This window comes from Maricaulis sp. CAU 1757 (assembly GCF_054482675.1).
This window is the reverse complement of the sequence record NZ_JBTLRI010000002.1, coordinates 72538-114789: the sequence shown is the minus strand read 5'-3', so window position 1 is coordinate 114789 and position 42252 is coordinate 72538. Positions and strand designations below refer to the sequence as shown.

Here is a 42252-nt window from a genome sequence, read left to right as displayed (position 1 = left end):
AAGTCACCCCCCCCCCCCACGCCCGGTTCGGCGAGCAGCGCGTGACATTCGCCGTGGCCCCGATCGCCGGCACCGATTTGCGGGTCTATGCGCTCGGTGCAATGAGCATCAACCAGAATGCCTGGTACCGGACCATCTCTTTCTACGGACTGATGTTCATCGCGCCGATCTTCGTCGCCATGGGCCTGTCCGCCCTGGTCTTCATGCAGATGGGCCGGCTGCGCTCGACGCGCCAGCAACTGGCCGACAACGAGCAGCGCTTCCGCGTCGCCATCGAAGGCGCGCGCTGTGGCGTCTGGGACTGGAACCCGGAAGCCGACACCGTCGTGGTCACCGACAGCCTGGCCCGCATTCTCGGCCTCGACGGAGAACTGAAATGCACCGGCGCGGAATTCCTGCAACTGTTCGGCCGGGCCGACCGCGACCGCCTGCGCGCGGCCATGCGCGGTGCGCCCGCCGGCGGCGAGGTTGACCTCGAAGTCCTGGCCGCCCGCTCTCCGGTCTGGCTGCAGATGCGCGGTCGCATCATGACCAATGTCGGCGACACCGGCGAGGACCGCATCATCGGCGTGGCCATCGACGTCACCGAGCGCAAGGGTGCCCAGGCGCGCGTCGCGGCCGCCGAATCGCGCCTCCGCGCGGCTCTGGAATCAATGTCGGAAAGCTTTGTGCTGTGGGACAGCCGGCGCCGCCTCGTGCTGTGGAACCGCAAGTTCCGCGACCTGTTCGATTTCTCCGACAGCGCCCTGAAACCCGGCATGAGCTATGAGGGTGTCGAGAAGGCCGCGGCGCGCGCCATCAAGTCGGTGCATGGCGGCCAGGACAACAAGCAGGCCTACGAGATCGAGCTGGCCGATGGCCGCTGGCTGCACTATTCCGACCGCGCCACCGCCGATGGCGGCATGGTCTCGGTCGGCGCCGATATCACCAATCTGAAAAAGCACGAGGCGGCGCTGACGGAGAACCAGGCCCAGCTGCGCAAGACCGTCGAGGACGTCAAGCGCTCCCAGGGCCATATCGCCGAGCTGGCCAAGAAGTACGAGACCGAGAAGATCCGGGCCGAGGAAGCCAACCGCTCCAAGTCCGAATTCCTCGCCAACATGTCGCACGAACTGCGCACGCCGCTCAACGCCATCAACGGCTTCTCCGAGATCATGCTGCGCGAGATGTTCGGCCCGATCGGCGACGAGCGCTATACCGGCTACATGAAGGACATCCTGTCCTCAGGCCAGCACCTCCTGGAATTGATCAACGATATCTTGGATATGTCGAAGATCGAGGCCGGCAAGATGCAACTCCAGGCCGAGCCGACCGATGTCGAGGAACTGGTCGAGCAATGCCTGCGCATCGTGCGCGGCCGGGCCGAGGAAAAGCGCCTGCGCCTGCGCGTCGACGTCACCGGCCTGCCGGAAATCGAGGTCGATCCGCGCGCCTTCAAGCAGGTGCTCATCAACCTCGTCTCCAATGCTGTGAAATTCACCCCCGAGGGTGGCCAGGTGACCCTGCGCGGCTTCCTGTCCGGCGCCGGCGTTGCCTTCCAGGTCGCCGATACGGGCATCGGCATCGCGGCGGAAGACCTGCCGCGTCTCGGCCGGCCCTTCGAACAGATCGAGAGCCAGCATTCCAAGAGCTTCCAGGGTTCCGGCCTCGGCCTGGCCCTGTCGAAATCCCTCGTCGAACTGCATGGCGGCACGCTGACCATCGAGTCCACCCTGGGCGAAGGCACCACAGTGTCGATCGTCATCCCGATCAGCCAGGACCAGCCACTCGATGTCGATGCGGCTGTGAGCGACACCCCGACAGGCCGTCTCTCGGACCAGCTCGACGAAGACGGGCTGATCATCCTCGACGATGAGGGCGAGGACGGCTTCGAGGCGGATGACGAGTTTCTTGACGTGGCCGGCAGCCGCCCGCTCTAGACACCAGCCGGCTCAGACGTCGCCGCCGAGCCAGTCCACCCAGTCCTCGCCAAAACCTTCATAGTATTCAGTGTATTCGGTGTAGACGGGGCCGTTCGACCGCGAGTTCGGGTCCGCCACGACCCAGGCCAGCATCACCGCCAGCACCAGGCCGGCTGCCATGGCCATGGGGGCGACCCAGGCACGCCCTCGCGCCCCGCGCGCCGCAAACCTGCGCTGGGCGCCCGGCAGCTGGTCCAGCAAGGCCGCCTCCAGAGCCGGCGATGCCGTCCGCTCGGCGCGACCAAGCAGCGCATCCAGGCTGCCGGCCTCGGCCAGGACCGGTCGCGCGGTCTCACCATGATCGCGCACGAAGTCTTGCGCCGCGTCGCGCTCGGCCTCCGGCCAGCGAGCCGGATCGGCGCCGTAAGCCTCGACGATCTGGTGGAAACGGATCTCATTCATCGGCTCGGCTCCTCGTCCAGTCCGGTCGGGTCGGCATAGGTGTCCAGCAGGTCCGCCTTGTCGGTCACGAGCCGCTCGCGCAAGCGCCTGCGCCCCCGCGACAACAGCGATTCCAGGGCTTCGACCGACACCTGCATGACCTCGGCAGCGGCAATATTCCCGGTCTCCTGGTAATGCACCAGCTCGATCGCCTGGCGCTGGCGCTCGGGCAGTTCGGCCAGGGCCGCGAGCAGACGCGCCTCACCTTGCGACCGCACCAGATGCAATTCCGGGCCGGCCGAACGGTCGGCCGGTTCCGCCATTTCGACCCCGGTCAGCTCGCGTCGCCGGCGCAGCCGGTCGATGCAGATATTCATCGCGATCCGGGTCATCCAGGTCGACACCCTGGCCTCACCGGCCCGCCAGCGCCCAGCGGCTTTCCATACCCTGAGGAAAGTGTCCTGCGCCATATCCTCGGCCGCATCGGCATCGCCCAGCATGCGCCGCCCGAGACCGAGCAGGCGCGGCAGGTGCGACTGCATGAGCTGGCGCGCCGCCTCGGCATCACCGGCCCCGATGCGCTGCATGAGCGCCTGGTCCGGATCGGCTTCACCGGCGACGGGCGCTGCGGGCGGCCCGCGCCTCTGACCGACCCGCCGTGAACCGGGGGGTAACGGGAGGGCAGAATCGCGGGCCGGCCTCACGTCCGGGGCGCCTAGTCGCGCCACCAGAAGCCGCGATCTCGACGGTCCTCGACCGCCGCATCGAGCTCGTCGGGCGAGATCACCCCGTTCCCGTCGGCGTCGAGGCGCTCGAACATCGTGGTTTGCGAGGCCATGAACTCGGCCCGGGAGATCCGGTTGTCCTCATTGCTGTCGGCGCGAAGATGGGACGGTCGCTCGCCGCGGCCACGGCGATGCCGCCGCCCCTCCTCACCGTCGTCTTCGCGCAGCTCGGCCAGGCGGCGTCTGACCGGCGACTGGTCGGCTTCATCCAGAAAGCCGTCACCATTGCGGTCCATCCAGGCGAACATCTCGGTCTGGAGCGCGTCCAGCTCCTCCCGGGTGACGGAATTGTCGGCATTGCTGTCGGCGGCGCGCAGCAGCATCAGGGCCTGCTGGCCGCGATCTGCACCGCCGCGATGCTGCCCGCCGGGCTGGGCGTGGGCGGTTGTGGCAAGGGCCAGCATCGACGTGGCCAGGAGAGCGGTCGTGACAAAGCGTGGCGTCATGGTTCAATTCCTCGTTTGAAACTGTCTATGTCGGTTCAACGGCCGACGCCCGCCATTCCGTCGTTTCGACTTCACATCCGTCCGACATGACGCTCGAACAGGGCCCGCACCTGGGTAGCGCGAGCGTCCAGGTCCGTCGCCACGGCCTGCAGGTCGGGTTTTCCGGCGAGGTCGGCCAGCCGCGCCGCGAAGCCTGCGCTGGCTCCGGCCGGATCGAATCCCGATCCGTGGGCCACCCGGATCAACTGCATCACACCGAGATAGAGCGACAGGCTGTCGACCAGAATTTCGGTTTCGCGTGCCGAGAGCGTGCCCGCCGCTGCCAGCGCCTCGAGCCCGGCCCGGGTCGAGGCCTGCACCGGTTCGCCGTCGATCCGGGTTGTCAATTGCAGGGTCTGGACGATGAACTCGATATCCTGCAATCCGCCTGCCCGCGCCTTGAGGTCCCAGGGCGAACGCGCCGGCTTGGCCTCCTCCAGCTTCCTGCGCATGGCCAGGGCGTCGGCGCGCACTTGCGCCGGGTCGCGCGGTTCGGCCAGGACGCCATCGACCAGGGCCTCGATCCGCCGGCACAGCGCCGGATCACCGGCCACCAGGCGCGCCCGGGTCAGAGCCATCAGTTCCCAGGTCCACGCCTCGCTGCGATAATAGGGCTCCAGCCGGCTCAGCATCACCGCTACCGGTCCCGCCTTGCCCGAGGGCCGCAGCTGCATGTCGATCTCGTACAGGCTGCCTTCCTCGGTCGGCGCCGACAGCGCCCGGATCAAGCGCTGGGCGAACCGGCCGAACCAGGCCTGCGCAGCGCCCTCGCCGTCATGCACGATCATCACGTCCAGATCGCTGTCCGCGGCCAGTTCGCGCCCGCCCAGCTTGCCCAGCCCGACGATCGCCCAGGCCCCCGGTGCCGGGCCGTGCTTGCGCGCGGTGTCCTGCTCGGCCGCCAGCGCCATCGCCTCGATTGACGCGTCGGCAATGTCGGTAAAGGCGCGTCCGGCGGTCTCGGCGTTGGCGGTGCCGCGCAGGATCTGGGCGCCGACCCGGAACTTTTCCTCGCGCACGATGCGCCGCGCCGCGTTGAGCTTGTCCTCGTGCCCGGCATGACGGGCCTGCGACGCACGCATGCGGACCTGCATGCGGTCCGGCGCATCGCTCCAGATCGGCACCGCGAAATTTTCGTCCATCATGGCGTCGATGAGATTGGGCCGCCGCGCCAGGTCGCTGGCCAGACGCGGGGCCAGCGTCAGCACCGCGACCAGATCAGCCGCCAGGCCCGGCTCGTTCGATAGCAGGGACAGGGGCTGAACCCCCATCGGCAGGTTCTCGAAGAAGGCGGCGAAGCGGACCAGCGCCGCATCCGGCTCGCCGGTCTCCGCCATCTGGTCGACCAGACCCGGCGCGATGCGGGAGAACAGCGTCCGGGCGCGCGGACTGCGAACCGCCCGGACCCGACCGGCGGCCCAGGAATTGAGACGTTTCCAGGCCTGTTCGGGCTCGGAAAAGCCCAGGACCTCCAGGGTCTTCAATGTATCCGGTGTCGGCTCGACCCCGGTCAGGATGAGCGAGCCGGCACGCGAGGCCAGCGGCTCGTCATCCTCGAACTGGTCGGAGAAATGCCCGTGCACGCGCTGCAGGCAGGCTTCCACCTCGGCCTCGAAGGCCCCGAGGTCCGCGAAACCCGCCAGCCGCGCCACGTCACGGCGATCCGCCGCGTCCTCGGGCAGGGTCTGGCTCGGCTCGTCCTCGCGCATCTGGATGCGGTGTTCCCAGTTGCGCAGGCGGCAATAATCCTCGCTCAGCTCGCTCGCCACACGGGCGTCGATGATACCGGCCTCGGCGAGCGAGCCCAGCGCCTCCAGGGTCGACGGCAGGCGCTGGCGCTCGTCGCGCCCACCGAACACGAGCTGCGGGATCTGGGCGAAGAACTCGATTTCGCGGATGCCGCCCCGGCCCAGCTTGAGGTCATGGCCCGGCGGATGGATTTCAGCGCGTCGCCCGACGGTCTGGATCTGCCGGGCCAGGCCGCGGATATCATCAATCGCCGCATAATCCAGCGAGCGCCGCCAGATGAAGGGCTGGAGCTGGCGCAGGAAGTCCTGCGCCGCCGCCACATCGCCGGCGCAGGCGCGCGCCTTGATCCATGCCGCGCGCTCCCAGGTCTGCCCCATGCTCTCGTAATAATTGAGCGCTGAATCCGTTGAGATAACCACGGGCGTGGCACCCGGGTCCGGTCGCAGCCTGAGATCGACGCGGAACACATAGCCGTCCTCGGTCATGGTCTGCAGCGAGCGGGACACGGCCTGGACCAGGCGTGGCAGGCGCTGGCGCGGCCCCTCCGAGTCCGGCAGCGCCAGGCGCTCGCCGTCATAGAACACCACCAGGTCAATATCCGACGAGTAATTGAGGTCACCCGTGCCCATCTTGCCGAGCGCCATGACGAACAGGCCGGGCAGCGGATTGTCCGGGTCTGCGACCGGCAACAGCTTGCCCCGTTCCGCAAGCAGGCGCACATGGGCCTCGAGCGCCGCCCGGACACAGGCATCGGCCAGTCGGGTCATGGCGCCGGTCACCGCCGCCAGTGACCAGGCCCCGCTCAGATCGGCCAGTGCCGTCACCAGGTGCGCATCCGCCTTGGCCCGCCGCAGGACCCGGTCCAGCCCGGCCACATCCGGCGCCGCCCGCCCGTCGGTCTCAAGGCGTCTCAGGATGCCCTTGATGAGCGATTCCGGGCTCTCCACCACACATGCCGTCAGCGTGTGAGGCCGCCGTCGCGCGAGCCGACGCAGATAGGGTGCTGCGGCGAACACGCTGGCCAGGAAAGGCCCGGCCGCGTCCAGTGCCGGCTGCGCCGCCGCGTCAAAGCGCGCGAACACGGCCTGGGTATCGTCCGGGGCAATGCCGGCCAGCGGGGCCAGGTCGGAATGCAACAGCACCTCAGTCATGGCCGCAGCCTGCCGTGTGCCCCGCCGGGAGGAAAGCCCGGCCTGCGGTCATCCTTTGCCAGTCCCCGCCGGCGCCCGGGGAAAACACATCGAGGCGCGCAGGCCGGGGCCCTGCCCGTCGGCGATCACGCCAGGCCCCTCGCCAAGCTCGAAATGGCCGTTATGGATGTCGGCAATGGCCTGCACCAGCGACAGGCCAAGCCCGGAGCCCGGCTGGCTGCGCGAATTGTCCAGGCGCACGAAACGCTGGGTCACCCGCTCGCGGTCCTCGGCCGGGATACCCGGCCCGGTATCGGTAACGGAGAACTCGACCAGCCCGCCCGCCGTCTCGCGCAGTCTCAGGGTCACCGCGCCGCCCGGTCGGGTGTATTTCACCGCATTGTCGAGCAGGTTGGCGAGCCCCTGCGAGATCAGGCCGCGATCGCCCATGATCGCCAGTCCGGGCTCGATCTCGCTGTCGAAGGCCAGCCCCTCATCCTCGCACACCGGCTCGTACAGCTCGGCCAGGTCCTCCGCGATCACCGCCGGGTCGAGCCGCACGATGGCCCCGCGATTCTCGCCCGCTTCCAGCCGCGACAGCGACAGGATGGCGTTGAAGATGCCCAGCAGCTCATCGGTATCGGCGACGGCGCGCTCCAGCGCCTGTTCCCGCGCCTCCAGGTCGCCCTCGTCGCGCAGCGCCTCGTCGAGCCGGTTGCGCATGCGCGTCAGCGGGGTGCGCAGATCGTGGGCGATCGAGTCGCCGGTATTGCGCATGCGCAGCATCAGCGCCTCGACCCGGTCGAGCATGTTGTTGAAGTTTTCCGACAACTCGTCGAGCTCGTCGCCGGTGTAATTGCGTGGCGCCCGCGGTCTCAGATCGCCGGCCTTGACCCGCCGGGCCACCGAATTGATGTGGTCGAGGCGGCGCACGAAACGCCGGCTGACGAATATGCCCGCGGCAACGCCCAGCGCCAGCGCCAGCGCCGACGCCGCCAGGATGGAATTGAGCATGCGCGCGACGAGGCGGTTTTCCTCATCGACATCGAGTCCGACAAAGAGCTGGTAGCCGGAGGACAGGTCGACGATCTGGCCGCGCGCCGTGCGCTCGTCCTTCTCGCTGTCTTCCTCGCCACTCGCCGGCGGGCGCTGATAGGTGAACTGGACGCGCCCTTCCGCGTCAGGCTGCACCTCCGGCAAACCGGACAGATTGCCTGACAGGGACCGCCCGTTGGGGTGCACCAGCAGATAGAGATAATCGGCCCCGCCGCCGACCGTGCGCTGCAGGATGTAGCGGTTGACGGTGGCGATACCACCGGCCTCGAAGCGGGCCTCCAGGGCCTCCACTTCCTCATTGATCGCCGCATCTGCCCGGCGCAGCGTCATCCCCGCCGACGCCGCGTAGACGAAGCCGAGGATGACAAAGCTGGACAGGGCGAACAGCGCCGCGGACAGCAGCGTCTGGCGGAACGCCGTGGTCCGCAGGAAGGCGGTGCGCCGGTTGTACTGCACGGGAACTTACGCCTGCAGGCGGTAGCCGGCCCCGCGCACGGTGTGCAGCAGCGCCCGCGGGAAGGGCTTGTCGATCTTGGCCCTGAGCCGCGAGATGTGCACGTCGATGACATTGGTCTGGGGGTCGAAATGATAGTCCCAGACCTTCTCCAGCAGCATGGTGCGGGTGACCACCTGGCCGGAATGCTTCATCAGGAACTCCAGCAGGCGAAACTCGCGCGGCTGCAGCAGGATGTCCTCGCCATTGCGCACCACGGTGCGCGCCAGCAGGTCCATTTCCAGGTCCCCGACCACCAGCTTGGTGCGCACGGCATCGGGATCGCGCCGCCGGGCCAGGGCCTCGACCCGGGCGAGCAGTTCGGCGAAGGCATACGGCTTGACCAGGTAGTCGTCCCCGCCCGCCTTGAGCCCCTCGACGCGGTCATCGACCTCGCCCAGCGCCGACAGGATGAGGACCGGAGTACGGTCCTCGTCCTTGCGCAGCGCCTCGACCATGGAGAGACCGTCCATGCGCGGCATCATGCGGTCGACGACCAGCACGTCGTACTCGGCCGCCCGGGCCATCTCCAGGCCTTCCTCGCCATCGCTGGCATGATCGGCCACATGGCCGCTCTCGCGCAGGCCCTTGCGGATATAGCTGGCCGCTTCGCGGTCGTCTTCGACAATCAGGATACGCATGATCCGGTTCCCTTTCGCACTTGGGCCTAGTTTTCGGCTTCGGCGAGCTGGAGCGCGATATAGCGTTGGCCGCCGCGTCCCTCGACAAGCAGAAGGATGGCCGTGCGGTCGTCCTCGCGGGCCTCGTTCACGACGCTGCGGAAGGCATCCAGGCTGGCCACGGTCTCGCCACCGGCCTCGAGGATGATATCCCCGCTGGTCAGGCCCTTGCGCTGGGCCTCGCTGCCCGGCTGGATGGCGTCAACCACCAGGCCTTGGGTCCCGGCCGGCAAGTTGCGCACTTCGCGGTCTTCCTCGCCCAGCGGCACCAGATTCATGCCGAACAGGAAGACTTCGGCTTCGGCCGCTTCCGCATTGGTCATGCTGTCGAGTTCCTCGTCGCTCGGCCGGTTGCCCAGCTCGGCGCGCAGGGTGCGCTCGCGGCCATCGCGCAGGATGGTGAAGCGGACTTCCTCGCCGGCCGAGATGTTGCCGATGCGGCGGGTCAGGTCACGCGACCCCTCGACCGCCTCGCCATTGACTTCCAGGACCACGTCCTCGCGCTCGAAGCCGGCCCGGTCGGCCGGGCCGCCGGAGACGATGGAAGACACGATGGCGCCCTCGACTTCCTCCAGGCCCATGGCCTCCGCGATGTCGTCGGTCACGTTCTGGATCGACACGCCAAGCCAGCCGCGCGACACTTCACCGTTCTCGCGCAGGTCGGACACGATCGCTGCCGCCACGTCGGAGGGAATGGCGAAGCCGATGCCGACATTGCCGCCGGTCGGCGAGAAGATCTGCGAGTTGACGCCGACCACATTGCCGTCGAGGTCGAAGGTCGGACCGCCGGAATTGCCGCGATTGATCGGGGCGTCGATCTGGATGAAGTCGTTATAGGTCGAATTGCCGATCTCGCGCCCGGTGGCCGAGATGATGCCGGCCGTCGCCGTACCACCCAGGCCGAACGGGTTGCCCACCGCCACGACCCAGTCACCGACCCGGTATTCCGGCGTCTCGTCCAGCGTCACGAAGGGGAAGTCGTCATCGCCGTCGACCTTGATCAGGGCCAGGTCGGTCTGCGGATCGAGGCCGATGATGGTGGCCGGATAGGTCTCGCCGTCCGACGTGCCGACGGTGATCTCGTCGGCGCCCGCGACCACGTGGTTATTGGTCACGATCAGGCCGTCGGCGGAAATGAAGAAGCCCGAGCCGAGGGCCTGGCGCGGTCGTTGCTGCTGGCGCGGAATGCCCTGCTCGCCGAACTGGCGCTCCAGCCATTCGCGGAATTGCGGCGGGATGTCCTGCATGTCGGCACCGAGCGGGTCCGGAGTGCCGCTGGCCTGGATGGTGACCACGGACGGGCTGACGCTCTCGATCAGATCGGCGAACGACATCGGCGCGCCGCGCGGCACGGCAGCCGACAGCGGCGCCGGCTCCTGCTGGGCCAGTGCCGGGCTCGCCATCAGGGCGGACAGGGCGAGAAGGGAGACACCGCCGAGGCGGGACATGCGTTGTACTGAAATCATCTGTCGGATCGACCTTCTTGGCTTCGTGTTGGGTGGCACTGTCTCGCGACATGGGTATCCGTCACGTGACTTCAACATTACAATAACATTACAGCACGTAACCTGCCGGACACATTTCAGTCGGCGGTGACGGCTAGCATCACGGGTCCAGGGTCGTGCGCACCACGACCGCGCCGTGCAGCGTCCGGTGAACCGGACATTTGTCTGCGATTTCCAGCAATTTGGCGCGCGCCGCGTCGTCCAGCTCGCCCTCGACCCGTATTGTCCGCTCGATCACGTCCACGCGTTGCGGCTTGCCCTCTACACAGCCCTCGCAATCCACCGCGTGCTCCTTCCTGTGAGCCAGCGTGATGGTTACGCGGCCCAGCTCCATGCCCTTGCGCGCCGCATACATGCGCAGCGTCATCGCCGTGCAGGTGCCTAGAGCGGCACCCAGCAGGTCGTACGGCGTCGGGCCGGCATCGCCCCCGCCCACGGATTCCGGTTCGTCCGCCAGCATTACGTGATCGCCCACAACGACGTAGTTCTCGAAATTGCCATGCCCGGTTTCCTGCACGACGACCCGTCCGTGCTCGGGCGGTGGCGGTGTGCGCCGCCCATGCTGCGCCGCATAGCGCTCGGCCCAGGCCGCGATCAGGTCGGCTGCATAGGTCGCATCCTCGCGATCGGTCAGCAGGTGGTCGGCCCGGTCGAGGCTGACATAGCTCTTGGGATGCTTGGCCGCCTTGAACAGACGCGAGGCATTGTCGATGGCCACGCTCTCATCGATCGGCGAGTGCATGACCAGGAGCGGTCGACGCAGCTCGCGTACCGCCGCCTCGACATTCTGCCCCTCGATGTCATCAAGGAATTGCTTCTTGATGCGAAACGGACGGCCGCCCAGTCCGACACGGGCCACGCCCTCGCTCTCGATGGTGTCGAGTTGGGCTCCGAAATGCTCGGTGACATGCGCTGCATCAGCCGGGGCCGCCAGGGTGACCACCGCCTTGACCGACGCCAGCTGCCTGGCGGCGACCAGCACCGCCGCCCCGCCCAGTGAATGCCCGACCAGCAGGGAGACCGGCTCGTAATGTTCGGCCAGGAAGGCCGCAGCCGCCTTCAGGTCATCCACATTGGACGAGAAATTGGTGTTGGCAAACTCGCCGTCGGACTGGCCCAGCCCAGTGAAGTCAAAGCGCAGCACGGCAAAGCCGCGCTCGGCCAGCCCCCTGGAAATCCGCGCCGCGGCGAACACGTCCTTGGAACAGGAGAAGCAATGGGCAAATATGGCATAGCCCAGCGGCCGCCCGTGCGGCAGATCGAGCCGTGCCGCCAGACGGTCGCCCAGTGCACCGTCGAACTCCACTTTCTGGGATTTCCCCATGTCCCGCTCCGCCTCGCGCTGCTTCCTGCAATAACAACGTTAGAGCAGCGCAGGAGTTGCACCAGTCACAGCGGCGTGACCCTTGCCAGGCGGGCGTCAGCGCTGCGTGCCCGGTGCCTCGCCATCGGTCCCGGCCGCATCGCCCTGCCACACGCCGGCCTCGCGCAGCGCTTCGGCGACTTCCGGCGGCATGTAGGTCTCGTCATGCTTGGCCAGCACGGTTTCCGCATCGAGCGTTCCGGCATCGGTGAAGCGGCCCTGAACGACCACGCCCTGGCCTTCGCGGAACAGGTCCGGCAGCAGGCCGGCATAATCCACCGCCACCGTCTCGGCCCGGTCGGTGATGGCAAAGCGCACCCCGGCCGGCGTGTCCTCGACCGAGCCTTCCAGCACCAGCCCGCCAATGCGGATGCGCTCGCCGGTCTCGGGCGCCTCGGCGACGATCTCGCTGGGCGAGTAGAAAAACACGACGGCACTGCGCAACGCCGTCAGGGCAAGCGCCACCGCCGCCACGAGGACGAGCCCCGCGGCCGCGATCGTGAGCAGGCGTCGGTTGCGATGTCGCATCAGCGCGCCTCCGGCTTGGTGAAAATCAGCGACAGATTGTTGGCCGGCATCTCGATGCGCTCCGGGCCGTCCAGCCCGGCCGCCCTAAACAGCGCCTCGACATCGCTGCGGTTGCGCACACCCCAGTCCGGATTGCGCGATCTGAGCGAGCGATCGAAGTCGAGATTCGACGCCGCCGTCGCCGTGCCTTCCTTGTAGGGGCCGTAGAGATAGACCAGCCCGCCCGGTTCCAGATGGCTGCGCGCCAGCCCGGCCAGGGCCTTGGCCACCGTCCATGGCGAGATGTGAATGACATTGATGCACACGAGGGCGTCGATGCGGCCGAGGTCCGCGCAGGCATCCGCGCGTGTCAGGTCGATATCCAGCGGCGGCGTCATGCGCCCGCCGGCCTCGCTCGCCCAGGCCGCCTGACTGGCCCGCGATGTCGCGTCCGGATCGCTCGGCTGCCAGCGGATATCGCTGCGCGCCCGGCAGACCTGAACCGCGTGCTCGCCAGTGCCAGACCCGATTTCCAGCACGCGCGCGTTTTCCGGCAGGCGCGCCGCCAGGATCCCGGCAATGGCCTCCCGGTTGCGGGCCGCGCTCGGCGAGTACAGGCGGTCACCGGTTGACTGACGGTCTTCCAGGGCGATCGGGTCTTGCGGAGAAGTGGTCATGAGGCCGGGTTAGTCCGGCACGCCGCAGCTGGCAAGTCTCAGGCGCGAGGCGGGACGCTATGCCGCGGCTGCCGCATTGCCGCGCCGCCGCAGCAGGCCGGCGACATCGTCGCGACCGGCCGCTTCCAGCAGGCGGGCGGTGATTTCCAGACCGTCCTTGGCGGCGGTGCGGTTCTGGCCTTCGCTGTTGGCCACCAGGTCGACCAGCATCTCGCCGGCCGTCTCCAGGCGTTTCTCGGCCTGCTCCGCGATCCGCTTCTGGGTCGAGGCAATGGCCGCCGCCGTGGCATGCCGGCGGGCCCGGTTGAGGAAGAGCAGCAGGCCTTCCGCCTTGTCGATCGCTGCATCATTGGGCAGCTGGGCCGGAATGATCCGGCCGCTGCGGCCGCGGCGCGGTTCTGGCAGGCCGGCGTCCAGCGCCAGCGGCACCTTGGCCAGGACTTTTTCGACATTGGTCGAGGCCTCGGCCCGCAAACCGTACAGGGCCCGGCCCCACCGGCCGTCCTTGCGGATGCCGAACTCCTGGGTCATGCCAACCGAATAGGCCACGAAGCGATCAAACAGGTCGGCCGCAATGCGGGCCTCTTCCAGGGTTTGCGGCGGCTGCTTGAGCTTGGCGGCGAAATAGCCCGTATCGGCCAGCACGGCATCGCCGATGGCCGCCAGCTCGGTCTTCTGCACCACCAGGTCATCGCTGCGCTCGCCGATCAGCTCGACGGCGCGGAAAATCTCCCACGGGTTTTCCAGGCGCCCCATGGTCAGCAGCAGGATCCACACCGAGGCCTCCGGCTGCCGCTCGATCATTTCCTCGTGCATGTTCTTGATGAGGTATTTCATGTCCTCATCGAGATCATTGATCTCCTTGGGCAGCTGGTTCATCGCCCAGTCGATGTTCTCCGAACAGCGCAGCAGCGTGATGACGTCGGACAGCATGGCCCGGCCCTCACCGCCAAAGCGCTTGAGCAACGCCGTCATGTCCTTGGGGACGCGGTCGGCCTTGGTCACGGCCTCGTCCAGCCGTTCGGCGATCGAGCGCCGGAATTCATACCAGACCGGATCGTGCTCGGGCTTGCGGCATTTCTTGGCGGTTTCGACGATGTCCTTGGCAATGTGGCGGACCATCCAGCCCCACAGCTTGGACACATCATCCGGGCTGAACCGGAACCTCGAGGGCGGGGTCTTGCTGGGATCGGCGACGAGCGGGCGCAGCGGTCCGAGGATATAGGGCTTGGCCAGATCGCCGGCCGGCTCTTGGGTACTCTCTTCAAGCTCTTGAAGAATACCGCATAATTGCGCCGTTGCCGGATCCTCAGAATCCCCGGCCGTGGCAGCCGCAATCAGCGTCGCCCGCATGTGCGCAGGCAGACTGCGCCAGAGCGCTTCGAGCTTGGCTCGCTGATTGGGCGTAAGTTTTGACATTCCCTACAGACACTGCTGATTCAATCGAGTCACCCTGTCATACTTAAGGTTAACGACGCTTTAGCGGCGCGTTGCCGGGACGTCCAGTTCGGCGAGAAGCCCACCCATCCCGGAACGCTTCAGTGAGAGTTGTCCGCCATACGCCTTGGCCAGGTCGGCGACGATGGCGAGGCCGAGCCCGGATCCCGGGGCCTGCTCATCGAGTCGGACGCCGCGTTTGAGCGCCGACGCCACCTGCTCTTCCGACAGGCCCGGCCCGTCGTCCTCGATTGAGATCAACAGGCGCTGCTCGTCCGTGCGAACCGCCGTGACACGCACCTCTCCGCCCGACCACTTGCAGGCATTGTCCATCAGATTGCCGATCATTTCCTCGAGATCCTGGCGTTCCCCCTTGAAACTCAGCCCCTCGGGGATATCGGTCTCGATATGGATGCCGTGGCGGGCATTGATCCGGCCCAGCGTGCGGGCCAGGTCGGCGACCACGGGCGTCAGCTCGGTGCGCGCCCCGACTGCTCGGGCATGCGCCGCCGCCCGGGCACGGCGCAGATGGTGCTCGACCTGCTGGGTCATCAGCCCGGCCTGGCGGTCGACCAGCTCGGCCAGCGGCCCGTCGCCGGCACGCGCCTCATTGGTCAGCACGGCGATGGGCGTCTTCAGCGCGTGCGCCAGATTGCCGACATGGGTGCGCGAGCGCTCGACCAGTTCACGCGAATGGTCGAGCATGGCGTTGAGCTCGTCGGCCAGCGGCTGCAACTCGGTCGGATAGCGCCCCTCCAGGCGTTCCCTCTGGCCCTCGCGCACATCGGCGACGCTGTCGCGCATGCGCAGGACCGGGGCCAGGGCGATACGCACCTGGAAGAACACGCCGGCGGCGATGGCCGCGGCGAAGCCGAGAAACATCAGGGCCGAGGTCAGGGCGAAATTGCGCACGTCGCGATCCGCGGGCGTGCGATCCTCGGCGGCGACGACATAGATCAGGCCCGGCCGGTCCGACAGGCTCACGGCCTGGCCGACCAGGCGCAGCGGTTCACCGCTCGGCCCCTTGGCATTGGCGGCGACCAGCGTACCGGGAGACGCCTGCAATTGCTGGACAAAGCGCGGCGCCAGGACCAGCACCTCGTCCCACATCGAGCGGGACACGGCGAGCGGCTCCTCGCCGAGCGCGTGACCTTGCGCGACGATCTGCCAATAGCGCCCGGAGAACACCCGGCCATAGGCCGGATTGGCGGGCCGGCGGGCCAGCGACACGCCGCCCTCGCCATCACGCTCGACCGCTGCCACCAGGGCTTCAGTGACCCCGGAGACGCGATCATCGAGCGTGCGCATGACCGAGCGCTGGTAGAGCGTGGTCAGCGCCACCGCGCCGACCAGCAACAGGACAAAGGCCCAGACCGCCGCTCCGGCAAACAGCCGGAAGGCCAGGGAGGGCCGGCGTTTCACGAAACCGGACGCGGTTCCGGAGCGACCAGGCGGTAACCGAGCCCGCGCACGGTCTCGATGCGGTCCTGGCCAATCTTCTTGCGCAGCCGTCCGACAAACACCTCGATGGTGTTGCTGTCGCGGTCGAAGTCCTGGTCGTAGATATGCTCGACCAGCTCGGTGCGCGAGATCACCCGGTCCTGGTGGTGCGCCATGTAGCTGAGCATGCGAAACTCGTGTGATGTTACCTTGACCGGTGCGCCGTCGATGAAGACCCGCGCCCCGCGCGTGTCGATCGACAAATCGCCGCACTCGATGGTCGAGGTGGAATGTCCGGCCGCGCGGCGCGTCAGCGCGCGCAGGCGGGCCAGCAATTCCTCGGTGTGGAAGGGCTTGGTGAGATAATCATCGGCGCCGGCATCGAAACCCGCCACCTTTTCCGACCAGCGGTCGCGCGCGGTCAGGATCAGCACCGGCATGTCACGCCCGTCAGTGCGCCAGCGTTCCAGCACCGAAACGCCGTCCAGCTTGGGCAGGCCGAGGTCGAGCACCACGACGTCATAGGGCTCGGTATCGCCCAGGAAATGGCCGTCCTCGCCATCCGTGGCGGAGTCCACGGCATAACCGGAATCCTCGAGGGCCCGGCTGAGCTGGCGGTTGAGATCAGGATCGTCTTCGACAACAAGGGCGCGCATCAAACTTTCCTCGTATCCGGTCTAGCGTTCGTACAGGATCTGCCCGGTACGGGCGTCGGCAATCACGTCGATGCGGCGACCGTCAGCGGTCAGGATCTTGATGACATACCGCGGATTCGCGCCACCTTCGAGTTCGGCGTCGAGCACGTCGGCGCCGGGATAGCGCTGGCGCACGGCGGAGATCACGCGCAGCGCCGGCACGACATCGCCCTGGCGGCGCAGGTCACGGGCTTCACCGGCCGTGTAGCGGTCGCGCGGGTCCTGCCCCTGGGCCGCAACGGCCTTGCCGTCCGACCACTGGGCGTGGGCGGGGACGCCCAGGACACTCAGGGCACACGCAGCGATGACGAGTTTCTTCAACATGACTGGCACTTTCGCCCCCAGCCCCTGAACCGGCGCTGAACAAATTCCTGCAAATGCATGACCGTCAGGACGTCATGCCCTTGCGCGGATCATAGCCCTCCGGCGGCTGCCACGTCGCCAGGAAATCCTTCAGCGCGTCATCGCTCGACGGCAAGGACACGATGAGCCGGATGATCTGGTCGCCGCGTTTGCCCTTGGCGTTGGCAAACCCCTTGCCGCGCAGGCGCAGCTGGGTGCCCGAACTGGCCCCGGCCGGCACGCGCACATCGACCGGCCCGTCAATCGTCGGCGCGCGCACCTTGGCCCCCAGCGCGGCTTCCTTGATCGAGATCGGCAATTCCAGCCGCACATCGTCGCCGTCACGAGAAAAATGCTTGTGTTCCGACACGGCGAGCTCGATCAGCGCATCGCCGCTCGGCCCGCCGGTCGGCGATGGTTCGCCCTGGCCGCGCAGGCGCAGCACCTGGCCTTCCGACGCCCCGGACGGCACCGCCACGTCGAGCGTGCGCCCGCCGGGCAGGGTCACGCGATGCTTGCCGCCCTTGGCCGCCTGCATGAAATCCAGGGTCAGCTTGTAGCGCGCATCGGGTCCCTTGCGCGGTTGCGGACGCTGCTGCTGGGCCCCGCCGAAATCGGTAAACAGGTCGGAGAAAATGTCGGAAAAGTCCGCCGCACCACCGGCCCGGCCGCCATGCCGTGACTGGCGGAAACCGCCGCGCCCGCCGCCCATGCCGGCTCCGAACCCGGCCCGCGCCGCGGTATCGTACTCGGCCCGCTTTTCCGGATCGGACAACAGCTTGAACGCCTGCGAGACCCGCTTGAAGCGCTCCTCGGCCGCCTTGTTGCCCGGATTGGCATCCGGATGCAGCTCTTTCGCAAGCTTGCGATAGGCCTTGCGTATCTCGTCCGCGGTCGCGGTCTTGGAGACGCCGAGCGTCTTGTACGGATCATCCATGCGCGTGGCACCTGTCGGGGTCACTGTTCGGCTTTCATGTAAGTGGCTTTGGCCCACTTCGCAAAGCCTGCCTCACACGGCGAACACACGCCGCGCCGCCCGGCCCCAGCCGGTGGCGGCGGAAAACTGCGCCACCTGCAGGGTGAAGGGTGTCGGCAGCGTCCCGCTATGGGCATGGAACGCCACTCCTGTCTCGGCCGATACCAGCACATTGCCGCCATCCAGGATCTCCACCCGGTAGCGCTCCTCTGCCTCGCCCAGCGGGATCTCCGCCGCCGCCCAGCTGTCCGCTTCAATGCGCGATTGCCGGATCCAGCTGAATGCCCAGCCCGCCCCGGTCTGCTGCCCGCGCAGATGCACCGGCGGCAGGCATTCCAGATGCCGCATCAGCGGCACCGTCTCGACCACGCCGGCTTGGGCGTGATCGGCCGGCCAGCCGCGCGCCACCACGCTCAGCCTGATATTCTCGCCGATCTGCGCTGTCGCCACGGGCCAGGCGACCAGTGCCTCGTCAAGCCGCACCACGCTCGCGCCGGCCGCCACCGGACCGCACGCACTGCCATGCACGCCGCGCAGCAAATCGCCGATACGCCAGCGCCCTTGCCCGATCAGCTCCGCCTCGCAGTAGCCAAGGATCTCCCAGCGCCCGTCTGCCCGCTGGACCGCCAGCCGGTTGGCCCCGCCCAGCACCTCGGCCTTCGGCCGACTGACCAGCGCCACCGCCGGATCCATGTCGAGCTCTGCACGGGCTCCAGCCTGCCAATATCCCACCGGTCCGTCCGCCAGGTCGCCAGCCAGCGACCCGATCGCGGCGGCCCGCTCCAGCTGTGCCACGCGCTGCTCGCCGACATACACGTCCAGTCCACCCGGCCACGGCCGCGCCAGTCCGGCCAGCCACGGCCCGGCCCGCCCGGCCTCGCCGGTCAGACCGCAATCGACGACTTCCAGCCAGGGCTGCGACGGCGGCCGGATGGGGTCTCCGACGCGGCTGTCCGGGCCATCGAGACTCGCTGCACCTCCGGAGTCGCGCTGCACCACGACAGTGCGCGGTGCGCCGCCATCCAGCTCGGACACGACCCGCACCTCACCGTCGACCATCACCCCGTCCCCGGTCTCCACCGCCAGCGCCGAAGGCGGCAGCGCCCCGCTCACCACATCGGCCCGGCACACCATTTCCTCGAGCCGGGCCGCACACCAGCGCCGCGCCAGATCGCCGTCGGCCACCACCGGCACATGCATGTCCACGACACGCAGCGTCCCGGGCCCGTCCAGCGCCCTCGCCTGGCCCGGCTGATAATCACTGCGGTCATCGAGAAACGTCAGGCCCACATCGCGCGGTACATCGCTCGGCGCGGCAAAGCTCCAGCCCCGGTCGCCTCCCGCGACCGCCGCGGCCCACTCCCCTGTCCAGCCACTCACCGGCCCCTGTCCGGCCGAGCGGAAGACCAGTGCCTCGGCCTGCGCGTCGACACGCCAGCCGAGCAGCCCGGCCAGCGGCGCGAGCGCCGCCCGCACGCTCATCGGCCGGTCCACCACATAGCCTGCAACGATATCGTCGAGCCTAGTCACATCCACCCGCTCGATCCCGGTCGCCGCGCACAACTCCCCGACGATATCGCGCACCGGAACCTGCCCGACCCGCCCGTTCAGCCAGTGCCCCAGCCGCCAGTTACCGCCATCGGACCAGATCTCGGTGCGGGCCGGAAAGTCGGGCCACGGCCGCGCGTCCCAGGTCCACACATGAATCCAGTCCGGCTCGATCATCGGCCCGCCATAGACACTCGACAGCGGATTGCCCGCCGCGTCGTCCCAATGGCTCAGATGCGCTTCGAGATAGCGACGCTGGATCAGGTCGTCGCGCCGGCCGTCGGAATAGTACGGCAAACGGCTTTCCGCGCTCTTGGGATCGACGAACACATTGGGCTGGTTGGCGCCCTTGTCGACCGCCGGAGACCCCAGCTCGGTCAGCCATATCGGCTTGGATTGCGGCTGCCAGGCCGTCGCCGACAGATTGCGCACACCTCCGGGCCGGTCATGATGCGGCTGGCTCCACCAGTTCACCAGGTCCTTGTAACGCCATACCCAGGGCTCGCCGTGCGCCGCATCGGTGATCGGCGTGCGCGCCTGCACGTCGCGGTCAACCGGCGAAGCATAATACCAGTCATACCCTTCCCCGCCGGCGATCTGCCCGGCCAGATAGGCTGCATCATGCGGCCTGCGCGCCAGCACTGCATCGACATGTTCGGCGCCGTCGCGCCAGTCGGCCAGCGGTCCGTACCAGTCGATCGCCACGGCATCGATGTGCGCATCCGCCCACAAGGGGTCGAGATGGAAGATGTGCGCCCCTCCCCCCGGCTGATGTCCCGAATACTCGCTCCAGTCCGCCGCATAGGACAGGCGCACGCCCGGCCCCAGCAGGCTGCGCGCCTCGCCGGCCAGGGCCTGCAAGTGGGCCACTGCCGGATAGCCATCGCCCGCTCCGCGCACCCGCGTCAGCGCCGCCAGTTCGGAGCCGATCAGGAAACCGTCCACGCCGCCGGCCGCCACCGTCAGCGACGCGCAATGCAGGATGAAGCGCCGCAATCCCCACTCGTCCGGCCCCGCATAGGTCACCGCCCCGTCCGCCACCGCGTAATCGCTCGCCGTCGCGGTCCCGAAAAATGCGGCCACCTGGTCATCGGCAGCGGCACTCCGGTCGACGCTGCCCGCAACGCCCGGGGCCGGATGACAGGTGATCCGTCCGCGCCACGGAAAGGCCGCCTGCTCGCTGCCCGCATAGGGATCCGGCAAACCATTGCCCGCCGCGATGTCCATCAGGATGAAGGGGTAGAGCGAGACCCGGAAGCCCCGTGCCCTGAGCTCGGCGATGGCCGCCACGATGCTGGCATCGTCCGGCGTGCCGCCATACACCGGCCGTTCCTCGTCCCAACTGACCAGCCAGGCTGTTTCACGGTCCTGTCCCGCCACGCGCCAGCTGACCGGGCGCGTCTGCTTGTCCCGGCTTTCAACTCCGGGCCGGATCTCGCACGCGCCGCAGCGCAGATCGTTTCCGAACCAGGCCACGACCAGCTGGACCGAACGGCAGTTCGGCAGATCCCGCTCGAGATCATCCAGCGCCGCCACCAGGTCAGGCAGGCCGCGCCCGTTATTCTGGTTCTCCGCCTGTTCGGTGCCCGGCCCCAGCCGACGCATCACCGTGTCCGTCGCGTAGGCAAATTCGCCGGAGGCCGGGATCAGATTGATGCCCCGGACCTGGCTTTCCAGCCCGTCCACCCGGCCCTTGCGAAACACTTCCACGCTCAGATGGGGCAGGCGCTGGCCGGAGCGCTCAACCGGCCAGTCCTCGATCACAAGATAGGCCGTGCCGCGGAAGGCCGGCGCGTCCGGCCCCTCTATGGCCGCGATCAGCGCATCCGGCATCTGCGTCTCGCTGCCCTCGTGCACCCGCCAGTTGAGCCCCGCCAGATCGACCGGCTCCCCGGTCGACCAGATCCGTCCGATGCCGGCAATCTCGCCTTCGCACAGGCCGACGGCGAAACTCACCGTATAACTGTACTCGCGCCGCTTCGGCCAGCCCTTGCCGCCGCCCGTATCGCTCGCATGCTCGGCCAACCGCGAGGCCCAGATCACCTCGCCGGTCAGCCGCGCCCGGCCCCACAGACGCGCCATCGGCGCTCCGTCGGTCGCCGTCTGCAGCGCAAGCGCGTCGATCCGCGGGCCGTCATGGCGGGGCGCCAGCCAGTTGGCCACCGCCGCGCCCGCCGCCGCGCGGACCAGTCCCGGCAGCACCTGCTGCGCGCCCTGCACCGCCACTTTCCCGGCCGTCATCACCAGTTCGGCCATGCTTTCCCTCCCACGCTCTCGATTGCAGCCCGCGGAAACCGGAATGCGGCCACTCGGCGCCGTTGCCACCACGCATGCAGCGCCGTTTCCGCCACCGCCCGGCCCCAGTAGGCGTGCACGATGTGGTCGTGCGGTGCGACAATGCCGCAATGCTTGGCCGGGCCTTTGCGGTCGGGCCGGAACAGCATCACATCACCGGGCCGCGCGCCGTCCTTGTCGATTTCCTCCAGCCAGCGCTGGCAGCCGTCCAGCAGCGCTTCGCGGCGCTGCCCGGTCTCCCAGTCCCGCTGCCAGTCCGCCAGCTCCGGCGGTTCCGCGCCGTGCAGCGACCGCCACACGCCGCGCACCAGGCCCAGGCAATCCGTGCCAGCGCCGCGGCACGAGGCCTGCCAGCGATAGGGTGTGCCGATCCAGCGTCGCGCCTCGCGCAGCGCCGCCGTCCGCGTGTTCACGCCAGCCCCCGTGATCCGCCGTCTTTGACCTGGTCGGCCTGCGGCGAGGCCATCAGCGCGTCATTGCCGGGCAAATAGGGAAAGCCACGAAAATTGAGCGTGTTGGCAAAACGGTCGCGGCAAGTGGCAAAGGCCTGGTCACAGCCCAGCCCGAACGCCGGGTGGCTCTGTGCCACGCCGCAACGCGCCTCGCCCAGCTTGGCATCACAGCGCCGGCCATAGACCCGCCCTGTCATCGCGTCGAGCCGATGCGCCGGGCCCAACAGGTCGGCTTCAAAGCGACCGTCGACGCGCCGCACCTCGCCGAGCACGAAGCGACCGGTGCGCACCCGCGCCGCCACATCCTGCCAATCCACCCGCCACACCTCGACCGCCGCGCCCGACCACAGCCCGGCTTCCAGGTCCTCCACCGTCAACACGTCGGCATCGAGCGCCCCGGCGACCTCGCCCTGTCCCGGTGCCATGCCCTCGGCCAGTGACATCTCCGCCCCGCCAAAGCCGCTACCGGGCCGGTAGGCCAGGCCGTCAATGACCAGCTCGCGATCGTGTTCGGTGAAGCCGTAAACCGCGCCATCGCGCCGCGTCACCCGCCAGCACGCGCACAGCGTCGTCACCCCGCGCGCCAGGGCGGCGCGCAGGCCTTCGCTCAATTCCAGCATGATACCCTCCTAAGGCCGGATCTCGACCAGCGGCACGCTGACCGCCTCGCCGGCTCCGACCGCTTCCAGCGAGATCGCCAGCCGGTCGGTGTCGAAACGCACCGGCACGTCGAACTGGAAGCCGGCGCTGACCACCGCCCCCGTCGGCGGCGGCGCCGCCAGCGTCACCTGCCCCGTCGTGGCATCCGCATCGGCCGCCACGACCGCACCGTCGACCGCCACGACCACGCTTCCCGGCACCGGCTTGGCAATATCCCGCGTCCAGCTCTCGGGTCCGCTCTCGTACCGCTTGACCAGCTGGAACACCGTCTCGGCCCCGTCACCCGTCCCCAGCACCTGGTCGGACGCGGTCACGACCTCGCCCGGCCCGCACGAGGCATGGTCCAGCGGATCGCGGAAACGAAACCCGCACAAGCGCCCGCGCCGCGCCTCGAAGAAGGCAATCAGCGTCGCCAGGTCCGCGGCCCGGCGCACGCCAGGGCCCGCCTCGTAGCGACGCCGGCTGTCGGCCCAGGGGGTATTGCGTTCCTCGCGTCCGGATACCAGCGTCACCACTTCGGTGCGCCGCTCCGGCCCGCCGCTCGCCCCCAGCGCCACGGCGAAGGGGAAATCAACCTCGTGAAACGGGGTCATGACCAGCGCCTCGCCTTGTCTATCGCCTTGACCAGCGCACGCCCCAGCCGCGCCCGGGACAGCTCCGGCTCCGCCGTTCCGGCCTCACCCAGATGCACATGCACATTCACACCGCCCGGCGGCGCCTGCAGCGCGCCCGCCTGGGCCGGCACGAAAAGTTCCGGGCCGCGCTCGCCGACCAGATACGCGCCACCGGCCGTCACCGGTCCGCCCTCGGCCTTCGCACCGGCGAAATCCAGCCCGCCCAGGGCGCGCTCCATCAGTCCCTGCAGCGGCCGCACCAGCACCTGCTCGCCGGCCAGCCGCGCCAGGTCGCGCAGCACCGCCTCGGTCAGCCGGTTGAAGGACAGCTCGCCGGATCGCGCCGCGCGCTCGAAGGCCTGCTCGATATTGTCTCCCGTGCGCGCAAACGCCGCCTCCATGGCATCCGCCGCGCGCCGCGCCGGACCGTCCGCCAGCGCTTCCAGCGCCGCCCCGGCCGCCTCGATATCGTCGTCAAACTCCGCCATCGCCTGTCTCCCCAAACCGTTCCATCAACGCCTCGAGCCCGGCCCGCCCCAGCGGTCGACCCGCGTGCGTGCCGACCGCGCACATCAGCCGCCATTCCGCCACGCTCAAGCGCCAGAAATCCGCCGGCGCCAGCCCCATCCGGACCGCCGCCAGGAGCGCCGCGCCCCAGTCCGGCCCGCAGCCCGTCACGGTCCCGCCGACGCAAAGCACCGCGCCACCGCTTCCGCCGCCTCGCTCGGTGTCAACGCGCCCGCCAGCACCTCGGCGGCCTCGGCCGATGTCCCGCCAGCGCGCAACAGGATGCGCGTCACCGCGACCAGCCGCCCGGCGTCCAGCCTTGCCCCGTCCGCCATCAGCGCCTCGACTTGCGCCAGCGCCCCCAGCGTCAGGCACAGCACACCGCTCTGCCCGCCGGCTGCGACCGCGATCTCGCCGCGCACCGGATTGGCCATCCCCGCCCCGCTCATAGCGCCAGGAATCCCAGTGCCCCGGCCGAGGCCAGCGTCATCGACCAGGTGGCCTCGCCATCATGCCGCCCGGCATAATCCAGCGCCGCAACCTGGAACGGCCCTTCCAGCGTGCCGAAGTCCGGGATCACCAGCTGGCAATCCGGTGTCGCCTGGTCGAAGAAGGACTGGCGCAGCCGCGCGTCAGCCTCGGCGTCGACAAACACCCCGGCCCCGCTCACTGTGCACGTCTTCACGCCCGCCCCCGCCAGCAGCTCGCGCCAGCCCTCCGGGCTGTCCGCATGCGTCACGTCGATGCTCCGCGCATTCAGCGAAATTGTCTTCATGCGCAGCCCGGCCGCCGCCACGAAACCTTGCGGCTCTAGCCCGTCACCGAGCCGCACCAGCATGTCCCGTCCTGCCTGTATCGCCATCTCGTCCTCCCGAATCCGGTTCCGAAAAAAACCGCCCGGTGGGGCGGCTCGCTTGTCATTGTCCCTGGTCGCGGCCCATCAGCGCCCTGAGCCGGATCACGCCGTGACTGACCCGCGAATCCCGGGTGTGGAACACGTCGCAATAGGCTGGCATCAGGGCCACCAGGACGAAGGGCGGCGGCAATTCCACATCCATGTCGGCGATCGCCGTGCGCACCGCGCCCAGCACCGGCTCGGCCGGCCCGTCGCGCACCCACAGATTCAGCGTCAGCCGGGTTTCCAGCAGATCCACACCCGCCGCGCCGCGCGTGCGTGCGCCCGACCGCCCCCAGCTGGCATTCGGATAGGCCGCCCGCGCCGAACGCCGCGCCGTCAACCGCACCGGATCACCCAGCACCGCCCTGACCGCCGCATCCTCGCGCAGCGCCGTTTCCAGAGCGCCACGCAGATCACTGAGCGCGCTCACAGCGACCACCGCCGATAGGGCGCCATCAGCCGCTTGGCCCGCGTTGGGAGACGCGCCGCATCGCCCTCTTCCGCCATCTCCTGGACCGTCAGCAGCACCGCCTCGCGCAGCATCTCCGGCACCTCCGCCGCCGCCTCGCCATGACCGCAGCGCCAGACAATCTCGATACCGCCCCGCGCCCGCCCCGGCCGCGGCCAGGCCTCGCCTTCATTCAGCACCAGCCGCCCCGGCACCGCATCCGTGTCGACCCGAAACGTCGTCAGGTCCTGCGCCGTCGCACCCCCGTCCGCGTCGTAAAGCGCCACGCTGTCGACGGCGATCAGCGGCGGATGCGCCAGCTCGATGAAATCCGTGCACGGCCAGCCGTCCAGCCGCGCCCGCCAGGTCTGCGCCAGCAGCGCCCGCCCGGTCCACGCCTCGACCCGCGCCGTCGCCGCCGCGATCCAGTGACTGACCGCCGCATCCTGGCTGGCATCGGCGATGCGCAATCGCTGCCTCGCCTCATCCAGCGTGACCGGCAGCAAGGCCGGCGGATTGATCCGTTTGAGTGACATCCCGTTTCCTCCCGAATTCGCATGCCCCGGCTCGCACAGCCTTGCCTTACCCCCGGACCACCGGGCATCCTCGTCGCGACAGGCCGATTCCCGGCCACGCTTGGGGGAGCACCATGAATCAACGCGTCCAGTGGACATTTCTCGCTTGCGCCGGACTGGCCCTGTCGGTTTTGGCCATTTGCGGCTTTTTCCTGATCCTGGTGCTCAAGGGCGAACCGCCCCTGCCGCTGCTTCTGGTCACCGGATCCGGCTCCATGCTTGCCGGGATCGGGTTCAGCCAGCGCGCCAAGATGAAATCATGACGCCGCGCCAGCTCTGGACGGCCACCTTCTGGCTCGGCCTCGCCCTGATCCTGCTCGCCGTCTTCGCCGCCATCGGTTATCTGGCCGGTGGCGAGGACCTGCCTGTCATGGTCCTCGGCCTCGCTGCACTGGGTGCCTTCACCGCCTTCCGCGGCTGGTCGAAGCGCCGTACCCTCAAATCATGACGCCCAACACCTCCCTCAACCCGCTGCTCGCCTGGCTCCTGGCCTTCGCCATCGCCGTCGGCCCGGCCATCGGTCTGGCCTGGTGGCTGTTCGACATGTTCGGGCGGCTCGAGGACCCCGCCGGTGACTGGCCCTACCCGGTGCTTACCGGCCTGCTCTTCGCCACCCTGCTGATCCGCCCGCTGGAGAACCTCATCCGCAAGCACGGCTACGGCCTGCCCTCGGTCGAGGAGGCCCAGGGCCGGACGGGCGGCCGCGACCGCGTCTCCGACGCCGCCGAGACCGCCCTCTCCGACCGCCTCAAGCGCGAACGCCAGAAGCGCAAATAGCCGCGACGCTCACGCCAGGCCGAACTTCAGCAGCTTGATCGCCTCGAAGTCCTGCACCCCGCCGCCGACCCGCTTGGTGGTGTAAAACAGCACGTAGGGCTTGGCCGAATAGGGATCGCGCAGCACGTCGACGCCCTGCCGGTCGATGATCAGATAGCCCTGGCGGAAATCGCCGAAGGCGATGGCGAAACTGTCCGCCGCCACGTCCGGCATGTCCTCCGCCTCGGTCACCGGATAGCCCAGCAGGGTCGACGCCCCGGCCTCGGTCAGCGAGGGCTGCCACAGGTAATTCCCGTCGGCGTCCTTGAAGCGCCGCACCTGCGAGATCGTGCGCCGGTTCATCACGAACCGCCCGCGCGCCCGGTAGCCCGCCTTGGGTGCATGAACCAGCTCGATCAGCGCGTCGACCGGATCGGCGGCATCAAACCCGCCGCTCGTCCCGGTCGCCACATAGCCGATCTGCCCGAAGGCCTCGCTGCCCGCCGCCGCCACCGGGTAGTCGAGCAGGCCGCGCGGCTGGTCGATGCCGCTGCCGTTGATGAAGGCGGCGCCTTCCTGCACCGCGAACACGTCGCGCACTTCCGCCGCCAGCCAGTCATCGATGTCGACCATGGCATCGTCGAGCAGGTGCTGGGTCGCCGCCGGCATGGCGTAGAGCTCGCCGACCGGGAAATCCAGCAGGTCCAGCGTCGGCGTTGCCGTCTCCGGCCGTGCCGCCGTCTCGCCGACCCAGCCCGCCGCGGCCCCGCCGCGCGACACCGGCTTGCGATACAGGCCCGACGAAGTCTGGCGCACCTGGGCGATGGCCCGCACCGGTGACACTTCCGCCAGCATGCGGTCGATGCGTGCCTCGGTCTCGGCCGGCACCACATAGCCGCCATCGGCATCGCTGCCGGCACTGGCCGACTTGGCCTCGGCCAGCTCCGCCGTGTCGCCGTGGCGCATATAGCGCGCCCACGCCGCCGACCCGGCCGGCTTGACGGTCGGATTGAGGTCCGGCCGCGCCCCGGACAGGACCAGCCGCTCGAGCGCCGATTTCTGCTCGTCCAGCGCCGCGTCGAGCCGCGCCAGCTTGTCCTCCAGCAACACGTCACCGCCCTGCTTGCTCTCGAGCGCCGCCAGCCGCTCCTCATTGGCCGCCTTGAACGCCTCGAACACGCTCATCACTTCGCCCAGCGCCGCCCGTGTCTCGCCGGTCGCCGCGCCCATCTTGGTTTCGTCCATCTGTCTCACCCTCGCCATTCCCCACGCCTTCCTTCGACCCTGCAGTCTCAATGCCCGCGTCACGCCGCCAGGGCCGGCCGGCGCACGCGCTGCAACCGCGCCTGCGGCAGCATCGGGAAGCTCACGATCGAGACCTCCCACAAGTCCACTTCATGAATGTCGCGCCCGCCGCGCCGCTTGGCCTCGGCCCGCCGCGTGCGAAACCCGATCGACAGCCCGTCCACCTTGCCCGCGCCGACCAGCCGCCGCGCCGTGCGCGCCCGCGCCCCGTCACCGCTGATTTCGCCCTCGACCCACAGCCCGCGCCCGTCCTCGCGCACCACATCCCACACCCCGACCCTCTCGCCCGGCTCATGCTGGAACAGCATCGGCACGGGGCGCCCGCCGCGCAGCGAACGCGCAAACGCCCCCGCCATCACCACATCCCCCACCAGATCCACCACCCCGAACACCGACGCATGCCCCGCAACCCTCATGGCTGGTCCTCCCTTCGCTAATGCTTTCAAACATTCGTCCCGCTCCGCGCTCGGTCCGGGGACGCGTCCCGCACCCCAAACGAGAAACGGGCGCTTACAGCGCCCGCACCTCCCCATTCATCTCTTGCCGAGATGTCGCCTCAAGGGGTTTTCCAACTCAAGGGTGAAACCGCGAAGCGGCGGCTGCGCCGCCCTTGACTTGGAAAACCCCTTGAGGCCCGCTGGCCGACAAGAGATCAATGGCTCTCTCCGCGCCCGTGGCGCGCTGCTTCCACCCCTTCTCCCCCACCGGGGAGAAGGTCCCCGAAGGGGGGATGAGGGGCGCCCGCGAGAGCGGGCAAAAAAGGAACCTCACCCGTCATCCATCCGCCGCTCGATCCGGCCCAGCCCTTCCCGCACCAGCCGCATCTCGGTCTCCAGCCGGGCCAGCCGCTCGGCCACCGGCTCGGCGCGCTCCTCGCTGCGTTCCAGCTGCTCCAGCCGCGCTCCGACACGGCCCGACCAGACCAGGGCACCAGAGGTCTGCAGCGCCAGCGCCAGCAGCACGCCGAGCGTGACCTGGCGCTGCAGCGTCCAGCCCGCCCGCGCCATCACCCGGCCTCCGGCGGCAGCGCCGTCTCGTCAGCCTCGACTTTCGCCCCCGGCCCGCACCAGGGCTTGAGCCACAGGCTCAGCGCGCGCGCCGTCTTGCGCACCAGCGGGGTTACCGTCTGGCGCCAGAAGGCGCGATTGGCCTCCTGGTAATTGGCATAGGTATTGTCGCCCGGCAGGCCGAGCAGGAGCGGTGGCACGCCGAAGGCCAGGGCGATCTCGCGGGCCGCCTCGCGGCGCGCCTCGGAGAAGTCCATCTCCGCCGGGCTCAGCGCCATCGGCTTCCAGTCCAGCCCGCCTTCCAGCAGCAGCGGCCGCCCCGCATTGTCCGGCCCCGCATGCTCGCGCACCAGCTCGCCCTTCAGGCGCTCGAACTGGGCCGCCGTCATCTGCCCGTCGCCGCCGGAGAAGACCAGCGCCCCGGACGGCCGCGCCGCATTGGCCAGCAGGGCCCGCGCCCAGTCACTGCCGGCCGCGTGCAGGTCGAGCGCCGGCCCGGCCGGCTCGAGCGGCGACAGGCCGTAATGATCATCGCCGGGATGAAACAGCTTCATGTGGAAAACCTGTGCGCAACCCGTCACGGCGTCGCGCGTCAACAGCCGCGTGCGCCCGCCGGCGACATACTCCCAGCCCTCCGGCCAGCCGGCCCGGTCGGCCCGTATGCGCAGGCGATCCGGGCGCAGCACGTAGAGCTGGCGCGGCGTGCCGTCGAGGCTGACCATTTCCAGGTAGGCATTGCCCGCCAGCTGTAGATAACCCTGGAAAGTTTCCCACAGCTCCGGTCCCGACTGGTCACCATTGGGCGCACTGATCAGGGCCTGCACCCCGGCGTCCGCGGACACCAGCGGCACCGAGGCGGCCGCCTCGGCGATCAGGCGCACACAGCGATTGGCGATGGCATTGCGCTGATAACCGGCCCGCATCATCTCCGGCAGTGCCCGCGGCACCCAGCGACCCGGCCGTCCCAGCCCCATGCCCAGCCCCGCCAGGCGCGGCGGATCGGCCTTGGCCTCGCGCCCGCTCCATCTGTCCAGCCAACCGGCCATAGCTCTCTCCCTTCCCCGCGCCTCAGCGACGCGTGCCCCTGCTCTTCCGTCTTGTTGAAAGCGTCACAAGCGCCGCAGTCGCGGCCCGCCCTGGTGGTCCAGCACCAGCGCACTGACCGCCCAGACCAGCGCGTCGACGCGGTCCGGACTGGCCCCGCCAGAGCCGCGCTCGCCGCCCGAGGCACCGAACTGGCACATCTGGTCCTCCAGCCCGGCAAAACGCCCGGCATGGCGCACCCGCCCCGCCGCATAAAGCGCGGCCACCGGTTCGGCCCGCGTACGCTTGCCCCGGCTGGCATGCACCAGACGCACCGGCAGGCCCGGCGCCTCCGCGCGCAGCACGCTGGCCACCATGTCTCCCCCCTGGTTGGCTTCCGCGATCACCCGGTCGGCCAGGTAGTCCGCATAGGCTTGCTGTACCCGCCGCGACCAGGCGTCCGGCGTGGCCGGGCCGAACGAGCCGTCGGCGAGCACCACGGCACACCGCTTGATCCCCTCGCCATACGCTCCGGCCACAACGATGCCGCACTCGGCGGCAGTCTCCCCGCAGCTGGCCGGCGGATCGACCGCCACCACGATCCGGTCCAGTTCGGGCCACTCGCGGATTTGCGCCGCCTCGATCTGGGCCCGCGTCCACAGGGCACCGGGCGGATCCTCGATCAGCTCACCGTCGATCTCCTGGCGCCCCAGCAGCGAGCCGCCATAGCTGGCCTGCATGGCGGCCAGGAAACCCGGCGCCAGGTTCTGCGCATTGGCCGCCGTCGGCCGCCGCAGGATCTCCACCCCGTCCTGCCCGACCAGGCGCTTCAGCGCCGGGATCGGCCGCGGCGTCGTGGTCAGTGCCAGTTGCGGCCGGTCCCCGGTGCGCAGCCCCATGCGCAGCGTGTCGAGCACCTGTTGCGGCCGCGCCCAGGCGGCGAACTCATCGCCCCACCCAATATCAAATTGCGGCCCGCGCAGCCCGTCCGCATCCTCGGCGGAAAAGGCCTGCGCCACCGCCCCGCCCGGCCAGACCAGGCGCTTGCGTGACACTTCGTAGTGCGGCCGCTCCGCCTCCGGTCCGATATGGCGCAGACCCGACGGGCCTTCGATCATCACTTCGCGGACATCGGAAAAGGTCGGTCCCACGAGGGCAATCCGCGAGACGCCCGACATGACCTTCTGGCGCACCCATTCCGCCCCGGTGCGCGTCTTGCCGGCACCCCGTCCGCCCATCACCAGCCAGATCAGCCAGTCGCCCGGCGGGGCCTGCTGGTCGCGGCCCCAGTATTCCCAGGCGTGGCAGTCCGACAGGACCACATCAATCGGCATCTCCTCGATCCGGCTTTCGCAAACCTCGCGCGGCATTCTCCCGAGCGATGCGATCCTTGAGCTCGGCGCGAGGGTCATCAACGCCTCCGCGGTCGGCCAGTCCTGATCCGGCTCTGCCGGCTCCCGTGCCGGCGCCGCCCCGGCCTCCGTCTCGTCCCGCTCCATGGCCTTGCCCCGCCCCCTCGACCGCCTTGCCGCTGCCTTCCGTGTTGTGCCCGGGTGCCGGCAGGGCCAGCACGACCGGGCGCGGCCCGACATCGAGCTCGGCCGCCCGCGCCGCCTGGCCGACGCTGCGCACGGTCTGGGCCGCCTGGCTGGCGGTCGCGTCGTCATCGCGCCTGAGGGCCTCGCCGGCCCGCACCAGATGGTTCAGCATGCCGCTGCGCACGGCGGCGCCGACGATCTCGTCCTTGCGCGCCTCCCTGTGCCGGAAATGCAGGCGAATTGTCGCCGCCGCGATGCCTGTGCGCCGCGACAGCATGGCGATCGAGCTCCCCGCGAGATGCTCGAGGTAGAGCCGGTCATAGCGGTCCTTGGTGACCGCGCTTTCTGGGATTTGTTTGAGCATGCCGGAGTGTCACCCCGGACAGACCCCCGTCGGATTATTCTGCCCGAAAAAATGACAAGTGGCTGAAAAACCCGGATTCTTTTCTCAAAAAAGCGGGGATACAAAAAAAGTTATCCCCGTTTTTCCGAACCGTCCCTGGAACTAGCCGCGAAAGCCCATGGCAATCACGAAGGTCTCCGCGCTTTCCGAGCGGCTGGCATCGGGCTTGAAGTGGCGCACCTTGTCGAAGCGCATCTTGAGCTCGTCCAGCATCTCGCCCTCGGCGCCGCCCTGGAACACCTTGGCGATGTAGAACCCGCCCGGCTTCAGCACGTCGAAGGCGAAATGCGCCCCCATCTCCGCCAGCGCCATGATGCGCAGATGGTCGGTGCCCTTGTGGCCGGTCGTCCACGGCGCCAGGTCGGACACCACGGCATCCGCCTCACCGCCCATTTCCTGCTTAACCAGGTCAGGCGCATCGTCCTCGGTGAAGTCCTTCTGCAGCAGGGTCGCGCCCTCGATCGGCTCGATCTCGAGCAGGTCGATGCCGACCACTTCGCGGGCCCCCTTCTTGAGCGCCACCTGGACCCAGCCGCCCGGCGCCGAACCCAGGTCGACGACCCGCATGCCCGGCTTGAACAAGTGGAAGCGCTCGTCCAGCTGCAACAGCTTGTAGGCCGCGCGCGAGCGATAGCCTTCCATCTGCGCCTTCTTGACATAGGGATCGTTGAGCTGACGCTGCAGCCAGCGCGTCGACGAGGATTTTCGGCCGCGCGCGGTCTTGACGCGCTCGAACATCTGCTTGGCGGCGCGGGCATCCCCGCCCTTGGTCACCGGGCCGGACTTGCGGCGCCGCTTGCCCTCTTCGCCCCAGCTGCGCTTCGGCGTGTCGCCCTCGCCGTCCTTCGGCGTGTCGTCATCCTTGTCGCTCATTGGCCCTGGTCCGTTGTTTTCTTGCCGCCGCCACCGCGCCGGCGCCGGTTACGCCGCTTCTTGGGGGATCGCATCAGATTGAGCAACAGGCCTTCGCGCAAGCCGCGATCACCGACCCGCAACCGGTCCGCCGGCCAGCCTTCCGCCACCGCCTCGTAAATCGCGCATCCGGCCAGCACCAGCTCGGCCCGGTCCGCTCCGATCGTCGGCTCGCTGGCGCGCCCCTTGAGATCGAGGTCGCGCAGCCGGGCACAGGCGTCGAGCGCCTCCTGCCCGGACATCCACAGCCCGTCCACCTTGGAGCGGTCATAGCGCGGCAGGCGCAGATGCACGCCGGCCATCGAGGTCACCGTGCCGGACGTGCCGACCAGGTGACCGCGCCCGTCCTCGAAGGTCCGGCGCATCGAACGCGCCCCGCGCGGCGTCTTCATCAGCTCGCGCGCATGCGCCTTCATGTCCTCATACCATTGCTGCCGGTCCGGACGTTCCGGGAATTTCTCCGACAGGGTGACCACCCCGACCGGGGTCGAGCTCCAGGATTTCATCGGCGGCCGACCGCCGCCGTCGGGGCCGCCGCGGCGGCGCCATTCGGCCAGGTCCACCCAGGACAATTCCGTCGATCCGCCACCGATATCGATGACCAGCGCCGCATCCTTTTCCGCGTCGAGCAGGTCGATGCAGCCGTGCACCGCGAGGCGCGCTTCCTCTTCCGGCGTGATCAGGTCGAACTTGATCCCGGTCTCGCTGCGCACGCGCTCCAGGAAGGCTTCCCCATTGTCCGCCATCCGGCAGGCCTGGGTGGCGATGGAGCGATACTTGATGACCGGGTGGCGGGCGATCTTGGAGGCGCACACCTTGAGCGCCTCGACCGCGCGGTCCATGGCGCCGTCGGACAAGACGCCATGCGCGCCAATGCCTTCGCCGAGGCGCACCACGCGCGAAAACGCATCGATCACGTGAAAGCCATTGCCGGCCCGGTGGGCCAGCAACATGCGGCAATTATTGGTGCCCAGATCGATCGCGCCGTACACGGGAGCGGATGACCGGCGTCGACCGCCCCGCTTGTGCCCGGCGGACCCGCTCCCCGCGGGTGTCGCGGGCGATGCTTCCGCCATGTCTGTCCTTTCACCGCCGGCGCGGCCACCGAAAAGGGGCGCGGCTCGAAACGGCCTGATGGGTTGTTCCCCAACACCATACGCCGATCACTTCCGGCTGCAAGCACAGGTGACGTTCGCCGCCTCAGCCCCTACATGTAAAGCCAGCGGGACCCTAATTGGGGTCTCGTGCGTTGGCTTACTGGTGATGTGATGCAAATCCGCGAAGCAAAATTCGGACTGGGCGACGTGGTGCGCCACCGGCTCTACCCGTTCCGGGGCGTGGTGGTCGATGTCGACCCGGAATTTGCCAATACCGAGGAATGGTACCAGTCGATCCCGGAAAACGTCCGCCCGGCCAAGGACCAGCCCTTTTACCATTTGCTGGCGGAAAACGAGGACAGCTATTACGGCGCCTACGTGTCGGAACAGAACCTCCTGCCCGACGGCGAGAACGGCCCGGTCACCCACCCCCAGGTCCCCGAAGCCTTCGAGAAGTTCGACGGCCAACGCTACCACCTCAAACCCTCGATCGACCCGATCAACTAGGCCGCCGGGGCCAAGCTGCGACGCCACCCCGTCTTCCCCAACAGGGAGAAGCTCCGCGCAGCGGGGATGAGGGACATCCGCCCTCCCAATCACCCACTCCGTTTCCCCCGCCTTCATGGCGGGGCCTCGAATCTTGGCCGTTCAACAGTGGTCGGCCGCTCTCGTGCAATTTCCGACTGAAGGCCGCGCCATGAAGGCGCGGGAAACCAAGAGGATTGGGAGAAAGGGAGACACACAGTCCTGCAAACCCGGCGCCCCATCCCGCCTCCAAGAGAGCCGATGCATAGCGCCCGCACCACCCCATTCAACTCGCGCTCAGCGCAAGGCCCTCACTCAAGATCACGCGCATCATACGGTCGCGGCGAAACCCGGCGGCGCGCGACCGGGCCGCTAGCGCAGCTGGCTGTCCTTGCTGCCGCGGCGGTTGATGCCGCCGGAGACATGCCGCCCGTCGCGGCCGGATTGGCAGGCGACGCAGGTGCGCGTGCCCGGCATGGCCCGGCGCCGGGCGATCGGGATGGTCTCGCCGCACTCGTCGCAGAACTCGGCGCCCTCGCCCTGGGGAAGACGCGAACGGGCGCTGGCCACGGCATCCGCCGTGCTGTCATCAATCTGGTCCTGAATGGCGCCGTCGCGCGTCCAGCCTCCGGCCATCATCGTCTCTCGTGTGCTGTTTTCGGTCGCAAGTCCGGCGATATGGGGTGCAAGGAGGTCGATTCAAGAACAGGACCTAGGGAGCGCCCGGATCCGGGCGAATATTCCTGTTCCTGTTCATGACGTTATCCGGATCGTATCGGTGCTTCAGCGCGCGAAGGCGGGCATAGCGGTCGCCATAGGCCCGGGCCACCGCGACGGCCCGCCCGTCGGACAGGTAATTGACATAGGTCGGCTCCGCCGCCTGCCGGCCCAGCTCGGCAAACCCCGCATCGACCCATCCCATCCGCGCTGCGGCATCCTCGGGCCGGGACCAGGAGACGCTGAGATAGAAGCTCATCGCCCCGGCCGGACGCGGCAGGGCCGTGTCCTCGGCGTCCAGCACAGCCCCGCGCAGGCAGTGCCCAATGCCGATATTCCAGCCGGGCGGCGCCGCCCGCGCCAACTCGACAATCCGGCCGGCCAGCCGGTCATCAATCGCCGCCAGGCTCAGCCCGCGCCAGTGGTTGAAGGCGTCTGCCCCGTCGCCCGGGCCCGGCTCCGGCTCAGGGGGTGGCGCCGGGAAAGCCGCCAACATGGCCGGGCTCGGCACCGCCACCTCGGCTAAGGCGCGCGGCCCCACATCATCGGCCAGCACCGGGGCCAGTCCGCGCAGCGGAGCCAGCGCCGGGTCGAGCCACCGCGCCGAACCGGCAAAACACACCATGGCGACCAGGACCGGCCCGCGGGCCGTGGCCAGCATGGCCAGTTCGACGGTCAGCTCGCGCGGGGCATCGCGCATCATGTCGCCGAAGGCCGCGATCACCTGTGCGGCATGGGCGATGTCGAAAACGACATAGCCGCCAAACACCTGGCTCACGGGATGACTATTGTAGCGCAGCCGCGTCACCACGCCGAAATTGCCGCCACCGCCGCGCAGGGCCCAGAACAGGTCGGGGTTCTGCGTCGCCGAGGCCAGCAGAACCTGGCCGGCCGGCGTGACGACCTCCGCTTCCGTGAGGCTGTCGCAACTGGCGCCGTGCAGGCCGAGCAGCCAGCCAAACCCGCCCCCCAGGGTCAGACCGCCAATGCCGACACCGGGATCGCAGCCGAGCGCGATGGCGCGTCCGGCGCGGCCCAGCTCGGCATTGACTGCACCGGCCCGCGCACCGGCCCCGATATCGACCTGCCCGTCGCCAAGCCGGACGACGCCCGACAGGCCGGACAGGTCGAGCACCAGCCCGCCCTCGCAGGTCGACTGGCCCAGCACGTCGCAGCCGCCGCTGCGCACGGCCAGCGGCAGGTCGTGGCATTGCGCGAAGTCGAGGCCGCGCCGAACATCGTCGGCCGAGGCACAGACAAGGATTGCGGCCGGGTCGACATCGGTCAGCGGATTGTGGCTGCCGACACGCCGGGCCCGTTCGAAGGCCGGGTCACGCGGCCCGATCAGCCGGCCGTCGATCCGGTCCCCGAGCGCCGCAATGCGGGCCTGTGAAAGACCGGCCAGGCGCCGGCTCAGCCCCGCCGCCGTCGACGTCACCGCGAAGGCTCCCAAACCGACCGCAGCACCGATCACCCCTCTCCGCGACCAGCGCCCTGCAGGTGTCCATGGCCCCATTTCGTATCTCCTCGCCAATCGGGACGCCATTGTGCCCGGAGCGCCGCCAGCGGACAGCGTCGTGTGACAAGCGGAGGCAGAGTGTGACAAGATTTGCCGGCGGGTCACCAGGAGCAGCGGGATGGGGATAAGCGGGGAAACCAGATCGCGGCGACCGCCGGTCGAGCAACGCGCCCAGACGCGCGCGGCGACGCTGTTCTCCGGCCTGGTCTTCTGCTTCTGGGTGGTCAGCGCGCTGTCGCGGGCCACCGAGTGGGACCGCCTCGGCCGCGCCTATGCCTGGGAGCTGCCCTGGGTGATGGAGGGCACCAGCCTGATCTTCATGCTGCCCCTGTTCTACCTCGTAGCGGCGTTCGAAACCCGCTGGCCCGTCAGCCCGGGCGAGCGTACGGCCAAGCTGGTGGCCCACATCGTCGGCAGCATCCTGTTCGCAGCGACCCACATCCTCCTCATGGCCCTGTCCCGAGAACTCATCTGGGCCCTGTTCTACGACAGTGAGTACACCTATCTGCGAAACCCCCTCGCCGACCTGCTCTACGACTACCGCAAGGACGCGGTGACCTATCTGACGGCCCTGATGCTGCTGACCCTGTCACGCAATCTCGAGCGCGCCCACGAGGAAGCCCAAGCCGCTCGCGAGGACGCCGTACGATCGCGGCGGATCACCCTGAAATGCGGCGGCCGCACCGTCTTCCTGGAAGCGTCCCGATTCGAGGCCGCCCGGGCGGACGGCAATTACGCCCACGTCCACACCACCGGCGGCGAGACCCTGCATGCCCGCATCAGCCTGACCGAGCTGGGCCGGCTTCTGGGCAGCGCCGGCGAGGACGTGCGACGGGTTCACAAGTCCTGGATCGTCAATCTAAACCAGATCGAGGAACGCGCCGCCACGCGCCAGGGCGACCGGGTCTACACCACGACCAGCGGACGGCGCATCCCCGGCAGCCGGCGCTATGACCCGCTGGACCCGACCGTGCCCGACCACCCTGGCTGATCGAGGCGTCTGACCGTCACCGGCATTCCCGGCGGCCTTCCTCTGTGGCCTTCCCCTGTGGCGCGAAAATTGCTCCCGGGAGACTCCAGAGTTCATTTTGGCACGGGACACCCTGACCATGACGACCGCGACCGCACCTGCGACACCCCAGCGCCCCGACCGCAATCTGGGCATCGACACCCTGCGCGGGCTGGCCTGCCTGCTACTGGTCGGCCTGCACGTGATCGGCATCCAGCCCGAGCACGGGCTGCGCGTCCCGAACGATCACGCCTTCGCCGTGTTCTCCGATCTCTTCGTGCATCTGCGCATGCCACTCTTCGCCATGCTGTCGGGATTCGTCTACGCCTGGCGTCCGGCCCGACGCGGCCAGCTCGGCGGCTTCATGCGCGGCAAGCTGGCCCGCCTCGGCCTGCCCTTCCTGTTCGCCGCCGGCAGCTTTGCCACTTTGCACAGCGTGCTCGGAGGCGGCTTCGCGGTGCCGCTGAACGAGTTCTGGACCGTCTTCCTGATGCCCTATGTCCAGTTCTGGTTCCTGCAGGCGATCCTGATCCTGTTCGCGGTCATCGCCGTGGCCGACGCGCTGTTCCCGCGTGCTCCCTTCCATGTCGCAGTCGGCATGCTGGTGGTGTCCGGAGCCCTGTTCCTGTCGCCGCTCGGTCTCGGGATCGATTTCCTGTCGATCGAAGGCGCGACGTACCTGGCACCCTTTTTCGCCTTCGGCGTGGTCTTGAGCCGCGCGGGCCGCACGCCGCCAAAAGCCTTGTTGGCTACGGTGATGATCGGCACACTTTTGCTGTTCGCGATCAATGCCATGCTGGTATTCGCCGACCCGGACGCTCCGTTCAACCGGCGCACCGGCCTGGCCCTGTCGCTCGGCCTGTGTTTTTCCGGCACGCTGATCATGCTGCACCGGCACCTGGTCTTCAGCCCGCTCGCATGGATCGGAAAATTCTCTTTCACCATATACCTTTATCATATGTTCCCGATCATGGCGCTGCAGCTGGGCTACGACATTCTCGGACGTCCGGTTCCGGCTGTCGGCCTGGCCCTCGGCGTCACCTTCGGCATTGCTGCGCCGATCGTGCTGCACCTCGTCACCGCCCGCATCGGCGGCTGGCCGAGCCGCATCGCCCTCGGCCTGGCCCCGAAAAAGGCGAAGCCGGCGACCCCCGCCGCCAATCCCGCCGCGTGGCCTGAAACGGGCCGATAGGACGCCCACGGGATTCGAGTGGTTCAGGGCGGGTCCGATCGGCCCGCCCTGGGCCGTTTGGCGCCAAGCCGGGAGACAGCACCCCTCGCCCCGTAAAGATAGGGCGTCGTCAGCGCCCGCACCGGCCCATTCACCTCTTGCCGAGAGATAGCCTCAAGGAGAATTCCAACTCAAGGCGCATGCCCGCGAAGCGGCGCCGAAGGCGGCCTTGACTTGGAATTCTCCTTGAGGCCCGCTGGCCGACAAGAGATCAATGGTCCATTCCGCGCCCTGGCGCGCGAACTACCGGGTCGCCGACACAAGCCCACTTCACCGTTTTCCCCGCCTTCGGGGCGGGGAAACCATCGAGGGTGGGGTAGAAGCGCGAAACCCCTTCTCCCCCACCGGGGAGAAGGTCCGCGCAGCGGGGATGAGGGGCGCCCGCGACAGCGGGCCAAAAAAAAGGCGCCCCCAAGGGAGCGCCTCCTTCTGCCAGGAATGGTGAAAACCCTTACGCCTTCACCACTTCCTGCTCGATGGCGCCGAAGATCGACTTGCCGTCCTTGTCCTTCATCTCGATGCGCACCGTGTCGCCATAGCCCATGAAGGGCGTCTTCGGCGCGCCGTCCTGGATGGTCTCGATCATGCGGATCTCGGCGATGCAGGAATAGCCCACGCCGCCTTCCGAGACCGGCTTGCCCGGCCCGCCATCCAGCTTGTTGGACACCGTGCCCGAACCGACAATCGTGCCGGCGGTGACCGGACGTGTCTTGCCGAGATGGGCGATCAAATCGCCGAAATCGAAGGTCATGTCGACGCCGGCCTCGGCCTTGCCGAACAGCTCGCCATTATACTTCACCAGCAGCGGCAGGGAGAGCTTCCGGCCGTCCCAGGCGTCGCCCAGCTCGTCCGGCGTCACGGCGACCGGCGAGAAGGCCGTCGGCGGCTTGGACTGGAAGAAACCGAAGCCCTTGCCCAGCTCGCCCGGGATCAGGCCGCGCAGCGACACGTCATTGACCAGCATGACCAGGCGGATCGCCTTGGCAGCCTCGTCCGGGCTGACGCCGGCCGGCGCGTCGCCGGTGATCACCGCGATCTCGCCTTCCATGTCGCAGCCCCAGGCGGTGTCGCCGAGCGGGATGTCGCCGCGCGGTGCGAGGAAGGCATCCGAGCCGCCCTGATACATCAGCGGGTCGGTCCAGAAACTGTCCGGCATCTCGGCCCCGCGCGCCTTGCGCACGAGTTCGACGTGATTGACATAGGCCGAGCCGTCGGCCCACTGGTAGGCGCGCGGCAGCGGCGACAGCGCCTCGCGCTCGTGGAAGCGCTCGCGCGGAATGGTCTCGCGCTCGAGCTCGTCAGCCAGGCTCCTGAGCTCCGGCTCGCAGCGCTCCCAGTCATCCAGCGCCGCCTGCAGGGTCGGGGCGATATGCTGGGCATCGGCAAACCAGGCCAGATCCTTGGAAACGACGACCAGACGGCCATCCCGGCGGTCGGACTTCAGCGTAGCGAGTTTCATGTGCGCAATCTCCCATTCGAATTGGCCGCGACCGGGTCGCGACACCCGTTGGCGAGAGGTGTTGCATTGCCGCGCGGTTCACGCAACGCTTGGTCATCACATCTTTGTAGCGGGGGGCCAGGAAGATGCGGGCAAGAATAATAACTTGGGCTGCGTCCATCGCCCTTTTGGCATCCCCTGGGGCCATCGCAGATAACACCCTGGTCGAACGGGTGGCGTGCGAAGAACTCACCGACATTTTTCAGACGGCCGGATACCGGTTTGAAACCGATGGCATCGACTGGCTGATCGCCCCTGACGGTACACGGCTGAGGTTCGTCTTCCACCGTGACGCGGACGGACTTTGCCGCGGTTTTAGAATCTCCGCGCTTTGGGCCGTTGGGGACAGTCAGCCGGCATTGGCTGCAGCGTTGTATTACGAATCGACCAATCCCCTGGCTGCTGTGCGTTTCCATGAAGGCGACGGCGGCACGATCATTGAACTGGGTCGCGGCGTCGTATTTGGACCCGGTCGTAGCCGAGCGAACTTGTTGGCCCACGTGGAATTGACGTTGAGCTTGGTGCCGCATTTTCAGCACGCCCTCGTCAACTCAGATCCGGAACTCCGGCAGGTCTGGCAGAACGCGACGGGAGCGGCAGAATGAAGACGATACTCTCGGGTCTGATACTGGCTGGCCTTGCAAGCTTCACGGCGAGGACATCCGAGCCGATAAATGGCTGGACCGAGGCTGATATCCTGGCGGCAATGGACGCTGTTCAACTGGCTGAAATTAGCGACAATACAGCAGACGCCCGATTTCCAAGCACGCAGGGCCGCACGCCACGCGGTTTTCCGGTTTCAGTAGTGCGAATGGCCTGTTCGCAACAGGAAGCAATAGAGGCCCAATCCTGTAGAGGGCTCTGGATAACCCTCGCAGTGGTGACGACCGAACACCACTGGGCGACGAAGATTCAGGGCAGCATTGAGCGTGCCTCTCTCCCCTTTAACCCCAGTGTCGGAGAGACCACCGGGGCGGATACCCCCAAGCCCCTGATATTAATCGATACTTACCTCGTCAGCGATGGCGGCGTGTCGGATCGTTTACTGGTAAGCGAATTGAGCGATTTGCTCGACATCGCCAACCAGACGGCCGAATCCTTGCTTCTGGACGACCCCGCCCATGCAGACCTCTGGGCGCATCAGGCCGACTAGAGCAACGCCCGGGCCGTGCGACCGTCGCGCGGCGCGGTTGGGAACAGGCCGTAACTCCATTCGATGATGGCGTCGAGTTCCGGGCCCAAGGCGGCGGCGGTCTGCTCTGCTTCCTTGCGGCGGCGACCGGCGCCGTAGGCCGCCTTTCCGTCCTTTGAATCGCGCCGCAGGATCGGTCCGCTGACGGTCGCGCCGACATGCTCGGCGCCCAGCCCGAGACCGAAGAATTCATCCACCGCACCCAGGGCCTCGGCCGGCCGCTTGACGAAATCGTCGCCGTCCAGCCAGGCAAATGCGTGTGCCGGCCCCTGCGTCACCGCATCTGCCATAGCGGCGACCTGCATGTGCCAGACGATGGCGGCGATCTGCAGATCGGACATCTGCATCAGCTGGCGCGGGTCCATGCGGGCCACGGCGTGGCCGTCCATGGCGAAAATCGTGAACAGGCGGCGGGCAAAGGAGCGCCCTGCCTCGCCCTTCTTGGCGATCGAGACGAGGAAGGCCTTGAGGCTGGATGTCAGCACGATGTGACGCGCGTCCGGAAACAGGCGCGCCGCGTCAGCAATCAGGTTATTGACCGTGTTGGTCGGCTTGAGCGTGACATGGGCCTCGTCCGCGGCGGCCTGCCCCATCTGGGCCACCAGGGCGGACAGCCAGCGATCCGAGACCGCTGCCCCTTCACGACGCTTCACATTGGCCACTTCCATCAACGCCGCCGGTTCCTTGAGCGCCAGGTTGATACCCGGCTTGTCGAGACAGCGCGCCAGCAGGGTCGAGCAGCAGAACGCCGTGTGCCAGATGAAGCGTGGCGCCGCGCCGCCCGCGTCGGTGGGCAGCTCGGCCAGGCCGGTTTCGCGTGTGGCCAGGCCGGACCGGTCCCAGCGCTCGTCCAGGAAGGGG

The 42252-nt window shown here is 68.5% G+C and carries 46 protein-coding genes (1 of these 46 only partly in view); 9 read left to right on the top strand and 37 right to left on the bottom strand.

Annotated features, from left to right (window positions below):
- Nucleotides 1–1919, top strand: a 1919-nt coding sequence (locus ACXYMR_RS06815) for a PAS domain-containing sensor histidine kinase (RefSeq protein ID WP_458942038.1), incomplete at its 5' end; no start/stop codon positions are given.
- A 12-nt stretch (nucleotides 1920–1931) separates the two neighbouring features.
- On the opposite strand, the gene ACXYMR_RS06810 is transcribed toward ACXYMR_RS06815, so the two are convergent.
- The 25 genes from ACXYMR_RS06810 to ACXYMR_RS06690 all read right to left on the bottom strand — a co-directional run bounded on the left by ACXYMR_RS06810 (nucleotide 1932) and on the right by ACXYMR_RS06690 (nucleotide 25620).
- On the bottom strand, nucleotides 1932–2363 hold the full coding sequence (locus tag ACXYMR_RS06810; RefSeq protein WP_458942037.1) for a hypothetical protein: 432 nt from the start codon (nucleotides 2361–2363) through the stop codon (nucleotides 1932–1934).
- The gene (locus ACXYMR_RS06805; protein ID WP_458942036.1) at nucleotides 2360–3046 is read right to left on the bottom strand and encodes an RNA polymerase sigma factor; all 687 of its coding nucleotides are present in this window, start codon (nucleotides 3044–3046) and stop codon (nucleotides 2360–2362) included. Before ACXYMR_RS06805 ends, ACXYMR_RS06810 begins: the two co-directional genes overlap by 4 nt.
- An 11-nt stretch (nucleotides 3047–3057) precedes the next feature.
- A complete protein-coding gene (locus tag ACXYMR_RS06800) occupies nucleotides 3058–3573 on the bottom strand; it encodes an EF-hand domain-containing protein (protein WP_458942035.1) in 516 nt (171 codons plus the stop codon).
- A 71-nt stretch (nucleotides 3574–3644) separates the two neighbouring features.
- A complete protein-coding gene (locus tag ACXYMR_RS06795) occupies nucleotides 3645–6512 on the bottom strand; it encodes a bifunctional [glutamine synthetase] adenylyltransferase/[glutamine synthetase]-adenylyl-L-tyrosine phosphorylase (RefSeq protein ID WP_458942034.1) in 2868 nt (955 codons plus the stop codon).
- A gap of 48 nt (nucleotides 6513–6560) precedes the next feature.
- The gene (locus tag ACXYMR_RS06790; protein ID WP_458942033.1) at nucleotides 6561–8003 is read right to left on the bottom strand and encodes a sensor histidine kinase; all 1443 of its coding nucleotides are present in this window, start codon (nucleotides 8001–8003) and stop codon (nucleotides 6561–6563) included.
- Between the two features lie 6 nt (nucleotides 8004–8009).
- Complete coding sequence (locus tag ACXYMR_RS06785; protein WP_458942032.1) at nucleotides 8010–8681, bottom strand: response regulator transcription factor; 672 nt, start codon at nucleotides 8679–8681, stop codon at nucleotides 8010–8012.
- Nucleotides 8682–8707: 26 nt separating this feature from the next.
- Complete coding sequence (locus tag ACXYMR_RS06780) at nucleotides 8708–10186, bottom strand: Do family serine endopeptidase (protein ID WP_458942031.1); 1479 nt, start codon at nucleotides 10184–10186, stop codon at nucleotides 8708–8710.
- 139 nt (nucleotides 10187–10325) lie between these two features.
- Nucleotides 10326–11549: a bifunctional alpha/beta hydrolase/OsmC family protein gene (locus ACXYMR_RS06775; protein ID WP_458942030.1), complete on the bottom strand. Its 1224-nt coding sequence runs from the start codon at nucleotides 11547–11549 to the stop codon at nucleotides 10326–10328.
- A 96-nt stretch (nucleotides 11550–11645) separates the two neighbouring features.
- The gene (gene ccmE / locus ACXYMR_RS06770) at nucleotides 11646–12116 is read right to left on the bottom strand and encodes a cytochrome c maturation protein CcmE (protein ID WP_458942029.1); all 471 of its coding nucleotides are present in this window, start codon (nucleotides 12114–12116) and stop codon (nucleotides 11646–11648) included.
- Entirely contained in the window at nucleotides 12116–12772 is a 657-nt protein-coding gene (locus ACXYMR_RS06765) for a DUF938 domain-containing protein (RefSeq protein WP_458942028.1), read from the bottom strand. Before ACXYMR_RS06765 ends, ccmE begins: the two co-directional genes overlap by 1 nt.
- A gap of 57 nt (nucleotides 12773–12829) precedes the next feature.
- The gene (locus ACXYMR_RS06760; RefSeq protein WP_458942027.1) at nucleotides 12830–14191 is read right to left on the bottom strand and encodes a hypothetical protein; all 1362 of its coding nucleotides are present in this window, start codon (nucleotides 14189–14191) and stop codon (nucleotides 12830–12832) included.
- 60 nt (nucleotides 14192–14251) lie between these two features.
- Nucleotides 14252–15631 (bottom strand): ATP-binding protein, encoded by a 1380-nt coding sequence (locus ACXYMR_RS06755; RefSeq protein ID WP_458942026.1) that lies wholly within the window; start codon nucleotides 15629–15631, stop codon nucleotides 14252–14254.
- On the bottom strand, nucleotides 15628–16305 hold the full coding sequence (locus tag ACXYMR_RS06750; RefSeq protein WP_458942025.1) for a response regulator transcription factor: 678 nt from the start codon (nucleotides 16303–16305) through the stop codon (nucleotides 15628–15630). Before ACXYMR_RS06750 ends, ACXYMR_RS06755 begins: the two co-directional genes overlap by 4 nt.
- 21 nt (nucleotides 16306–16326) lie before the next feature.
- Entirely contained in the window at nucleotides 16327–16668 is a 342-nt protein-coding gene (locus tag ACXYMR_RS06745) for a PepSY domain-containing protein (protein WP_458942024.1), read from the bottom strand.
- A gap of 64 nt (nucleotides 16669–16732) precedes the next feature.
- Complete coding sequence (locus ACXYMR_RS06740) at nucleotides 16733–17647, bottom strand: DnaJ C-terminal domain-containing protein (RefSeq protein ID WP_458942023.1); 915 nt, start codon at nucleotides 17645–17647, stop codon at nucleotides 16733–16735.
- A 48-nt stretch (nucleotides 17648–17695) separates the two neighbouring features.
- Nucleotides 17696–21466, bottom strand: a complete 3771-nt coding sequence (locus ACXYMR_RS06735; RefSeq protein WP_458942022.1) for a baseplate multidomain protein megatron — start codon at nucleotides 21464–21466, stop codon at nucleotides 17696–17698.
- A complete protein-coding gene (locus ACXYMR_RS06730) occupies nucleotides 21451–21918 on the bottom strand; it encodes an NlpC/P60 family protein (protein ID WP_458942021.1) in 468 nt (155 codons plus the stop codon). Before ACXYMR_RS06730 ends, ACXYMR_RS06735 begins: the two co-directional genes overlap by 16 nt.
- Complete coding sequence (locus tag ACXYMR_RS06725) at nucleotides 21915–22577, bottom strand: DUF2163 domain-containing protein (RefSeq protein WP_458942020.1); 663 nt, start codon at nucleotides 22575–22577, stop codon at nucleotides 21915–21917. The genes ACXYMR_RS06730 and ACXYMR_RS06725 overlap by 4 nt, the downstream gene beginning before the upstream one ends.
- A 9-nt stretch (nucleotides 22578–22586) precedes the next feature.
- On the bottom strand, nucleotides 22587–23210 hold the full coding sequence (locus ACXYMR_RS06720) for a phage distal tail protein, Rcc01695 family (RefSeq protein WP_458942019.1): 624 nt from the start codon (nucleotides 23208–23210) through the stop codon (nucleotides 22587–22589).
- Nucleotides 23207–23719, bottom strand: coding sequence for a phage tail tape measure C-terminal domain-containing protein (locus tag ACXYMR_RS06715; RefSeq protein ID WP_458942018.1), 513 nt, complete (start codon nucleotides 23717–23719; stop codon nucleotides 23207–23209). The genes ACXYMR_RS06720 and ACXYMR_RS06715 overlap by 4 nt, the downstream gene beginning before the upstream one ends.
- Nucleotides 23706–23909, bottom strand: coding sequence for a phage tail assembly chaperone (locus ACXYMR_RS06710; RefSeq protein WP_458942017.1), 204 nt, complete (start codon nucleotides 23907–23909; stop codon nucleotides 23706–23708). Before ACXYMR_RS06710 ends, ACXYMR_RS06715 begins: the two co-directional genes overlap by 14 nt.
- Nucleotides 23906–24187, bottom strand: coding sequence for a gene transfer agent family protein (locus ACXYMR_RS06705; RefSeq protein ID WP_458942016.1), 282 nt, complete (start codon nucleotides 24185–24187; stop codon nucleotides 23906–23908). Before ACXYMR_RS06705 ends, ACXYMR_RS06710 begins: the two co-directional genes overlap by 4 nt.
- Entirely contained in the window at nucleotides 24184–24600 is a 417-nt protein-coding gene (locus ACXYMR_RS06700; protein ID WP_458942015.1) for a phage major tail protein, TP901-1 family, read from the bottom strand. The genes ACXYMR_RS06705 and ACXYMR_RS06700 overlap by 4 nt, the downstream gene beginning before the upstream one ends.
- A gap of 55 nt (nucleotides 24601–24655) precedes the next feature.
- Complete coding sequence (locus ACXYMR_RS06695) at nucleotides 24656–25066, bottom strand: DUF3168 domain-containing protein (protein ID WP_458942014.1); 411 nt, start codon at nucleotides 25064–25066, stop codon at nucleotides 24656–24658.
- Entirely contained in the window at nucleotides 25063–25620 is a 558-nt protein-coding gene (locus ACXYMR_RS06690) for a head-tail connector protein (protein ID WP_458942013.1), read from the bottom strand. The genes ACXYMR_RS06695 and ACXYMR_RS06690 overlap by 4 nt, the downstream gene beginning before the upstream one ends.
- A gap of 113 nt (nucleotides 25621–25733) precedes the next feature.
- On the opposite strand from ACXYMR_RS06690, the gene ACXYMR_RS06685 reads away from it, so the two are divergent.
- Genes ACXYMR_RS06685 through ACXYMR_RS06675 form a run of 3 tightly spaced genes read left to right on the top strand, consistent with a single transcriptional unit; the run spans nucleotide 25734 to nucleotide 26436 of the window.
- Nucleotides 25734–25922, top strand: coding sequence for a hypothetical protein (locus ACXYMR_RS06685; RefSeq protein ID WP_458942012.1), 189 nt, complete (start codon nucleotides 25734–25736; stop codon nucleotides 25920–25922).
- Complete coding sequence (locus ACXYMR_RS06680; RefSeq protein WP_458942011.1) at nucleotides 25919–26107, top strand: hypothetical protein; 189 nt, start codon at nucleotides 25919–25921, stop codon at nucleotides 26105–26107. The genes ACXYMR_RS06685 and ACXYMR_RS06680 overlap by 4 nt, the downstream gene beginning before the upstream one ends.
- A complete protein-coding gene (locus ACXYMR_RS06675; RefSeq protein WP_458942010.1) occupies nucleotides 26104–26436 on the top strand; it encodes a hypothetical protein in 333 nt (110 codons plus the stop codon). The genes ACXYMR_RS06680 and ACXYMR_RS06675 overlap by 4 nt, the downstream gene beginning before the upstream one ends.
- Nucleotides 26437–26445: 9 nt before the next feature.
- Here ACXYMR_RS06675 and ACXYMR_RS06670 read toward each other — a convergent pair whose 3' ends face one another.
- The 8 genes from ACXYMR_RS06670 to ACXYMR_RS06635 all read right to left on the bottom strand — a co-directional run bounded on the left by ACXYMR_RS06670 (nucleotide 26446) and on the right by ACXYMR_RS06635 (nucleotide 33595).
- A complete protein-coding gene (locus tag ACXYMR_RS06670; protein WP_458942009.1) occupies nucleotides 26446–27660 on the bottom strand; it encodes a phage major capsid protein in 1215 nt (404 codons plus the stop codon).
- A 59-nt stretch (nucleotides 27661–27719) separates the two neighbouring features.
- The gene (locus tag ACXYMR_RS06665) at nucleotides 27720–28136 is read right to left on the bottom strand and encodes an HK97 family phage prohead protease (RefSeq protein ID WP_458942008.1); all 417 of its coding nucleotides are present in this window, start codon (nucleotides 28134–28136) and stop codon (nucleotides 27720–27722) included.
- A 351-nt stretch (nucleotides 28137–28487) separates the two neighbouring features.
- On the bottom strand, nucleotides 28488–28727 hold the full coding sequence (locus ACXYMR_RS06660; protein ID WP_458942007.1) for a hypothetical protein: 240 nt from the start codon (nucleotides 28725–28727) through the stop codon (nucleotides 28488–28490).
- On the bottom strand, nucleotides 28727–29773 hold the full coding sequence (locus ACXYMR_RS06655) for a phage portal protein (protein ID WP_458942006.1): 1047 nt from the start codon (nucleotides 29771–29773) through the stop codon (nucleotides 28727–28729). Before ACXYMR_RS06655 ends, ACXYMR_RS06660 begins: the two co-directional genes overlap by 1 nt.
- 63 nt (nucleotides 29774–29836) lie before the next feature.
- A complete protein-coding gene (locus ACXYMR_RS06650; protein WP_458942005.1) occupies nucleotides 29837–31120 on the bottom strand; it encodes a DNA-packaging protein in 1284 nt (427 codons plus the stop codon).
- Nucleotides 31074–31652: a hypothetical protein gene (locus ACXYMR_RS06645; RefSeq protein WP_458942004.1), complete on the bottom strand. Its 579-nt coding sequence runs from the start codon at nucleotides 31650–31652 to the stop codon at nucleotides 31074–31076. The genes ACXYMR_RS06650 and ACXYMR_RS06645 overlap by 47 nt, the downstream gene beginning before the upstream one ends.
- A gap of 141 nt (nucleotides 31653–31793) precedes the next feature.
- Nucleotides 31794–32564: an RlmE family RNA methyltransferase gene (locus tag ACXYMR_RS06640; RefSeq protein ID WP_458942003.1), complete on the bottom strand. Its 771-nt coding sequence runs from the start codon at nucleotides 32562–32564 to the stop codon at nucleotides 31794–31796.
- Nucleotides 32561–33595, bottom strand: coding sequence for a Ppx/GppA phosphatase family protein (locus tag ACXYMR_RS06635; protein WP_458942002.1), 1035 nt, complete (start codon nucleotides 33593–33595; stop codon nucleotides 32561–32563). Before ACXYMR_RS06635 ends, ACXYMR_RS06640 begins: the two co-directional genes overlap by 4 nt.
- Nucleotides 33596–33871: 276 nt before the next feature.
- Here ACXYMR_RS06635 and hspQ point away from each other — a divergent pair, with 276 nt between their 5' ends.
- A complete protein-coding gene (gene hspQ / locus ACXYMR_RS06630; protein ID WP_458942001.1) occupies nucleotides 33872–34207 on the top strand; it encodes a heat shock protein HspQ in 336 nt (111 codons plus the stop codon).
- Between the two features lie 390 nt (nucleotides 34208–34597).
- On the opposite strand, the gene ACXYMR_RS06625 is transcribed toward hspQ, so the two are convergent.
- Entirely contained in the window at nucleotides 34598–34861 is a 264-nt protein-coding gene (locus ACXYMR_RS06625) for a DksA/TraR family C4-type zinc finger protein (protein WP_458942516.1), read from the bottom strand.
- Between the two features lie 76 nt (nucleotides 34862–34937).
- Complete coding sequence (locus tag ACXYMR_RS06620) at nucleotides 34938–36458, bottom strand: FAD-binding oxidoreductase (RefSeq protein ID WP_458942000.1); 1521 nt, start codon at nucleotides 36456–36458, stop codon at nucleotides 34938–34940.
- A gap of 121 nt (nucleotides 36459–36579) precedes the next feature.
- Here ACXYMR_RS06620 and ACXYMR_RS06615 point away from each other — a divergent pair, with 121 nt between their 5' ends.
- Together ACXYMR_RS06615 and ACXYMR_RS06610 are read left to right on the top strand one after the other, a co-directional pair.
- Nucleotides 36580–37452 carry a LytR/AlgR family response regulator transcription factor gene (locus ACXYMR_RS06615; protein ID WP_458941999.1) on the top strand — a complete coding sequence of 291 codons (873 nt, stop codon included), beginning with the start codon at nucleotides 36580–36582 and terminating at the stop codon, nucleotides 37450–37452.
- 118 nt (nucleotides 37453–37570) lie between these two features.
- Nucleotides 37571–38662, top strand: a complete 1092-nt coding sequence (locus ACXYMR_RS06610) for an acyltransferase family protein (RefSeq protein ID WP_458941998.1) — start codon at nucleotides 37571–37573, stop codon at nucleotides 38660–38662.
- A gap of 490 nt (nucleotides 38663–39152) precedes the next feature.
- On the opposite strand, the gene ACXYMR_RS06605 is transcribed toward ACXYMR_RS06610, so the two are convergent.
- Nucleotides 39153–40160 carry a fumarylacetoacetate hydrolase family protein gene (locus tag ACXYMR_RS06605; protein WP_458941997.1) on the bottom strand — a complete coding sequence of 336 codons (1008 nt, stop codon included), beginning with the start codon at nucleotides 40158–40160 and terminating at the stop codon, nucleotides 39153–39155.
- Nucleotides 40161–40285: 125 nt separating this feature from the next.
- Here ACXYMR_RS06605 and ACXYMR_RS06600 point away from each other — a divergent pair, with 125 nt between their 5' ends.
- Both ACXYMR_RS06600 and ACXYMR_RS06595 read left to right on the top strand, forming a co-directional pair.
- Complete coding sequence (locus ACXYMR_RS06600) at nucleotides 40286–40804, top strand: type III secretion system chaperone family protein (RefSeq protein ID WP_458941996.1); 519 nt, start codon at nucleotides 40286–40288, stop codon at nucleotides 40802–40804.
- On the top strand, nucleotides 40801–41352 hold the full coding sequence (locus tag ACXYMR_RS06595; protein WP_458941995.1) for a hypothetical protein: 552 nt from the start codon (nucleotides 40801–40803) through the stop codon (nucleotides 41350–41352). The genes ACXYMR_RS06600 and ACXYMR_RS06595 overlap by 4 nt, the downstream gene beginning before the upstream one ends.
- On the opposite strand, the gene ACXYMR_RS06590 is transcribed toward ACXYMR_RS06595, so the two are convergent.
- Nucleotides 41349–42252 carry the 3' portion of a hypothetical protein gene (locus tag ACXYMR_RS06590; RefSeq protein ID WP_458941994.1) on the bottom strand. Its footprint extends 92 nt past the window's final position, so only the last 904 of its 996 coding nucleotides appear in the window; its start codon lies beyond the right edge, outside the window; its stop codon occupies nucleotides 41349–41351. The genes ACXYMR_RS06595 and ACXYMR_RS06590 overlap by 4 nt on opposite strands.

Coding starts and splice junctions, on each gene's coding strand:
- ACXYMR_RS06800 (WP_458942035.1), bottom strand. CDS start 3,573: ATGACGCCACGCTTTGTCACGACCGCTCTCCTGGCCACGTCGATGCTG.
- ACXYMR_RS06645 (WP_458942004.1), bottom strand. CDS start 31,652: ATGCTCAAACAAATCCCAGAAAGCGCGGTCACCAAGGACCGCTATGAC.
- ACXYMR_RS06700 (WP_458942015.1), bottom strand. CDS start 24,600: ATGGCGATACAGGCAGGACGGGACATGCTGGTGCGGCTCGGTGACGGG.
- ACXYMR_RS06675 (WP_458942010.1), top strand. CDS start 26,104: ATGACGCCCAACACCTCCCTCAACCCGCTGCTCGCCTGGCTCCTGGCC.
- ACXYMR_RS06760 (WP_458942027.1), bottom strand. CDS start 14,191: ATGTCAAAACTTACGCCCAATCAGCGAGCCAAGCTCGAAGCGCTCTGG.
- ACXYMR_RS06725 (WP_458942020.1), bottom strand. CDS start 22,577: ATGCTGGAATTGAGCGAAGGCCTGCGCGCCGCCCTGGCGCGCGGGGTG.
- ACXYMR_RS06775 (WP_458942030.1), bottom strand. CDS start 11,549: ATGGGGAAATCCCAGAAAGTGGAGTTCGACGGTGCACTGGGCGACCGT.
- ACXYMR_RS06715 (WP_458942018.1), bottom strand. CDS start 23,719: ATGGCGGAGTTTGACGACGATATCGAGGCGGCCGGGGCGGCGCTGGAA.
- ACXYMR_RS06660 (WP_458942007.1), bottom strand. CDS start 28,727: ATGGCGCGGGCGGGCTGGACGCTGCAGCGCCAGGTCACGCTCGGCGTG.
- ACXYMR_RS06690 (WP_458942013.1), bottom strand. CDS start 25,620: ATGTCACTCAAACGGATCAATCCGCCGGCCTTGCTGCCGGTCACGCTG.
- ACXYMR_RS06605 (WP_458941997.1), bottom strand. CDS start 40,160: ATGAAACTCGCTACGCTGAAGTCCGACCGCCGGGATGGCCGTCTGGTC.
- ACXYMR_RS06670 (WP_458942009.1), bottom strand. CDS start 27,660: ATGGACGAAACCAAGATGGGCGCGGCGACCGGCGAGACACGGGCGGCG.
- ACXYMR_RS06735 (WP_458942022.1), bottom strand. CDS start 21,466: ATGGCCGAACTGGTGATGACGGCCGGGAAAGTGGCGGTGCAGGGCGCG.
- ACXYMR_RS06680 (WP_458942011.1), top strand. CDS start 25,919: ATGACGCCGCGCCAGCTCTGGACGGCCACCTTCTGGCTCGGCCTCGCC.
- ACXYMR_RS06750 (WP_458942025.1), bottom strand. CDS start 16,305: ATGCGCGCCCTTGTTGTCGAAGACGATCCTGATCTCAACCGCCAGCTC.
- hspQ (WP_458942001.1), top strand. CDS start 33,872: ATGCAAATCCGCGAAGCAAAATTCGGACTGGGCGACGTGGTGCGCCAC.
- ACXYMR_RS06655 (WP_458942006.1), bottom strand. CDS start 29,773: ATGGCCGGTTGGCTGGACAGATGGAGCGGGCGCGAGGCCAAGGCCGAT.
- ACXYMR_RS06765 (WP_458942028.1), bottom strand. CDS start 12,772: ATGACCACTTCTCCGCAAGACCCGATCGCCCTGGAAGACCGTCAGTCA.
- ACXYMR_RS06665 (WP_458942008.1), bottom strand. CDS start 28,136: ATGAGGGTTGCGGGGCATGCGTCGGTGTTCGGGGTGGTGGATCTGGTG.
- ACXYMR_RS06685 (WP_458942012.1), top strand. CDS start 25,734: ATGAATCAACGCGTCCAGTGGACATTTCTCGCTTGCGCCGGACTGGCC.
- ACXYMR_RS06720 (WP_458942019.1), bottom strand. CDS start 23,210: ATGACCCCGTTTCACGAGGTTGATTTCCCCTTCGCCGTGGCGCTGGGG.
- ACXYMR_RS06610 (WP_458941998.1), top strand. CDS start 37,571: ATGACGACCGCGACCGCACCTGCGACACCCCAGCGCCCCGACCGCAAT.
- ccmE (WP_458942029.1), bottom strand. CDS start 12,116: ATGCGACATCGCAACCGACGCCTGCTCACGATCGCGGCCGCGGGGCTC.
- ACXYMR_RS06600 (WP_458941996.1), top strand. CDS start 40,286: ATGCGGGCAAGAATAATAACTTGGGCTGCGTCCATCGCCCTTTTGGCA.
- ACXYMR_RS06780 (WP_458942031.1), bottom strand. CDS start 10,186: ATGATTTCAGTACAACGCATGTCCCGCCTCGGCGGTGTCTCCCTTCTC.
- ACXYMR_RS06705 (WP_458942016.1), bottom strand. CDS start 24,187: ATGAGCGGGGCGGGGATGGCCAATCCGGTGCGCGGCGAGATCGCGGTC.
- ACXYMR_RS06650 (WP_458942005.1), bottom strand. CDS start 31,120: ATGCCGCGCGAGGTTTGCGAAAGCCGGATCGAGGAGATGCCGATTGAT.
- ACXYMR_RS06745 (WP_458942024.1), bottom strand. CDS start 16,668: ATGTTGAAGAAACTCGTCATCGCTGCGTGTGCCCTGAGTGTCCTGGGC.
- ACXYMR_RS06640 (WP_458942003.1), bottom strand. CDS start 32,564: ATGAGCGACAAGGATGACGACACGCCGAAGGACGGCGAGGGCGACACG.
- ACXYMR_RS06620 (WP_458942000.1), bottom strand. CDS start 36,458: ATGGGGCCATGGACACCTGCAGGGCGCTGGTCGCGGAGAGGGGTGATC.
- ACXYMR_RS06595 (WP_458941995.1), top strand. CDS start 40,801: ATGAAGACGATACTCTCGGGTCTGATACTGGCTGGCCTTGCAAGCTTC.
- ACXYMR_RS06795 (WP_458942034.1), bottom strand. CDS start 6,512: ATGACTGAGGTGCTGTTGCATTCCGACCTGGCCCCGCTGGCCGGCATT.
- ACXYMR_RS06615 (WP_458941999.1), top strand. CDS start 36,580: ATGGGGATAAGCGGGGAAACCAGATCGCGGCGACCGCCGGTCGAGCAA.
- ACXYMR_RS06785 (WP_458942032.1), bottom strand. CDS start 8,681: ATGCGTATCCTGATTGTCGAAGACGACCGCGAAGCGGCCAGCTATATC.
- ACXYMR_RS06625 (WP_458942516.1), bottom strand. CDS start 34,861: ATGGCCGGAGGCTGGACGCGCGACGGCGCCATTCAGGACCAGATTGAT.
- ACXYMR_RS06810 (WP_458942037.1), bottom strand. CDS start 2,363: ATGAATGAGATCCGTTTCCACCAGATCGTCGAGGCTTACGGCGCCGAT.